Annotated in this window: 49 protein-coding genes; 33 read left to right on the forward strand and 16 right to left on the reverse strand. The window is 70.2% G+C overall.

Translation table 11 applies throughout. The features are described from left to right. Positions 1-2,049, forward strand: a 2,049-nt coding sequence (locus tag J7F03_RS02735; protein WP_214947001.1) for a helicase associated domain-containing protein, incomplete at its 5' end; no start/stop codon positions are given. A gap of 505 nt (positions 2,050-2,554) precedes the next feature. On the opposite strand, the gene J7F03_RS02740 is transcribed toward J7F03_RS02735, so the two are convergent. Then, complete coding sequence (locus J7F03_RS02740; RefSeq protein WP_251071325.1) at positions 2,555-2,866, reverse strand: hypothetical protein; 312 nt, start codon at positions 2,864-2,866, stop codon at positions 2,555-2,557. A 142-nt stretch (positions 2,867-3,008) separates the two neighbouring features. Between J7F03_RS02740 and J7F03_RS02745 the strand changes: the two genes are divergently transcribed. Further along, complete coding sequence (locus tag J7F03_RS02745) at positions 3,009-3,449, forward strand: hypothetical protein (protein ID WP_214947002.1); 441 nt, start codon at positions 3,009-3,011, stop codon at positions 3,447-3,449. Between the two features lie 1,873 nt (positions 3,450-5,322). Here the strand turns inward: J7F03_RS02745 and J7F03_RS02750 are convergent. Further along, complete coding sequence (locus tag J7F03_RS02750) at positions 5,323-6,705, reverse strand: replication-relaxation family protein (protein WP_214947003.1); 1,383 nt, start codon at positions 6,703-6,705, stop codon at positions 5,323-5,325. Positions 6,706-7,122: 417 nt separating this feature from the next. On the opposite strand from J7F03_RS02750, the gene J7F03_RS02755 reads away from it, so the two are divergent. The 9 genes from J7F03_RS02755 to J7F03_RS02795 all read left to right on the forward strand — a co-directional run bounded on the left by J7F03_RS02755 (position 7,123) and on the right by J7F03_RS02795 (position 18,440). Next, positions 7,123-8,772, forward strand: coding sequence for a DUF2637 domain-containing protein (locus tag J7F03_RS02755; RefSeq protein ID WP_214947004.1), 1,650 nt, complete (start codon positions 7,123-7,125; stop codon positions 8,770-8,772). Positions 8,773-9,273: 501 nt separating this feature from the next. Beyond that, a complete protein-coding gene (locus tag J7F03_RS02760) occupies positions 9,274-10,179 on the forward strand; it encodes a hypothetical protein (RefSeq protein ID WP_214947005.1) in 906 nt (301 codons plus the stop codon). Positions 10,180-10,218: 39 nt separating this feature from the next. Further along, positions 10,219-10,485, forward strand: coding sequence for a hypothetical protein (locus J7F03_RS02765; protein ID WP_214947006.1), 267 nt, complete (start codon positions 10,219-10,221; stop codon positions 10,483-10,485). Continuing rightward, a complete protein-coding gene (locus J7F03_RS02770; RefSeq protein WP_214947007.1) occupies positions 10,482-11,537 on the forward strand; it encodes a conjugal transfer protein in 1,056 nt (351 codons plus the stop codon). Before J7F03_RS02765 ends, J7F03_RS02770 begins: the two co-directional genes overlap by 4 nt. Before the next feature lie 22 nt (positions 11,538-11,559). Beyond that, positions 11,560-11,838, forward strand: a complete 279-nt coding sequence (locus J7F03_RS02775; protein WP_214947008.1) for a hypothetical protein — start codon at positions 11,560-11,562, stop codon at positions 11,836-11,838. Next, positions 11,835-12,440: a hypothetical protein gene (locus J7F03_RS02780; RefSeq protein ID WP_214947009.1), complete on the forward strand. Its 606-nt coding sequence runs from the start codon at positions 11,835-11,837 to the stop codon at positions 12,438-12,440. The genes J7F03_RS02775 and J7F03_RS02780 overlap by 4 nt, the downstream gene beginning before the upstream one ends. Then, entirely contained in the window at positions 12,440-14,989 is a 2,550-nt protein-coding gene (locus tag J7F03_RS02785) for an ATP-binding protein (RefSeq protein ID WP_214947010.1), read from the forward strand. Before J7F03_RS02780 ends, J7F03_RS02785 begins: the two co-directional genes overlap by 1 nt. Next, a complete protein-coding gene (locus J7F03_RS02790; RefSeq protein ID WP_251071326.1) occupies positions 14,986-17,295 on the forward strand; it encodes a hypothetical protein in 2,310 nt (769 codons plus the stop codon). Before J7F03_RS02785 ends, J7F03_RS02790 begins: the two co-directional genes overlap by 4 nt. Continuing rightward, positions 17,292-18,440, forward strand: coding sequence for an NlpC/P60 family protein (locus tag J7F03_RS02795; RefSeq protein WP_308378961.1), 1,149 nt, complete (start codon positions 17,292-17,294; stop codon positions 18,438-18,440). The genes J7F03_RS02790 and J7F03_RS02795 overlap by 4 nt, the downstream gene beginning before the upstream one ends. A 21-nt stretch (positions 18,441-18,461) precedes the next feature. Here the strand turns inward: J7F03_RS02795 and J7F03_RS02800 are convergent, their stop codons facing one another. Beyond that, positions 18,462-18,704 (reverse strand): hypothetical protein, encoded by a 243-nt coding sequence (locus tag J7F03_RS02800; protein WP_214947011.1) that lies wholly within the window; start codon positions 18,702-18,704, stop codon positions 18,462-18,464. A 363-nt stretch (positions 18,705-19,067) separates the two neighbouring features. Between J7F03_RS02800 and J7F03_RS02805 the strand changes: the two genes are divergently transcribed. The 4 genes from J7F03_RS02805 (at position 19,068) to J7F03_RS02820 (ending at position 24,286) form a co-directional block, all read left to right on the forward strand. After that, on the forward strand, positions 19,068-19,538 hold the full coding sequence (locus tag J7F03_RS02805; RefSeq protein WP_214947012.1) for a hypothetical protein: 471 nt from the start codon (positions 19,068-19,070) through the stop codon (positions 19,536-19,538). Further along, complete coding sequence (locus tag J7F03_RS02810) at positions 19,535-21,679, forward strand: ATP/GTP-binding protein (RefSeq protein WP_214947013.1); 2,145 nt, start codon at positions 19,535-19,537, stop codon at positions 21,677-21,679. The genes J7F03_RS02805 and J7F03_RS02810 overlap by 4 nt, the downstream gene beginning before the upstream one ends. Before the next feature lie 50 nt (positions 21,680-21,729). After that, the gene (locus J7F03_RS02815; protein WP_214947014.1) at positions 21,730-22,092 is read left to right on the forward strand and encodes a hypothetical protein; all 363 of its coding nucleotides are present in this window, start codon (positions 21,730-21,732) and stop codon (positions 22,090-22,092) included. 721 nt (positions 22,093-22,813) lie between these two features. After that, a complete protein-coding gene (locus tag J7F03_RS02820; protein ID WP_214947015.1) occupies positions 22,814-24,286 on the forward strand; it encodes a hypothetical protein in 1,473 nt (490 codons plus the stop codon). Positions 24,287-24,614: 328 nt separating this feature from the next. Here the strand turns inward: J7F03_RS02820 and dapF are convergent, their stop codons facing one another. Together dapF and J7F03_RS02830 are read right to left on the reverse strand one after the other, a co-directional pair. Further along, positions 24,615-25,628, reverse strand: a complete 1,014-nt coding sequence (dapF, locus tag J7F03_RS02825) for a diaminopimelate epimerase (protein ID WP_214947016.1) — start codon at positions 25,626-25,628, stop codon at positions 24,615-24,617. Then, positions 25,625-25,864: a hypothetical protein gene (locus J7F03_RS02830; protein ID WP_214947017.1), complete on the reverse strand. Its 240-nt coding sequence runs from the start codon at positions 25,862-25,864 to the stop codon at positions 25,625-25,627. Before J7F03_RS02830 ends, dapF begins: the two co-directional genes overlap by 4 nt. 136 nt (positions 25,865-26,000) lie before the next feature. Between J7F03_RS02830 and J7F03_RS02835 the strand changes: the two genes are divergently transcribed. From J7F03_RS02835 to J7F03_RS02845, 3 genes are all read left to right on the forward strand, one after another. Further along, a complete protein-coding gene (locus tag J7F03_RS02835; RefSeq protein WP_214947018.1) occupies positions 26,001-26,753 on the forward strand; it encodes a GntR family transcriptional regulator in 753 nt (250 codons plus the stop codon). Positions 26,754-26,891: 138 nt separating this feature from the next. Beyond that, on the forward strand, positions 26,892-27,797 hold the full coding sequence (locus tag J7F03_RS02840) for a hypothetical protein (protein ID WP_214947019.1): 906 nt from the start codon (positions 26,892-26,894) through the stop codon (positions 27,795-27,797). A 162-nt stretch (positions 27,798-27,959) separates the two neighbouring features. Then, positions 27,960-28,988 carry a fatty acid desaturase gene (locus J7F03_RS02845; RefSeq protein WP_214947020.1) on the forward strand — a complete coding sequence of 343 codons (1,029 nt, stop codon included), beginning with the start codon at positions 27,960-27,962 and terminating at the stop codon, positions 28,986-28,988. Positions 28,989-29,273: 285 nt separating this feature from the next. Here J7F03_RS02845 and J7F03_RS02850 read toward each other — a convergent pair whose 3' ends face one another. The 6 genes from J7F03_RS02850 to J7F03_RS02875 form a co-directional block, all read right to left on the reverse strand. After that, complete coding sequence (locus J7F03_RS02850) at positions 29,274-29,978, reverse strand: hypothetical protein (protein WP_214947021.1); 705 nt, start codon at positions 29,976-29,978, stop codon at positions 29,274-29,276. Next, positions 29,971-30,273, reverse strand: a complete 303-nt coding sequence (locus tag J7F03_RS02855; protein WP_214947022.1) for a hypothetical protein — start codon at positions 30,271-30,273, stop codon at positions 29,971-29,973. The genes J7F03_RS02850 and J7F03_RS02855 overlap by 8 nt, the downstream gene beginning before the upstream one ends. A gap of 291 nt (positions 30,274-30,564) precedes the next feature. Next, complete coding sequence (locus tag J7F03_RS02860) at positions 30,565-32,403, reverse strand: ABC transporter ATP-binding protein (protein WP_251071332.1); 1,839 nt, start codon at positions 32,401-32,403, stop codon at positions 30,565-30,567. A 221-nt stretch (positions 32,404-32,624) separates the two neighbouring features. Beyond that, positions 32,625-33,335, reverse strand: a complete 711-nt coding sequence (locus tag J7F03_RS41875) for a lasso peptide biosynthesis B2 protein (RefSeq protein WP_214947024.1) — start codon at positions 33,333-33,335, stop codon at positions 32,625-32,627. After that, positions 33,332-35,179, reverse strand: coding sequence for an asparagine synthase-related protein (locus J7F03_RS02870; protein ID WP_214947025.1), 1,848 nt, complete (start codon positions 35,177-35,179; stop codon positions 33,332-33,334). Before J7F03_RS02870 ends, J7F03_RS41875 begins: the two co-directional genes overlap by 4 nt. A 129-nt stretch (positions 35,180-35,308) precedes the next feature. Further along, positions 35,309-35,572, reverse strand: coding sequence for a lasso RiPP family leader peptide-containing protein (locus tag J7F03_RS02875; RefSeq protein ID WP_214947026.1), 264 nt, complete (start codon positions 35,570-35,572; stop codon positions 35,309-35,311). Positions 35,573-35,803: 231 nt separating this feature from the next. On the opposite strand from J7F03_RS02875, the gene J7F03_RS02880 reads away from it, so the two are divergent. Next, a complete protein-coding gene (locus J7F03_RS02880) occupies positions 35,804-37,207 on the forward strand; it encodes a transcriptional regulator (protein ID WP_214947027.1) in 1,404 nt (467 codons plus the stop codon). Between the two features lie 45 nt (positions 37,208-37,252). On the opposite strand, the gene J7F03_RS42240 is transcribed toward J7F03_RS02880, so the two are convergent. Continuing rightward, the gene (locus tag J7F03_RS42240; protein ID WP_214947028.1) at positions 37,253-38,029 is read right to left on the reverse strand and encodes a PQQ-binding-like beta-propeller repeat protein; all 777 of its coding nucleotides are present in this window, start codon (positions 38,027-38,029) and stop codon (positions 37,253-37,255) included. A 1,217-nt stretch (positions 38,030-39,246) separates the two neighbouring features. On the opposite strand from J7F03_RS42240, the gene J7F03_RS02890 reads away from it, so the two are divergent. The 12 genes from J7F03_RS02890 (at position 39,247) to J7F03_RS02945 (ending at position 50,747) form a co-directional block, all read left to right on the forward strand. Then, positions 39,247-39,645 (forward strand): secreted protein/lipoprotein, encoded by a 399-nt coding sequence (locus J7F03_RS02890; RefSeq protein ID WP_308378965.1) that lies wholly within the window; start codon positions 39,247-39,249, stop codon positions 39,643-39,645. A gap of 137 nt (positions 39,646-39,782) precedes the next feature. Further along, positions 39,783-40,526, forward strand: a complete 744-nt coding sequence (locus J7F03_RS02895; RefSeq protein ID WP_308378967.1) for an ATP/GTP-binding protein — start codon at positions 39,783-39,785, stop codon at positions 40,524-40,526. A gap of 35 nt (positions 40,527-40,561) precedes the next feature. After that, positions 40,562-41,281, forward strand: coding sequence for an SAF domain-containing protein (locus J7F03_RS02900; RefSeq protein WP_214947030.1), 720 nt, complete (start codon positions 40,562-40,564; stop codon positions 41,279-41,281). Further along, positions 41,278-42,144, forward strand: coding sequence for a hypothetical protein (locus tag J7F03_RS02905; RefSeq protein WP_214947031.1), 867 nt, complete (start codon positions 41,278-41,280; stop codon positions 42,142-42,144). The genes J7F03_RS02900 and J7F03_RS02905 overlap by 4 nt, the downstream gene beginning before the upstream one ends. Then, entirely contained in the window at positions 42,137-43,717 is a 1,581-nt protein-coding gene (locus J7F03_RS02910; protein WP_214947032.1) for a CpaF family protein, read from the forward strand. The genes J7F03_RS02905 and J7F03_RS02910 overlap by 8 nt, the downstream gene beginning before the upstream one ends. A 136-nt stretch (positions 43,718-43,853) precedes the next feature. Next, on the forward strand, positions 43,854-44,780 hold the full coding sequence (locus J7F03_RS02915) for a type II secretion system F family protein (protein WP_214947033.1): 927 nt from the start codon (positions 43,854-43,856) through the stop codon (positions 44,778-44,780). Next, positions 44,777-45,670 carry a type II secretion system F family protein gene (locus J7F03_RS02920; RefSeq protein ID WP_214947034.1) on the forward strand — a complete coding sequence of 298 codons (894 nt, stop codon included), beginning with the start codon at positions 44,777-44,779 and terminating at the stop codon, positions 45,668-45,670. Before J7F03_RS02915 ends, J7F03_RS02920 begins: the two co-directional genes overlap by 4 nt. A 21-nt stretch (positions 45,671-45,691) precedes the next feature. Further along, complete coding sequence (locus J7F03_RS02925) at positions 45,692-45,880, forward strand: hypothetical protein (RefSeq protein ID WP_214947035.1); 189 nt, start codon at positions 45,692-45,694, stop codon at positions 45,878-45,880. A 27-nt stretch (positions 45,881-45,907) separates the two neighbouring features. Further along, entirely contained in the window at positions 45,908-46,330 is a 423-nt protein-coding gene (locus J7F03_RS02930) for a TadE family protein (protein WP_214947036.1), read from the forward strand. Next, on the forward strand, positions 46,327-46,776 hold the full coding sequence (locus J7F03_RS02935; protein WP_214947037.1) for a TadE family protein: 450 nt from the start codon (positions 46,327-46,329) through the stop codon (positions 46,774-46,776). The genes J7F03_RS02930 and J7F03_RS02935 overlap by 4 nt, the downstream gene beginning before the upstream one ends. Continuing rightward, on the forward strand, positions 46,773-47,225 hold the full coding sequence (locus J7F03_RS02940) for a pilus assembly protein TadG-related protein (protein WP_308378970.1): 453 nt from the start codon (positions 46,773-46,775) through the stop codon (positions 47,223-47,225). The genes J7F03_RS02935 and J7F03_RS02940 overlap by 4 nt, the downstream gene beginning before the upstream one ends. Before the next feature lie 6 nt (positions 47,226-47,231). Further along, positions 47,232-50,747 (forward strand): LysM peptidoglycan-binding domain-containing protein, encoded by a 3,516-nt coding sequence (locus tag J7F03_RS02945; RefSeq protein ID WP_214947038.1) that lies wholly within the window; start codon positions 47,232-47,234, stop codon positions 50,745-50,747. A 420-nt stretch (positions 50,748-51,167) separates the two neighbouring features. On the opposite strand, the gene J7F03_RS02950 is transcribed toward J7F03_RS02945, so the two are convergent. Beyond that, the gene (locus tag J7F03_RS02950) at positions 51,168-52,172 is read right to left on the reverse strand and encodes a ParB/RepB/Spo0J family partition protein (protein ID WP_214947039.1); all 1,005 of its coding nucleotides are present in this window, start codon (positions 52,170-52,172) and stop codon (positions 51,168-51,170) included. Further along, on the reverse strand, positions 52,169-53,353 hold the full coding sequence (locus tag J7F03_RS02955; RefSeq protein ID WP_214947040.1) for a ParA family protein: 1,185 nt from the start codon (positions 53,351-53,353) through the stop codon (positions 52,169-52,171). Before J7F03_RS02955 ends, J7F03_RS02950 begins: the two co-directional genes overlap by 4 nt. 269 nt (positions 53,354-53,622) lie before the next feature. Here J7F03_RS02955 and J7F03_RS40720 point away from each other — a divergent pair, with 269 nt between their 5' ends. After that, positions 53,623-54,255 carry a hypothetical protein gene (locus J7F03_RS40720; RefSeq protein WP_251071328.1) on the forward strand — a complete coding sequence of 211 codons (633 nt, stop codon included), beginning with the start codon at positions 53,623-53,625 and terminating at the stop codon, positions 54,253-54,255. 247 nt (positions 54,256-54,502) lie between these two features. On the opposite strand, the gene J7F03_RS40725 is transcribed toward J7F03_RS40720, so the two are convergent. Both J7F03_RS40725 and J7F03_RS02965 read right to left on the reverse strand, forming a co-directional pair. Then, positions 54,503-54,811 carry a nucleoside 2-deoxyribosyltransferase domain-containing protein gene (locus J7F03_RS40725; protein WP_251071329.1) on the reverse strand — a complete coding sequence of 103 codons (309 nt, stop codon included), beginning with the start codon at positions 54,809-54,811 and terminating at the stop codon, positions 54,503-54,505. Next, positions 54,808-55,089 carry a hypothetical protein gene (locus J7F03_RS02965; protein ID WP_214947041.1) on the reverse strand — a complete coding sequence of 94 codons (282 nt, stop codon included), beginning with the start codon at positions 55,087-55,089 and terminating at the stop codon, positions 54,808-54,810. Before J7F03_RS02965 ends, J7F03_RS40725 begins: the two co-directional genes overlap by 4 nt. Positions 55,090-55,306: 217 nt before the next feature. Between J7F03_RS02965 and J7F03_RS02970 the strand changes: the two genes are divergently transcribed. Further along, the gene (locus J7F03_RS02970) at positions 55,307-55,639 is read left to right on the forward strand and encodes a hypothetical protein (protein ID WP_214947042.1); all 333 of its coding nucleotides are present in this window, start codon (positions 55,307-55,309) and stop codon (positions 55,637-55,639) included. The last annotated feature ends 10 nt before the right edge of the window (positions 55,640-55,649 follow it).

Here is a 55,649-nt window from a genome sequence, read left to right on the forward strand (position 1 = left end):
CGGATCGGGAAGCCGTGGGCGGTCATCCACGACAACGCCCGGATCCCGGCGCTGCGCCGGCTGTACATGACGGCCACGCCCCGGATGTGGCAGCTCGGCGACGAGGACGAAGCCGTGGCGCCCGGCGAGCTCGTCGCGAGCATGGACGACGACCCTAACGGGCCTTTCGGCAGCCGGTGCTTCACCCTGTCCCTCTCCGAGGCCATCGACCGGGGCATCTGCGCGCCGTACCAGGTCGTCTGCGTGGACGTCACCGACAGCGCGCTCCAGGCCGCGCAGCTCCTGGGCGCCGAGAGCCGGTCCAACGAGGTCCGCGGGGCACGCCTCGCTGCCCTGCAGACCGCGCTGGTGAAGGCATCGGCGGAGGAGGGCTTCCGGCGCACGCTGGTCTTCCACCATGTGGTGAAGGAGGCCGAGGCGTTCGCGGCCGGCCTCCCGGAGGTCGCCACGCAGTTGCACGCCAGCGACCGCGAGCTGTACCCGGCCACGATCTGGGCGGACTGGTTGTGCGGGGAGCACAAGCCGCTGCACCGACGCCGTGTCCTCGCGGAGTTCGCCGAGGGGATGGCCACGGACGGCACCGTCGTGGAGAAGGGGTACCTAGGCTCCGTGAAGGTCCTGGGTGAAGGTGTCGACACCAAAAGCTGCGACTCCGTGTACTGGGCCGACGTTCGCGGCTCCATGCCCGACCTCGTCCAAGCCGTGGGGCGAGCCCTGCGGATGCAGCCGGGCGAGGGGAAGACGGCCTCGCTCGTGGTACCGATCCTCCTCGGGCCCGGCGAGACGGCGGACAACATGCTCACCAGCCGCGCGTACGGGGGCCTCGCCAAACTCCTCGAAGCGCTCCGGGCCCACGACGCACGGATCGTGGAGACCCTCGCCGAGCAACAGGTCCCGAGCCGCTACACGCCCGTCAGCAAGGACGGCAGCAGCCCCGGCGGCAACGGGGCCGGGCATGGCTCCGGAGAGGTCAGTGCCCCCGCCAAGGCCCTGCTGAAGTTCTCCACGCCGCGCGACCCGGCCGCGCTCGCCGCCTTCATCAACCTGCGCGTCCTCAACCCCGAACACGAGCACTGGCGGCGCGGGGTGGAGGCCGCCGTCATCTACGCCCGCTCCCACGGCGACCTGCGCGTCCCGTTCACGTTCCGTGTGCCGGCCGCCGAAGAGGCGGAGAAGGCCGGCTGGCCGGCCTCGCTGGCGAACTTTCCGCTCGGGCAGTGGACCGCCGACGCCCGCCGCTTCTACAACCGCGGCGACATGGACCCAGAGCGCGTCGACCAGCTGGAGAAGCTCGGGATGGTCTGGTCCCACGCCGACGTCGCCTGGGCCGAGGGCCTGGCGGCCGCGCGCGGGTGGGCGGCCGAGCACGGGCACCTCCTGGCTCCGCTGGACGCCGCCTTCCAGGGCGCGGCGGTGGGGATCTGGCTGAAGAACGCCCGGGTCGCCGCGCGGAAGGCCCGCGAGATCGAGCAGCAGCGTGCCGAGGGACTACCGGTGGAATCGTCGGCCGGAGCGATGACGAGGAAGCGGCGCGAGCAGCTGGAGGAGATCGACCCCTCGTGGTGCCCGGTGTGGCCGGTGACCTGGCAGCGCTGCTTCCACCTCGTCCGCCTCCACCTGGACGCTGGCGAGACCCTGCCGACCACGCCGGGTGAGGTCGTGCGCCAGGGCGAGGACCTCGGCCGGTGGGTCACCACGGTCCGGCACGGGTGGGACCAGCTCGCCGGGGTCCAGCAGTGGATGTGCGAGCAGATCCTCGGCATCGAGCCCGCGACCGAGGACGAGAAGCCGAAGCCGCGCACCAGCCAGGCGGACAAGTGGGTGATGCACTACGCCGCCGCGGCCCAGTTCTTCGCGCGCGAGGGTCATCTGACGGTTCCCCGCAAACACGTCGAGACCATCACCCTCGGCGGCGGCGATGGTGGCCAGGCTCAGCGGGACGTCCCGCTGAAGCTCGGGACGTGGGTCGACAACCAGCGCCGCCGGGCCGCCATGCTGACGCCGGAGCGGGTGGAGCAGCTGTCCAAGGTCGGGATGAGGTGGGCCTAGCTGACTGGGCGGCCGGGTTCGGCCAAGCTGCGCACGGGTGGGGCCGGACAGCGTGTGTTGTCCGGCCCCACCCGTGTGACCAACCTCAGTCGTACGTTCCTGCGTGTCAGACCGCACGAAAGACTTCAGCCGACACGGCTGTGACCTGCGCACGGAATCTTCCTTGCGCCTACCCGTCAGACTTCGGCTAACGAGGCGGGCATTTCAGTTCTCTGTCATGGCTTCGTTCGGCGCGCTCTTCTTGCCATTGCGAGCGGCCGCTGACGCCTGCGGGCTCCACCACAGCGATCGGTCAAGGTCAGGGTCGGCCGGATCGAGGACCCATGTTGAACTGGCTTTTCCCGTCATTCCCGGGGTGCCCATCTGTGGGCCGCTCCCTCGTGCTTGCTGCTCGTTCACAAAAGATCTCCCCTGCTCGACTGAAATGTTCGGTGCGCTATGACCTACTGAAGACTCTCATGCGCTACTGAAGCGTTCGATGCTGTCCGACGCTGCGGGTGGGGAGCTACGCGGTGTTGCGAGCGCGCTTAGCTGCGTTCTGTCGATCGCGCCGGGCCTGGGCGGCGGCGGGGTCAGCAATCTCCTGAACTGTGGTTCGGTGGAGGCTGGCCACGGTGGACATGGCCTTCTGGTCGCCGTGGTTCTCCTCGGCGGCGATGCGCTTGATCAGGTCATCCCGTCGTGCCTCGGCCTCGCGTACGTCCTCGGCGAGGTTCCAGAGTTCGCGCAGGTCGGGACGTTCTTTGATGAGTGCCGCCACTTCAGGCGGCGGGGTGCGTCGGGTGGTGGGCGAGCGGCCGGCCTTCGTGGTGTTCATGGCGGGAGTATGACATCTGCGCTGGAGTCTCCGACAGGTTCCGACTACGGAAAGCCGGAGACTCCGACTTGCAAATGTCGGAGTCTCCGACCTATAGTGATGTCAACGCCGCGAAGAACACACCGACCCAGGGGAGAACAACATGAACGCCACCACGGCCGAGCACGTCGCCCGTATCCAGACCTCGGTCATCTGCGTGTGCGGCGCCCGGACGGCCGGAACCCTCGTCATCCGCGACGGCGGCGACACCACCGAGGCCCTGATCCCCGCCTGCGCCCACGACGTTGACGGCCCCGTACGGCTCCTCGGCGCGCACGGTCAGCCTCGCCCGCTCCCGTCCGACGAACGGGCCTACTGGGTCCAGATGTCTGACCGGGTGGAGGACCCCGAGCGCCCCGGGGAGCGCGTTACCCGCGTCGTGTGCGCGGACGTCGCCTATGACGCCAGGGACATCGGTGGGACCTACGTGGTGCGGCGGGTGTTCGGCGGTGAGCACGTCATCACCACCGAGGGGTACGCCGAGATGGTCGCGGCCATCCGCGCCCACCGTTACGGCGTGGAGCTGGACCGCCGCTCCGCCTGACCACCGCCAGTCGCCACGGGCCCGGCTGACTCCCCCGGCCGGGCCCGGCCCCTATACCGCCACAACTCGAAAGACAACGACATGAGCAGCAGCACCACGGCCCGCCGCATCACCATCAAGCAGCGCCAGACGGAGATGATCGAAGCCGTCACCCGCGGTGAGGTCTACAACGTGGCGATGGAGCGCGGCCCCTGGGTCGTCTACGGCCTGGAGGGTGAGCGTCTCGGGGGTGCTGGCTGGTACGACTGGGACACGTCCCGCGTCCACGCGGAGATTCGCCGCATCATTCGGGGCGACCTGGACGAACGTGCCACCCGCCCCTCCGAGGAAGACCTCGAGGCGGGCGCCTCCCGCGTCTTGGCTGAGGTTCGGGCCGAGCTGGCCGCCATCCGCGCCGAGGTCGAAGCGGAAGTGGCCGCCGATCGTGAGCGGGAGTTGGCCGAGGCGACGGCGCAGGCCCTGGGCTGGACGGAGCGTCACCTGGAGGCCGTCCAGTTCGCCACCCAGCAGCCCATCCATGTTGAGGCCGACGCCTACCGGCGCTCGCCGGGCGGCCGTCGCATCTCCGCTGAGCTGGTCACCACCCTGGCCGCCGCCGGTTTTCTGGTCGAGGCCGACGGCCTGGTGAGGGCCACCGGCGATGGAGTCACCGCGGTGCGCCGCATCCTGGCCGCCGGCACGCCGCTGGTCACCTTGGAGGAATGGCGCGCTCACTCCAAGCGCGTGAATCGCGCTCTAGCCCACGGCAAGACAGCTCACCTGCTCCCCTGCCTCCCCGGTGGCGCCGAGGCAGGCCGCCGTGCCGCAGCGTCCCGCGCCCAGTGGGCTGAGTACGAACGCCTGGCCGCCGTCCGGCACGCCGAGGCCGTCGCCATCCAGGCCCGCGCCGAGGCCGCACGCCAGCAGGAGCTGGCCGAGGAGAGCGCGGCCGCCGACGCAGCCAGGGAGCAGCTGGTGAAGGAGCAGATGTACGGGTGCGGGTCCTGCCCGGACTCCTGGGTCCTGGCCGCCCGGTGCGGCCTGTGCCGCTCGGCGTTCGCCCCGGCCCCGTACGTCCCCGCCGCTGAGGACCAGGATGTGGTCCTGGACGACGTTGCCGAGGAGTTCGCGGAGCAGGCCGCACACGACGCAGCCCGGATGCCGGTCCGCCGTGCGGCCGTGCGGGCCGAGGTCTCCCGCCACGCCGTGGTCGGCGGCCGCGGCCTCGCACGCATCACGTTCCCGGCTACCAGGGCGCACCGAGCGCGGGAGCAGCGGGCCGTGGTGCTGGAGCTGGCCACCTTGTTCGGCGTGCAGACCTCCACGCCGCGCCGGCTGCTGGCCGACGGCACGCATTCCGGTGTCGAGCTGTGGCGCCAGGTCGACGTCTCGGGCACGTCACGGGCGGTGGAGCGGCTGCTGGCCGCGCGGCTCCCGGTCCTGGACGGCCTGGAACGTCTGGCGACCCGCGCCGCCCGCCGCCTGGGCATGTGGCGGCGATCCCTGCTGGCGGTCCTGGGCGGCCACCTGGACACCCTGACACCAGACCAGCGGGCCGAGCGGGCGCGGAAGTTCCGTACCGAGATCCTGCAGGCCCTCACCGGGTTCATGCGGGCCGGCGCCGCGGACGGATGTGCGGGCCGCCCTGTGGGACCAGGTCGACGCGGTGGCCGCCGAGGTCTGGACGGCCGGACCGGTGGACCCGTGGACGATGGCCGCCGAGCACGCGCCGACCCCGGCCCCGGCCCCGGTGGCGGAAGCGGCCACGCCCCTCCAGCCGGTACCTCTGGTGTCCGTCGACCGCCCAGCCCCGGCCGTGGCGCTGGCCGCGTGACCCGCCCCGCCACCTCCGATATTGCGCAGGCTTACCCAGGGTCGCCTTGGGCTTACCCAGTCAGGGTCGCAGGCGTGACAGGAGCCCACGCCCTTTGTGCTCGGCTGCGGCCTCCTTCGTCTGGTTCTTCTCGGCTACGCCGTGGAGCCGGTTGTTGGCCAGGGTGTCCTTGCAGTCGTCGCAGAGCGTCGGGTGCGGTTCTGCCTCGGTGTCCCAGCCCTGGGCGTTGACGCGGCGCCAGCGTGCATCGGTGAACTTCGCCCCGCACTCCGTGCAGCTGGGCCGCTCTCTTTCCCTGGCCGCGGCCCGCTCCGCCAGCTCGCGCTGGCGCTCGGCCTCGCGGGCTCCGTCGTCGGCATTCCGCCGGGCCTCGGCTTTTGCCTCTGCAGCCACCTGGCGCGGGTTGCCGACGGCGGCCAAGAGTGGCTGGAGTCCGGTGCGGCCGAAGCGCCAGAACACCTCACCGGCTGGGCCGTGCTCGCGGAGCAGGTCCAGGGTGGTGGCCACGATGGGGATCTTCCCGTCATAGGTGTGGTGGTCACGCTGGGGGTGGCCCTGCCAGTGCTGGCGGGTGAGTTCGGCAAGTTGCCGCATGGTGTTCTGTGCGTTTCGGGGGCCGATCTGGTTGAACACCAGCAGGACGGGCGGGTGGAGGGTCTCTCCGTGGCGGTCGGAGGGGGCGGACCAGCGGGTGCGCCACATCGCCTTCTCGCGGCCGTCGGTGTCCTTGATTCTGCGCCGCAGGAACCGCATGTACTTGTCGAACTTGGCAGCGATCTCCTGCGCGGTCTCGAAGCAGTTGTCGACCTCGATGAACATCAGCGGGATCCCGTCTTCGCTGGCGACGAGGACGATGTCGGCCTGGGCGCCGCCCTTACCCGCGGTGGACCATGTACCGGTCGAGGGGAGCGGCACCTCCGTAGCGTAGGAGCCGATGGAGCCGATCCCGGGCGGACCCGCCACCTCGCGCTCGGCAGCGGCGACCGCGTCGGCCGGCTCCCCGTCCAGCAAGCCCAGGTCGGGCTTGGGGCGAATCAGCGCGAGGACTGCTTCGTTGACCGCCATCGGGTGCGAGGCCCCGGTACGTCCCGCGCCCCGGGCGATCCCGCCCATCGCGTCCATCGGCCGGCCCAGTTCGACCGCGGCGGCCTCCAGTCCCATCGGAGTGAGGCCGCGCAGCGTCTCGTTGTCCTTGGTGGAGCCGCCATCCAAGACGAGCCCGTGCTTGCGCAGGTCCGCGAGCGCCGCGCGATGCGAGGCCGTCCGCGCTTCCTTGCGTTTGGCTTCGGTCTCCTTGCTGGTGTGCCGGTAGGTCAAGTGCGGCAGCGCGAGGCGCTGGATCTGATCGGCCGTGGCCACCTTGAGCACGCCCAGGACACGCAGGACGTCCGCGCGCAGCGGATTCGTTGACCTGCCCGGGTTCAACTTCCTCTTGCCAGCCATCAGCCACGCCTCCCTGTACTGCCACCTGGCCTGTCCTGCGGACGTCGGCCCCCGCACCCCGCTGATCTCCTCTCCAACCAGCAACGAAGGTCGAGAAGAAGGGGTGTGACGAAGCAATTCTGCACCGGATGTGGGGGGTGACCAGCGGAAATACGGATCGGGCAGAATTGGGCACGTAAGTGGCAACGGAAGTAACAACGTAAGTGCCCACGGAAGTGAGCCAGGCAGGCTTACCCAACCGGGACGAGACCTCGGCCGCACCTGTTCGTCGTCACTGGCCTCATTCGATCTTCGGTCGAGGTGCTGGGAAGTCCGGGCAGCTCTCGCCAAGCCCGTGAGAGTGTGAAGCCTGCTCAGGAAGGGCCTGGTGAGGGAGGGGTGAACGCCGAAGTGACCGCGGGGAGGAAGACGACGCCGATGCAGCTGACTCGTACGCACCGGATATTGATCGGTGTCGTGGTCGCCGGAGCCGTCGTCATCGCCGGAATTGGCTTCGCGGGCTCGTACTCCGCCGTGCGCGCGCTCGCGATGCAGAAGGGCTTCGGCAGCTTCTCGCTCGTCTTCCCGATCGGCATCGACGCCGGCATCTGCGTCCTGCTGGCGCTGGACCTGCTGCTGACGTGGATTCGGATCCCGTTCCCGCTGCTGCGCCAGACGGCGTGGCTGCTGACGGCGGCGACGATCGCCTTCAACGGCGCGGCAGCCTGGCCCGACCCCCTCGGGGTCGGCATGCACGCCGTGATCCCGATCCTCTTCGTGGTCACCGTGGAGGCCGCCCGGCACGCGGTGGGGCGGATCGCGGACATCACCGCGGACCGGCACATGGAGGGCGTCCGCATCACGCGGTGGCTCCTCTCCCCCGTCCCCACCTTCAAGCTGTGGCGCCGGATGAAGCTGTGGGAGCTGCGCTCCTACGAACAGGCCGTCGGCATGGAACAGGACCGCCTGATCTACCAGGCCCGCCTCCAGGCCCGCTACGGCCGCTTCTGGCGCCGCAAGGCCCCGGTCGGCGCACTCATGCCGCTGCGCCTGGCCCGGATCGGCGTCCCCCTGGCCCAGACCGCCCCCGAGGGGCTGGCGGCGGCGGGCATCGACCCGCTGCTCCTGCCCCCGGCGGCGGCCGTCGCTGCTCTTCCCTTGTCGGCCCAGGCGACTGCAACTCCAGCCCTGCCAGTGGGAGAACCCGCGCTCGAGGAGCAGCCCCATCGCCTGGAACCGCAGTTGCAGCCCGAGGCCCAGCCCGCCCTCGCCGAGGTAGCCACCGTCCCGGATCCCGTCGCCGCAGAGCCGGCGGCCGCGCTGGGACACAACAGCGGCTCGTTCGCGGTGGCTGGCGCGCCTCAGGTTGTCTACGAGGGCAGCTACGCCCCCTACGCAATGGAGAGCCAAGAGCAGCCGGGAGGTTCCTTCGAGGCGTACCGTCCGTTCGTCGCTGCCACCGGCGCGTTCCCAGCGGATGAGCAGCAGCCGTACGAGGAGTACCCGGCGCAGGGGCAGCTGATCGAGCCCGAGCTTACCGATCCGGGCGAGCCCGCGTCCGATGGCCGGCTCCAGGCCCTGGTCGTCGATGAGCGCCAGGCCGCCGTGGGACCCCACCCGTTCTTCGGGCCGCCCGCTGTGCAGACCGCCTTGGTGCAACCGGTGGAGGCTGAGCCGGACCCGCGCGAGCCGGCGCCGACCGCCGCCTCGGCGGCCGAGGGCGCCGGCGGGGAAGTTGGACTGCAGACCACACTTGATGTCCCGGCGGCGAGGGCGGCCGAGGCGCACCTGGGCGAGCCGGCCGTGTGGGAGGCATCGGTCACTGATGGCGGAGGGGTGGCCGCGCGGCTGCCTGAGCAGCAGACTGCCGAGCCGGATCTGGATCCTGTTCAGCTACAGATCGTGACCGTTGCGGGCTGGTTGGCCGAGGCCGAGGAAGCCGGGCAGAAGCTCGCCGGTGCGGAAGTCGCCCGCCGGCTCGGGCTGTCCCCGAAGACCGGGCAGCGGCGCGTGAGTGCCGCGAGCCAGTACCTCGAAGACCAGCGACGACAACAGGGCCGCTCACATCTCCGGTCGGTCAGCAGCTGACGGTCGACGTCCCGCACGTAACCGATAGCCAGGCCGCACTCATCGGCCATCGGTCACCGCATCGGTCACCGGCGTCCAGTAGTCGATCACCGGTCACCATCGCGGTCCACATCCTTGAGTCCGTGACCGATCGCTGGATAACCGGTGACCGGTGCGATGACCGTGACCGACCGGGATGTGACCGACCCCAGTGGCCGTGACCGATGGCCGATCCGGGCCTCATCGGTCACCGGTCATGACCGATGACCGCGCATCGGTCACCGCCGGGATCGGTCACATGGACCCGCCTCGCGGCCAGGCTTACCCGACCCCTCGGAGGGCTTACCCAACCGGGCCCGACGAGGCATACCCAACCCCCCAAGAGGCTTACCCAATCGACCGCAGGGGGCTTACCCATTGAATGGGTAAGCCCCCTGCCTGCGGTTTTGGCCTGTTGGGTAAGCCTTTGGGTAAGCCTCGGTGAGGAGAGTTCACGGCACGACATCCGAAAGGAGACGTGCCGTGCTCGACGTACTGCACCCCGCCCGCACCGCCGGCGGGATCTTTGACCGCCTGGACACCGAGTGGGAAGCGCTGTGCGCCGACACCGCCGTCCAGGCTGCGGTGACCGACTGGCTGGTGACCGATCAGCTGGCCGACGGCATCGCTGCCGTGACCGATGCGGTGACCGATTCCTGGGTGCGGGCCCTTGGCCCCGCTCAGCTGCTTGCCGCCCTCCGCCCCCGTGACGGCCGTCTGTCCGACGAGTTGACCGATGCGGTCCTGCGGGCCCTGCTGCGCCGTGCGGCTGGCCGTGACCGATCGGCCACCCTGGCCGCGCGCATCATCGTGCAGGCGATGATCCCGGCCATCGTCCGGATGGCGCGCGGCAAGGTCCGCCCCTTCGGCGGCCGCTCCTTCGAGAACGTCGCGCACACGGCGGTGGCCGCGCTCTTCGAAGTCGCGTCCTCCGGCCGCATCCACACCCGTCCCGGCCGACCCGCCGCGAACCTCGCCTTGGACACGCTGCGTCACCTATGCGCCGAGCTCGCCGCCGACCGAGAAGAGCTCGGCGAGGACCTGGCCGTCGCCGAGGACTTGCCCGACAGCGAGTCAGGCCCGGCCGAGATCGCCGAAGCGTGGGCTGTGGACGCCGCAGCAGCCGCCGCTGACCTCCGCCCCGTCGGGACCGTCAACGAGGGAGAGATCAGCCAAGCCCGCCTGGAACTGCTCGGCCTCGTCCTGGACGCGATGGAGGCCGGGACTCTCTCGCCCGCCGACGGGCGCGCCATCGCCTGGCACTACGCCGCCGAGCCGGTCCCGGACACGACAGCTGCGGTCCACGCCGGAACGTCCCCTGCCGCATGGTGCCGCCGGCGCTCGCGCGCCGTGGCCGCCCTCAAGTCATCGCTGCAGCCCGCTGCCTGACCGCAGCACCACATACCCGAAGACCCCAGGAGGAATCTCATGCCCGCCACTACGGCCAAGATCCCGTTGGACGCCGACGAAGAGAAGGTGACCCGCGCGCAGCGGCTGCTGATCGGTCTCGGCGCCGCGCTCGTCCATCAGCCCTTCGACACCGCCACCCACGACAAGCTCCGCGTCTTCCTGACCGATGAGGCTGCCTCCGTGCTGGCCTCGCTCCAGGTACTGCGGCAGCGCCCCGAGGCGGAGCTGCGTGCGCGGATCGACGAGCTCGCCGGCCACCGCCTCCACGCCGGGGGTGCGGCATGAAGCTGCTCCAGCGCGAGACGGACGAGTACCGGGTTGACGCAGAGGTTCCCGAACCCGGATACCCGGGTGGGTGGTCAACCGGTGCCCGGGCCAACGCCTCCACTCTGGTCCGCTGGGCGGCCTGGGCCCTGCTCCTGTGCGGTCCCCTGATCGGCACGGCCGCTTACGTGTCGGCTTCGGCGCCCGCCCAGGCCGTCCAGCCGAAGACGCCTCCCGGCACGGGCGCCCCTGCAGGCTCCCAGGGAGCGGCCGGTTTCGCCACGCTCTACCTTGACGCGTTCCTGCGCGCCGGGGACGGCGACCAGGCCAAGCTCGCCGCCTACTACCCGCCCGCGGCCCAGCTTCGGATGGAAGGACAGCCCGGGCGGCGCCGCGGTGAGCAGCTGACCGTCGTCCGGCTGCGTCAGAGCGAGCGGGACGTGTGGTCGGTGACGGTGGCCGCCCGGATCACCGAATCCAGCCCCGCCCTTGTGCCCTCGCCCGACGGTGCCCGCCGTGATGTGAAGGCGGAGGCGCGTGCGGCGTCGGCTGCGGCCGTCCACTACTTCCAGATCGCGGTTGCCACCGCGCCGGCCGAGTCGGGTGCGACGGGGTACATCGCGCTGGGGCTGCCGGCGGAAGTCGGGGCGCCCGCGCGCATCGAAGCTCCGAAGCTGGCGTACGGGCCGTCGCACCCGGCGTTGCCGAGTGACCCGCGCACGCTCGCGGTCACCGAGTTCCTGCGTGCCTACCTCACCCAGGCCGGGCCGCTGGACCGCTACCTCTCCCCCGGCACCCGCCTGACCCCGATTGTCCCAACCCCGTACGTGGGCCTGGCCGTCGACCAGATCGCCGTCGAGGGCGAGGCGGGTGAGGCCGCGGTCACCGCGGTGCCGGGTGATGGAACCCGGCTTCGGGTCCTGGTCGAACTGCGGGGGACCGGCCATGACGGCATCCGGGTGCCGCTGTCGTACGCGCTGAGCCTCACCGCGCGGGCGGGGCGCTGGGAGATCGCCTCCCTGGACGCCGCCCCCGCCCGCTCGGCTCCGCCCTCCGTCGCTCCCTCCTCCTGAACTCGTGAAAGAGGTCTTCGTCATGAATGACACCGTCACCCTCGCCGCCGGCTGGATCAGCACCGGCTGGGGCATGGGCGCCGACATCAAGAAGCTGATCTTCATCATCCTCATCCCCTGCCTGTGCGGCCTGTTCGTGGTCGCCGTCGGCTGGAAGACCAAGGCACCCGGGCCGACCATCGTGGCCTGCATCCTGGGCGCTGTGGTGTGGGGGCTGTCCGCGAGCATGGGCACCCTGCAGGGCAAGGTCACCGAGGACATCACCACGTACAACGGCACCACGATCTCGGGCGACCAGTGACCGGGGCCGGCGGCGACTGGGACCCGGAGCTCATCGGCCGCTGCTACACCAAGGCGCGCCGCTCCCCGCTGGTCTACGGCGTCATCCGGGACGTGCGGGGCGGGCGCGGACTGCGCCTGGCCGGCGGCCCGTACACGATGACGCAGCTCACCGCGATCATCGTCACCGTCGGCCTGCTCGTCATGACCCGCCCCCTTTGGGGTGGGCACGGTGTCGGCGACATCGTCGTCCTGCTCGCCCTGCCCTTCGGCGCCGCGTTCGCGCTGCGCCGCCTTCAGGTCGATGGCCGCAACCCTGCCGCGGCGGCGGCCAGTGTGATCGCGATGCTGGCCGCGCCCCGACGGGGCGTGCTGGGCGGCCGCGCCTACCGGCCGGCGTCAGCCCGCCGCACCAGCTGCCTGCTCACCCTCCCGGGCTGTGCGGGCTCCGGAGCCGAGGCTCCCGTACCGCTCATCGGCCGTCTCCCCGCCACTGCGGCCGCCGCACCAGCCGATGCGGCCAGTACGGCGCCAACTGGTCCGCCTGTGGGTGCGGTGGCCTCCGGAGTCCAGGCGCTCCTCGCCCGCCGAACGGCCCATCCCTCCTCCCTTGTGGAGTCCTGATGCCTCTGCCCATCCGCCACGTGGAACAGAACCTGATCTTCACCACCCACGGCACCGTGTGGGCGGTGTGGCGGGTGGCAGCCACGAACTACTCCCACGCCCCGTCCGTCGCGAAGAAGCGCCGGCTTCAGTCGCTTGAGTCGCTGTTCAAGTCCCTGACCGGTGAACCGATGCTGATGTCGCTGTGCCCGCAGGTCGATCCTGCCGCCGTGGTCCGCGCCATGGTCACCGATGTCGACCTGGCCGCCTCTCCCCGCTACGAGGCGCTCGGGCACACGGTCCTGGACCAGTTGGAGGAGATGGAGCTGACCGGCCGCACCGACTGGCTGGCCATTCCCCTGCCTGCGCTCTCCCGTACCGGTGCGGTCCGCGACGTGTTCTCCGCCGCCGGCGCGGAACTCGCCCTGCAGCTCGGCCTGCTCCCCGCTCCGATCTCGGCTGCCGAGGTACAGCTGCGAGCGGAGCAGGCGCAGCGCATGCAGGCCCAGTGGCCGAGCGGGGTCGCGATGCGGCCCGCGAGTGAGGCGGAGATCCTGTGGATCTACGGGCACAGTGCCCGGCGGGGGCTGCGCGAACCGTTCCTGCCCGACGGCACCGAGCCCGGGATCCGGGGCCGCGGGCGTACCGTCGCGGCGCTCGGCGACGTCCTCCTCGCCGAAGGCGGCGCCGATCTGACCGGTGGCCCCGTCAGGGTTGTGCCGGGCAATCCCTTCCAGCGGCGGTTCCTGCAGGTCTCCAGCGAATGGGGGGACTCCTACCAGACGCTGCTGGCGCTCTCCGAGATGCCCGAGGCGTTCGCTCTGCCCGGAGCGGCGTACCTGCAGCAGCTCGACGATCTCGCCTACCCGGTGGACTGGACGGCCCGCCTGGTCATCACCCCCGGAGCGAAGGCCGAGGCGAAGACCCGCCGCCGAGCCCGGCACCTGAAGTCCCAGGCCGCCGAGTACGAAGGCGATCCCGCCGGCGCTCCGGCTGCGATCGAGAAGAACGTCGAGGACAACGACGAGTTCCGTGAGCGGATCACCGCCAACGCCCGCGAAGTGGAGATCTCCGCCATGGTCACCCTCGCCGTCTGGGGCTCCAGCCCCGACGACGCGCAGGCCCGCGCCGCCGCCCTCGCCTCCGACTTCGGCGCCGGCGACTACACCTTCCGCAGCCCGGTGGGCAAGCAGTCCGACCTGTGGCACGCGATGCTGCCCGGCTGCCGCACCCCCCGCGTGATGCTCGGCTACGCCCAGATCCTCCTCGCCCGCGACTTCGCCATGGCGATGCCCTGGTGCGGCAGCGCGCTGGGGGATGAGCGCGGCGGCCTCCTCGGCCTGCAGATCGCCTCCGGCGGCGCACGCCCCGTCCTCTTCGACGCCACCCGCGGCCCCCGCGAAAACGCATCAGGATCCCTGGCCGCGGTCGGTGAACTCGGCGCCGGCAAATCCATCGTCCTCAAGTCCGCGACCTACGAGGTCCTGGCCCGCGGGCACCGGACCGGCCGCCCCGGATCACGGGGCCGGGCCGTGATCGTGGACCGCACCAGGGACGAGGAGTGGGTCCGCTTCGCCAACGCCTGCCCCGGCACCACGCAGATCGTCCGCATCGACCACAACGCCGCGGTCTCCCTCGACCCGTTGCGTCTCTTCCACCGCCACAGCGTCAAGACCGCGGCCCGGTACACCGAATCGTTCCTGACGCTGCTGCTCGGTATTCGCCCGATGGAACTTGAGGGCGTGGCGCTGTCCGAGGCGGTCGAGGCCGTCCTGGAGCAGCCGTCCCCGTCCATGCGGGCCCTGGTCACCGAGCTGGAGTCACGCGGTGCCCAGGATCCGGCGGCCAGGACGTTGGCCCGCAAGCTGGGCGCCGTCGCCCGTAAGGACCTGGCCCGGGTGGTGTTCGACGAGACGTTGCCCGTCGTCGACACCGCCGGCGCGGACAGCGTCGTGTTCGCCGTGAACGCGCTCGCCCTGCCCAAGAAGAGCGAGCTGGCCTCCGAGCACCGGATCGAGAGGCTGGAGTTCGAGAAGGTCTTGGGGCGGGCCGTGATGTATCTGATCGCCGCGGTCGCCCGCGAGACGGCGATGGCCAGCACGGAGGAGTTCGCCGTCACCGTCTTCGACGAGTGCTGGTGGCTGACGTCGAGCGATGAGGGGCTGGAGCTGCTCCTGGAGCTGCTGCGCGACGGGCGTAAGCGCAACGCGGCCGCCTACCTGGGCTCTCACGACGCGGACGACTTCGGGCCGGCCGACTCGGAGAAGGGCATGATCATTCGCGGTCTGATCCCGCACCGGTTCGTGTTCCGCCAGACCACCGCTTCCCTGGCCGCGCGCGCACTGGAGTTCCTGGGCGTCGACCCCACCGACGCCGACCTCCTGGACCTCGTCACCACCCGGCTCTCCCCCCTGAACCTGCGCGACGAGGAGAAGGCCGCCCGGGCCGGCGAGTGCCTCCACCGCGACCTGCCCGGACGCATCGGCCTCATGAAGGTGGTAATCCCCATGGACGACAAGATCCGGCAGGTTATCCACACCACCCCCGGCGCCCACGGGATGGCGGCATGAAAACCCCCAGAACCTGGCGCTCCCGCCTCCATCTGCTCGGCACTGCCCGGCTGCGCCTGGCACTGCTTGTGGCCGCCTTCGTGGCCACATCCTTCACCCTTCTGACCTCATTGCCCGCCCACGCCGAACCCACCCCTCCCCCCGACCCTGCGGCCACGACCACGGCGCCGCCCGGCTTCCCGCTGAGCCCACTCCAGCCAACAGGAGGCCTGCAGTCGCCCCCCACCCCGGAGGAAATCGCGCAGATCGAGGAGATCATCGCCGACTTCAGCAAGCACGCCTCGAAGGCCATGCAGGACGCGTACCTGGAAGCCGAGCGGGAGCGGATCCGCAAGCTTCTGCCCAACGAGGGCGGCGTCCTGGCGGTTTTCAACGTGACCGATCGCAATGGCATGCCGATCTCGGCGTACACGGTGCGTTCCGACACCGGCGGGCTGACCGACTGGGACCTGGGGATCTACAACCTGATCGCCGAAATCTGCTTCATGATCACGAAGTGGGTCATCGCGTTCTGCTGCTGGCTCGTCCTGCGGGCCCTGTCCTTCGCGCTGGCCAAGCTGCTGCTCATGCCGGCGCTGTCCGTCGCCAACTCCCTGCACGCCCGGGTCATCCTGGAGATGGGCCTGCCCAGCCTGTTCATGGCGGTGTGCGCACTGGTCTGCGTCGCACGGATCTTCTTCGGGGACCGGGCCAAGGGCTGGGGGGACGCCGCGCTCTCCCTGTTGATCGCGGCCCTCACCACCACCCTGCTGGCCTCCCCGCCGCAGGTGCTGCTGGGTGAGCGGGACGGGGCGGTAGCGGTAGTGCGCGGGGTGGCCCTGGAGGTCGCCGCCATCATCCTGGACGCCAGCCCGACCGCGCCCCCGTCGCAGAACAAGGCCGGGGACGAGGCGGACAGCGCGTCGCTGGCCAGGCCGCTCACCGACGCGCTCACCGACGCGTTCATCGTCAAACCGGCGATGCTCATCCAGTACGGGCGCGTCTTCAAAGCGGAATGCGCGACCAAGTACAGCCAGACCAAGCTGTCCCAGCTCGCCTACGACCGCGCGGTGACCGAGCAGACCAACAAGCTCAAGAAGTACAACCACCTGCGCTCCTACATCGACCCCACCGGCGCCGCTGTCACCGACTGGACGACACCCATCGTGCAGAGGTGGGCCGTCGACCACTTCGGCACCTCCCCGATGGAGGAGTTCGAGAAGGACTGTGTCACCGGTGATGCCGGCGCGGCGAAGAGGGCCTCGCTCGACAAAGTCGGCGGCGCCCTGTTCCTACTGGTCGCGGCCCTCATCGTCACCGTGCTGATCTCCGGCCTCGCCGGCAGCTTCCTGGTCGCCCAGTGCCGGATCGCCTGGGACGCGATCCGTGCCGAGCCCGCCCTCATTCTCGGCACGGTCCCCGGCGCCGGCCGCGCCTACCTGTGGGACTGGGCCGCCTCCGTGATGCGCTCGCTGGGGCAGATGCTCGCCAGCGTCATCGCCCTGGCCGTGTTCATCGTCATCGTCCAAGCCGTCCTCGACCCCTCACAGCCGGGCTGGGAACAGGGACTGTCCGATTCCCCAACAGCGGACCCGGGACTCGGGCTGACTCTGCGGTTCCTGATCGTGGACGTCGTGTGCATCGGCGCGGTCATGAAGCGCCGCAAGATCGCGGAACGCTCCAAGCAGGTCTCCCAGAATCTGCGCAGCAAGCTCTCCTCCAGCCGCATCGGCGGAACCCACGGATCGGTCTTCACCAAACCCTCCTCCAACACCATCGCGAAGCGGCCCCGCGTCGCGCAGAGCACGGCCCGTGTACTCGTGCGCAGCGCTCTCGTCGGGGTCGCCCTCGCCAGCGGCAACCCGCTGGCCGCCATGGCCTACGCGATGCCCAAGTCAGTTGGCGCCTCCGTCCTCGCCACCCGCCTCGGCTCCCCCGGTCCCGGCCGCGGACCGGCCCGTGCCCCTGCCCGTCCCGCCGGCCGCCCCCGTCCCGGAAGCCCGCAGCCAACCGGCACCGGTCCCGGGCCCCGCACTCCCCGCACTCCCCGTACAACGCCCGCCGGTCCCGTCGCGCCGAGGACTCCGGCCGTGGCGGCCCCCGCGTCCCCTGCGGTACGGCCGCCACGTCCCAGCCACCGGCCCGGAGCACAGCCCGCCCGCCGCCCACCCTCAGCCACAGCCCCGGCCTCCGCCCGGCCCACAGCGGCGGCGCCGCGTCACCCGCTCCCCACCCCGGCCCCTGCCTCGCCCCGCCAGCGCCAGCTGCGCCAGCGCCTCGACCGCGGTGTACGCCGCACCCCGCCCCCAGGCCCGGGGCAGCCGTGACGAAGAAGCGCAAGGCGTGGCTGGCGGGCGGCAGCGCCCTTATCTCCCTCGCGCTCCTGGTCATAGCGGCGATCGCCGCCCACGTCGCGGGCATCGCCGACGCCGAGGCCCAGACCGCAGCCGGCGCACAGTCCCGCTGCGCAGGCTCCCCTGGACTGGACGCGGACACCGCCCGAATCGTGCAACAGGTCCGTGGCGCCCTCGCCGGAGGCGCCGCCGGAGGCGTCAACGTCGCCGGACTGTCGGCGCCGGGCGAGCAAGTCCCGATGGCACGGGCCATCGTGGCCACCGGGATCCAGATGCGGGTCCCGGCACGCGGGCAGGTCATCGCGCTGGCCACCGCGTTGCAGGAGTCAGGACTGCGCAACCTCGATTACGGCGACCGGGACTCGCTCGGTCTGTTCCAGCAGCGCCCCTCACAGGGCTGGGGCAGCCGGGAGCAGATCCTGGATCCGGTCTACGCCTCCACGAAGTTCTACAAGTCGCTCACCGCGTTGAAGAACTGGGAGTTCATGCCGCTGACCGTCGCGGCGCAGAAGGTCCAGGCGTCCGCGCTCCCCGACGCTTATGCCAAGCACGAACCCCTGGCCACCGCACTGCAGCTGGCCATCGCCCCCACCCTCGGCACCGCCCCCGCCAACCCGGCGCTCCCGGTCGCGGGAATTGTCCCCACTGGATGCCAGGGCGCCGGCGCCCAGGACTGGGGCACGATCCCGCCAGGCACCGTTCCCGCCGGCTACCAGATCCCCGCCACCGCGCCGGTCACGGTTCAGAGCGCGATCCGGTGGGCGCTGGGCCAGCTCGGCACCCCCTACCAGTGGGGCGGCAGCTGCACCAACCCCCACGGCAGCGAGGCGATGGGCCGCTGCGACTGCTCCTCGCTCATGCAGCGCGCATACGGAACCGCGGGAATCGAGCTCAGCCGGACCACCTATACCCAGGTGGGCGAAGGGATGGCGGTACCCGTGAACGCGATCGCGCCCGGCGACCTTGTCTTCAGCCGCGGCAGCGCGTCCGTCCCTGAACATGTGGCCATGGCGATCGGGAGCGGGCTCGCGGTACACGCGCCCAGACCAGGCCGCAATGTGGAGGTAGTCGCTCTCGACACGATCACCGTGCTCGCCGTCCGTCGGCTCACGCCTTGAGAATTGCGGTGCCCACGATGCTCATCGAACACCGTCTGCCGTAGCGGGGGCCTGGCTGAGGCCTTCCAAGGTGGCCTGATGCCGGAAGGTCGTTTCGATCGCGTGGTTCGCGGCGGGGAGGGCGAGGAGCAGGCTGGCAGCCCGCTGGATGAGGATCCCGGCGTCTTCCAGCATGGCCAGGCCCCGCCCGATCTCCTCGTAGTTCACTCCCGCCCCACGCGCGAGCCCGACCGCGACCGTGGCCCCGGAGTGCATCCTCAGCACGAGATCCTCTACAGCCCGACGCCCCGCTCCAGGGTCGCAAGCCAACAGCTGCCCCAATTCGTTTCCCAGCGCTGCCGCTGTGCGCGCCACAGCTCCAGGGCCGTCGGTCCGGTCTTCGCTCATGCCTGAAGAACGACACCGGCTACGCGACGCAACGCGGACGCGGCGGAGCACCTTGCCAAGAAGACCCGAATAACCCTATTCGCGGACCCTCTTGGCAATGAACTGGTAAAGCCTGGAGGGCTGATGTCCGAACGGGGCTTCCAGCCGTACTTGGTCCAGGTGAAGGGACTTTTTCCGAAGCGACCAAGGAGGCCCCGTGAGACGTGGCACCACTACCCGCATCTCTTCTCGGAGTTCGGCATGACAGCCGTAGTGCCGGGCGCCGAGATGCTCTTCACCGCTGTGCACGCCATCGCGGTGTCGGCGCCGTTTCTCGCCACGGCCGTACTGGTGGGCGGTGCCGTGTGGGGCTGGAAGTCGTTCCAGCGCGCGCTGCGCGTCAGGGAGGCGCTCGCGAACCGCACGTGCGTGGAGCTGGTGCCGACCAGCACCTTCGACCCGCAGGCCGGCGAAGTCTCGCGTTGGGCGCACCACCTGGGCCGCGTCGTGGACGCCGCCCAGGCGCCATCGCGCGGCGCGGCCGTCCGGCTGCGGTACTCGGTCGACCCGGACGGCATGATGCGCTGCTTCCTCGAGGGATCCGCTCAAGCGGGCGCCGTGCTGTCGATGCCCGGATTCGCGGAAGTGGAGGTCCGCTTCAACCGTCGCAGCCAGGGCATCGAGCCCGTCCGCTTCCCCGCTCCTCGCCAGCGCGAGGGAGGCTCCCAGTGAGCGCCTCTACGGTCCTCTCCAAGCCCGCGCAGAGCGGTGGTTCCGGCCGGGGGAAGCGTCGGGCGTATGTGGAGCGGGCCGAGCTCGTCCTGGGCCGCTCCGACCACAAGGCGCTCGCCGCGCTCGGGCTGTCGCCGGATCCCCTGCAGCAGCTGGCCGCGGCCCTCGCGGCCGTGCGTGCGAAGGACGGGGAGCGAGCTGACGTCGTCCTGGACCTGGTGCCCGTACGGGACCGCCAGCTGGCCCGGCGCCGGCGGCGTCTCCTTGCCGAGTCCCGCCGCCAGGGTCCCTCCGCGTACGGCGAGCGCCTCACCGGCGGCACGGGTGGAGGCGGCGCCTGGGGGACGTTCATGGCGGCCTGGTCCGGCGGCAAGACCGTTGGCTCCTCGCCTGGTGCGAACCGGCAGATGCCCAGGGTGAGTGATCTCCGCGAGGGGATCGGCAAGTTCGACCCCGCGGCGGGCGCCGTATTCGCCGTTCAGATCCTGCTGCGTACCCAAGCAGCGCACCCGCAGGCGGCGCTCGCCCGGATGCACCAGCTGCTCGCCGTGTTCGCGACCACGAGCGGCGAGAACTACCTCAAGGCCCGCAAGCCTCGCAGCCGGCGCGCGATCGCCGGCTTCGAGCGCCGTTTCGCGACGGGCGAGTTCCGCCCGTACAAGCGGCAGTGGCTCACCGTCCCGGAACTCGCCGGGTTCCTCAAGCCCCCGACCGCGCGGTGCCACGCCTCCAACGTCGTCCGCTCCGGCGGCCTCGTCCCGCCAGCCCCCGCGACGCTGCCCGTCTACACCGGGCAGCCGGGCCTGGTCCCGCTCGGCGCCGTCGTCTTCCCCGACGGGCAAGAGCGGATCGGCGCGGCCCGGGTCGAGGACCTGTTGTTCGGACTCTCGCTGGGCAAGTCCGGGCACGGCAAGACCGAGGCCGCCCTCGTGCAGTGCATCGCACTCGCCCACGCCGGCTACGGCACCTGGTTCCTCGACCCGCACGGCGAGGGCTGGGCCCGCGCGAAGGCCTACCTGGCCCACCCCCGCATCCAGTCGCGGGTGTGGGAGATCAACCTGGCCAAGGTCACCGACGACGACCTGGTCGTCTCCTGGAATCCGCTGTCCATGGAGGGCAAGTCCACCGGCGACGTCCAGGACGTGGTCCGCTCAGTCGTCGAGGGCATCGCCGCAGCGCAGGGCTGGGGCGACAAGGCGCCGCGCGCCCAGACGATCCTCGCCCGCACCGCCCAGGCCCTCGCCCTCCTCAACCTCAAAGCCGTCGAGGACGGGAAGCCGAAGGCTCAGTGCACCCTCTTCCAGATCCGGACGTGGCTGACGGACGACGCGTGGCGTGAGGCGCTCCTGCACAGGCTCCCGGAGAGTGTGCAGGCCTACTGGACGAAGACGTTCACCAAGCTGGGCCCCGAGGCCGTGCCCACCGTCACCTACGCCATCGACCGCCTCGACACCTCACAGTCCCTCCAGGCGTTCTTCGGCAGCCCCCGCTCCGCCTACAACATTCGCACCGCAATGGACACCAACCGGATCGTGTTCGTGTGCCCCTCCGGCAGCGAGTCCGACGCCCTGGTCAGCTGCCTCCTCATCCACGACCTCTACCGCAATGGCCTCGCCCGCCAGGACACCCCCCGCGAGGAGCGCGCCACGTTCTGGGCCTGGGGGGATGAGCTCACCGCCCTGGACAGCAGCAGCAAGGGCTTTCTCGCCGCGATCGCCGAGCAGCTCAGAAAATATGAGATCAGGTTCATCGGCATGACGCAGATGGCGCTGCGGCTGTCCGCGATGACGCGCCAGTCACTGCTGCAGAACCAGAGCCTGCTGGCCACCTGCGCCGCGGACTACGACGAAGCGGCGTTCATCGCCAAGCGGTGGAACGGGCACGTCACGGCGGAGACCATCACCGAACTCCCCAAGTACCACTACCTCATGTCCATCAACCTGAACGGCAAGCCGACCCGCCCCTTCAGGGTCCGCGGACTGCCCGTCGAAGAGATCTTCGCCAAGTACAACAACCCGGACGGCATCCCCGCCCTGGACGAGGCGATCGACACCAACCTCCAGCGCCGGCCCGTCAAGGAAATCCTGGCCGAACTCGAAGGCATGGACGCGGTGATCCTCAAGCACCACAGCAACCTCTAGCCAGCCTTGCCCCGCTTCTACCCAACCCGACCTGAATGAGGGAACCCGCTGTGATACGTCGTCTCTTGGGCCGCATCGCCACCCCGGCCACCGCCCACACCCCCGCGCCCGCCGCCTCAGGAAGCGCCTGCGGCAACGTCAGCGCGATGCTGGCGTTCAACCCCCTGATCACCGAACTCCTCGCCGTCCACTCCCACACCCGCCACCTGCCGGCCCTCGCCGAACAGACGCCCTCCCCTGAGGAATTCCGACTGGTGGCGCGGGCCATCCTCGCCTCGGTTCTGGAGGCGTGGAGCCGCCAGACCGACGGCGAGGGGACCGTCGACGACCTCCTCCTCGAACCCCGCCCGGTCCAGCCCTTCCCCTGGTGGTCCGTGCCGGCAGACACCCGGGAGTACCACCGTGCGCTCTGAGACCTCACGCGCCACCGCAGCCGTCGGTGTGCGCTGCGGCCACGACGGCTGGACGACGCACCGTCAGCAGGGCGGCTTCGACACGCTGGAGAGAGCGATCCAGGGTTTGTACTGGAGTGGTGGGAGGGGCATAGGGTGGGCCTGCGCTGGATTCCGTGTTCACGCAGATACGGACATCAGCCACCTCGTAAACGGCGAAAACCCCAACGGCATCAGGCTGGCCGGCCTGAATCGCGCCACTGGGGCTGAACCGGTGCGAGAAAGCTTCGACCAAAAAGGCCTCGCACAGTGCGAGACCGATGCTTGTCGGAATCGAGGTCTCGCTGCGATGCAGCGTACCCGCAACCGTCCTCCGGGACACAACAGCCACCGCCAGGCCGACGCCGTGTCCACTCCGGCCACCTGGTGGATTTCCCCATGCCCTCCGGCGTGCGGGACCCGTCTGTTCCCCCGTGAGCGGGGCTGGATGACGTAACCCATCTGAGGGGCAGCCCGTCCGCGAGAGCCTCCCCAGGCCTCGCTCAGCTGCCCCGGCCACCGTGCCCGATTTGCCGTCGGACCAGCTGGCCATCTGCCACCGCCATCCCCAGGGCCGTAATCCCTGGTCAGGCGAAGTGTCCGACCTGAAGGCCGGACATTCACTCGGTTCTCCCAGAACCCGAAACACCCGCAAGTGGGGCTTCGTCTTGCCCGAAACGGACTCCCGGCAACGGAGGTAATGATGCACGACGTCCTGGCATGCCGCCATATCGACCCGGCGGCATGCCCCGACGCGTCCGCGCTGTCACAGCCCACGGACATCCCCTTCGACCTCGTCGGTGACGCTTCCGCGCACGAGGTCTCCACGACCGCGTCCCGGCACCTCCGCCAGGCTCGCGACTTCCTTCCTGCTGTCCGCTTCATGGTCGCCGCCGGCTACCACTCCGACGCGGGTCCCTCCACAGTGCGCTTGGCCGAGGTGTTCGCTGCCCGGATGCGGCGCAGCAAGCACGGCCACTTCCCCTTCAGCATCGAAACGGCCCAGCTCGAACTCGGCCTGGGCCGGCGCACAGTCCTCAAGCACGCCCGGGTCCTGCGCGAGCTCGGACTCATCGCCTACATCGAGCACGGGTCCAAGACCAACTCGATGCGCACCCGGCACGGTGACGCCTGGACTCCCGAACACGGCTACCGCGGGACCGCCACGCTCTTCGCCGCCGTCGCCCCTCCCGTGTGGGACGCGGCCATGGGCCGGCGGACCGACGGAACCGGGTACCGCGCCCGTGTCATCGGAGTCACCTGCCGCGGCCGGACCCTGGCTGTCGCCGACGTCCGTCGGCGCACCGCGTCGAAGCCGAATCGAGGAAGACGGTGCACCCCTTCTTCTGTGGTCCCACAGGACCACAGAAACCTGCAGGTAGTGGAGGGTAAGAACTACACCCGCGCTCGCGGGTGCGCTGTGAAGTCCCCCAAGCCCACAAGGCAGAGCAGCTCCCGCCTCACACCCGCACAGTGCGCCCAGGCCATCAGCCTTGCCGAGCAGCTCCAACGCGAGGTCTGGTGGCTGCACCGCAGCTGCGCCCGCCGGCTCGCCCACGCGCTACGCCCGCTGATCCTCCAGGGCTGGAGCTGGCAAGGCCTCGCCGCCGAGCTCCAGACCTGGGGTGTTCCGGGTTATCTTCGCGACCCGTCGGCTTTTGTGCGGTACGAACTCGCACGCCAGCAACGCCTCGGCCGCCTCGGCGACCCCACCGCGCCAACCGTCCGCGACGAGCTCGTCGACGACACAGGGCAGCGGTACACCGACCTCCTCAACGGGCTGGCGGCGTACAGGGCGCCGGTCATAAACAGGTTCAAGGCTGAGGTCGGTCCGCAACTGCGTCAGCGCCTGGCCGAGATCCGGGAAGCGGCCGCCAGGACAAGGCAGATCCCGGCGCCGTACGCTCCGCCAGCCTGGCTGCGTGAACCCGAGGACGCTTTCCTCAGCTCCCTGCCACCGCACGAGGCATACGGGCACCAGCACTCCCCCTGGGAGGTCTACGAGGCCCGGGCCGAGGGGCACGCTCTGCCCCAAGACCGGCAGTTCCATCCGGACGACGAGCAGTGGCTCACTCACTTGAAAGACCAGCTGGACGCGGAACGCGCGTGCGCGGCCCTCCGGGCCGACCTGGAAACCTGGCAGGCCGAACAGGAAGAACAGCCCTACTGGCGATAGTCCCGTTGGCCTGCGCCACCGGCCCAAGGCTGCTGCTGTGGCGCAGGCCAACGGCCGGGCGGCGTTCGCAGAACGCCGCCCGGCCGTTGGCTGAGATGTGAAGTTGGCGAAGCCTAGGTGGCTCCGAGGGGCTCGATGTTATCCAGGGCAGTCGGGAGCTCTGGTCCGCCACCAGTCGGACGGATGTATCCGCGCCGGGTGGTGCGGGAGGTTCCTGTGTGCGTGGGTAGGTCCTCGCGGACCACGGCCATGAGGCGCCCCTCGGTGCCGGAGGGAATGTCGCGGACGAGGCGGCCAATCAGCGGGTGTGCCTCGTGCCCGTCGCTTTTCATCCGTCCGTCTCTGTGTCGTCGGGGTTGTCGCTGCCGATCAGCCGGTTGAGGCCGCGGTCGGCCCGCGCGAGCAGGGCGGGTGTGGGTACCCCGTACGCAGGCTGCTGCAGGCCCCATTCGCCTTCTGCGAGGGTGTTCGGCCAGGCTGAGTGGAGGCGGACGGTTCCCTGGGCCGTGAGGTAGGCGGGGCCGGTCAGGGTCATGTTCCCGTCGGCGGCGACGTCGACCATCAGACGGCCTCCGGGAGCGTCCACGGCGTAGCGGACCGGGCCCCGGGGTCCGGGCGTGCGGGGGAGGGCAGCGGCCACCGCGGCGCAGGCCCCGGTCCCGCAGGACGGTGTTTCGCCCACGCCGCGCTCGTGCACACGGAGCGCCAGGTGCCGGGAGCCGAGGTCTCGGACGAATTCGACCGTCACGCCGTACGGGTAGGCGCTTGCTGGGGAGACCACGGGTGCGGTGGCGAGGGTGCCGGCGTGGTCGAGGTTGTCGACGAACGCGACGGCGTGCGGGTTGCCCATGTCGACATGGGCCCCGGACCAGCGCCGCGCGCCGACGGTTACGGCGATCCGCGCCGGTCCGGGAAAGATTGGGATGCCCATGGAGACGCTGACGTCGCCCCGGTGTGCATCGCCGCCGGTGGGAACGTGGAGGTGTCGCACGCCGGCTCGGGTGGCGAGGGTAAGGGGGCCGCCCTGGTGGCGTCCGGTGGCGACGAGGTGCTGGGCAAGGACGCGGGCGCCGTTGCCGCACATCGCGCCGAGGGAGCCGTCGGCGTTGCGGTAGTCCATGAACCACTCGGCATGGCCGGCCATGGCGAAGGCCTCCACGTCGGCGGTGCAGCGGACCAGGCGCAGGACGCCGTCCGCTCCTATGCCGCGGCGGCGGTCGCAGAGCTCGACGATGTCGGCCGTGGTGAGGTCGAGGAGGCCGTCAGGATCATCCAGGACGACGAAGTCGTTCCCGCTGCCGTGGCCTTTGGCGAAGGGGACGCTGATCGGGATGGCGGTCATGGGCGGGGTGTCTCCAACTCGATGGACAGCCAGACGGTGCTGGTGCCGGCCGCGGTGGTGGTCAGGCCGTAGAAGGTGCCGGTCTCCAGGACCGCGAGCAGGCTCTGCCAGTCCTCGGCCGGGACGCGGGAGGTGTCGGCGTGGATGGTCATCACGCCGTCGTGCTCGGCGGTGTCGGGTGCCTGGCCGGTGAGTTCGGTCAGAGCCTCTATGGCCGTGGTGCCTAATTCGCGCACTGCCCCTCACCCCGAACTCTCGGATCTCACGGATAGCACTTCTAGTCCACTAGTTTTGAACTAGTGGACTAGATTGTCAAACGATTCGGGAAGATCCCTGACCGGCAGTCAGCACGCGACGGACGACGGAGAAGGCATGGCCGACACGACTGGTGCCCCCTACCTGGTGGTCGCCGCCGCCTTCCGGGCGCTCATCACCAGCGGCGAGTGGGCCGTCGACTCCCGCCTTCCCTCGCGTATCTCCCTCGGCGAGCAGTACGGCGTCGGGGAGAACGTCATCCGCCGCGCCCAGGAACTGCTCATCACCGAGGGCCTCCTGGAGGGCCGCCCGGGGGCCGGCACGTACGTCCGCGCCCCGCTGGAGCGGCTGCGCATGCTTCGCTGCCCGGCCCCCGGACACCCCAGCGCCCCGCTCGCCCCAGCCGGCATCTCCACCTGGGACGCGCAGAGCACCGCGAAAGTCCAGGCCCCCGACGCCATCGCCGAACGGCTGCGGATCAAGCCGGGCGCACTGTGTGTGCGCACGGCGTACGAGTTCCTCGACCAGGACCGGCGCCCAGTGATGAGCAGCACCAGCTGGGAGCCGATGGCCATCACCGGCAAGAGCGCGGTGGTGCTGCCCGACGGCGGGCCGCTCGGCGGCCGCAGCGTCGTGGACCGGATGGCGCACCTGGGTATCGCCGTGGTCCGCGCGGTGGAGCGGGTGCGGCCGATCGAAATCGACCGGGACCAGGCCCAGCAGCTCGGGGTGGCCACCGGGACCCTCGCGACGCTGATCGAGCGGACCTATCTGGACGACGGCGACCGCCCCGTGGAGACCGCGGACATCGTCATCCCCGCCGACCGGTGGGACGTCGACTACGACATCGCACTGGTCAGTGGCGCCTGAGCCGGTTCCCGGCCGGTGATCGCGCCGAACGGGCCGATAACCACCACGAATCCCCCGGTTCCGTGAGCTCGCGGCCAAGGCCTCGGGAATCATGAAGCCTTGGCCCAAGGCGGGCCGTTGTAGGGGGAGGAACCGAAAATGTCCCAAGCGCAGCCAAGCCCGCTTGGCAGGGTCAGCGCCGTACTGAATTCGCCCGCGCTCAGCGCGGTCGTCACCGTCGTCGGATTCGCCGCTCCGGTGGTCGGCTGGGCTATGGACCGCGTCAACCTCAAGGTGCTTCTGGTCGTCCAGGCCGTGCTGATCCTGATCCTGGCAGTCGGCCACTACTGGACGCAAAAGACGTACATCCAGCTGCGCCGGGTCACTAACCTGAAGGCCATGGACAACGCCGAGTACTACAACCAGGTCCGTACCGGTCTCGAAGCCGAACTCATCTCGAATTACAACGAGATCGCCGACGGGCACCTTCGCGTCTTCTCCTCCGACGTGCCACGGTTCAGCGCGCTCCTGGTGAACACCGTCACCGCGTCCCAGGCCCAGCCGCAGCGGATCCTCGCCGCAGACCTGACGACCGACCCGACCCTGCTGACCGGACGGCGTGAGTACATCTCCGCCAACCGCCGGTTCACCGAGGCCGGCGGCACCATCAACAGGGTCTTCATCGTCTTCGCGACGGATCTGGCCAAGGCGGACTTCGCCCGTTCCCTGCTCGACCTCGTCGGGCAGCACCGCGACCTGGGCGTCACCTGCGGGCTCGCCGTTCGGGACCGGCTGCGCGCCGAGCAGGCCATCGACGCCGCCATCTTCGCCGATGCCGCCGCGCTCGTCGAAGAGGAGCAGGGAGACGTCGACTACCAGCGCGGCCGCTCCAGCGTGCACTTCAAAGGCATCGGCCGCTGGACCAGCCGCTTTGAGTCCGTGTGGGGCCACGGCGCGGACTCCGCCCCACGGACCCTGCAGGCGTACGAGGCGGTCGCCCGCCCGCAACTTGACGCCGGCACCTGGGAACAGAGCCGCATCGACTCGGCCGTCGCCGGTTTGTAGAAGAACTTCCACCAAAGGAGGCGGCCCACCTAACCGGTGGGCCGCCTCTTTCACGTCCCGAAGACGGATATTCACCCACCCCCACCATAACTAGTCCACTAGATGTACGGTGTGTGATTATCGGGTGGGAACGGCCTGCCCTGCTCGCCACGGGATCGCCGCATGCTGCTCGCCTTATCCCTGATCGCCGCCGGAATCCTGCTGCGCCAGCCCGACCGTCTCCGCTTTGGCCGGGGCCGGCCCCACGCCGCGGACGCGGCGCAGCTCATAGCCCTCCAGCGCGCCCGGGCCAACAACTGGACCCCCACCGTCCTGGTCGTCGGACAGTGGGTGCAGATAGCCGGGTACTGGATGCTCGCCGAGCACGGCCTGTTGGGCGCCGTGGTCGCGATGGCCGGAGTCGCCGTCCAGCTCCGGCATCTCCAGGAGATCAGCCACCACGCCGTGCACGGGGTGCTGGCCCGCACCCGCCGCGCCAACGACGTCCTGGCCGCGCTCGGCGCGCACTACCCACTAGGCCTGGCCCCCGTCGCGGTACGCCGACGTCGTCACGTCCGCGACCACCACCCTGCGGCCACCCTGTCCAGCGACCCCAACCTGGCTGAGCTCTCCCAGGCCGGCATGCGACCGGGGGTCGAGCGCTACCGCTTCGCCGCCGCCCTGCTCTTCCCCGCTACCGCGCGCGGCATTGCCGTCACGGCCTCCACTCTGGCGGCCAACCTGCGGCCACAGCCCGGCCGGTATGCAGCAGGTCCCGCCGTCGCCCTGGTCCTGGCAGCCGCGTACGCGACCGGCGGCTGGACGGCCGTCCTCGCCGGGGTGCTCGTCCCGCGCCTGCTGCTCTACCCCCTACTGGCCTGGGCCTCACTGCTCGTCGAGCACACCTGGTTCGACGCCGACCACCGCACCGGCACCCCCGCCGAGATCGAAGCCGGCCGCTGCCTGCGCCTCTACCCGCACAATCGCGCCCTCGCGATGCTCGCCGCCGCGACCTGGCTCCCCTACGGGGACCTCCACCACTACGCGCACTCCGCCCACCCCGGCCTGCGCTGGAACTACCTCCCTGCCCTCGAACGCCACCTCCCGCCCCCGCACTTCACGCCCCAGGGCCTGCTCATCGGCCCCGACTCGGTCACCGGCCGCCACCGCGCGGCCCTGGAGTCGGCAACGGCTCTCCCGGTCACCACGTAGCCGTACCGGAGAAGGGCAGCGGCCCCGCACCCCGTGGAGGGGGTGCGGGGCCGCTGCCCTTTCGTTGAACCTGGTTCGCCGCGCGGCGGTCCGTGACACGCCTGGGGTTGGAGCCGACGCCGGCGAAGGTTGAGGGGGTGCGGTCGAAGGCGAAGCGCCTGGTGGAACGCGGGTGGCTGGTCCAGGAGGCGTCGGGGATGTTCAGGCCCGGCTGCGGGACCGTGGCCGGGCAGGCGGCGGCTCATTCACGTGATCATCGACCACTGGACTGGAGGCTACCCTGCCCTACGTAACCGACTCCAGATTCACCCAAGAGATAGTGGCGGATGATTCCGTGCTCAACCGGAAGTCGTAGTCATCCACCTCGGGAGCAGAGACCATGAGCCTGAACCCCACAATGAATGCGACGAATTCGCCTTGAGCGATGGGGTTCGAGGGTGCATACCTGAAGGTGAATGCGCTGGGGAACGCCAAGAGCGTCCTGTCCCACCGATTCATGTTGAGACCGGTGTCCTCCGTGCTGCTGCCGACCAATCTCCGCATGCTTGCCTTGTTCTGCGGGCCAAGATCGATGTTCCAGAATTCAAGGACCGGTCTTTGTGGATTCGGCGTCAGATCTCGGACTTCAGGATGCAGCACCTGGGCGAACGGATGCAGCCCGGCATAGACTTCGTGCGACGACCAACCCCACTCGTTGTGCCGACTGCCGAAGGCTCGCAGACTCAGTGTCCCGAATTGAACTCTCAGCAGCAGGGGGCTGGGTCCTGGGGACTGCACAAGGAAAGCCCAGGATGACTCCACGCCGCCATACGCGTGGTCATCATCTCCGGGGTCTTTCACTGTGATCGCGCATGTCAGGTACGTCGAACCGCCGGAGGACTGGCCGAAGGCTTCTTGCTCCGTCGTCGAGTTCGACGAGTTTCCCGGAACCGCCACGGGGCCGTCGCTGACGCGAAAAAGCTGGGGTCCGGATATGGTCATTTCACTCATGATGCCGCCGCTCCACCCTCTCGATGACCGAACGAGCCGCAAGCCCGATGCGTGCGCGGCGTCCAACGAGTTCCGGATCGGGTGACGGAGGTTTGGTGAAGAACTCGCCTATAGGGTGGGCGTTACGCAACACAAAAATGGATTTCGGGCGCTTCTGGTGAAGCTCGGCCAGCTCGAATTCCGCCGCCTTGACAAGAGCGTCATCAGCCGTCCGCATGTCGGCAATCCTTTTGGCCAGGATCTCCGCCAGCTTCGGATCCTGTTCCGCCACCATCGAAATAAAGTCGGACATCACCGCATCACTCCTTCCGTAGAGGTAGCCCGGAGGCCGCTGGCGCTGACTCAATTCCATCCTGGCAGGGCGGGCGCCTTCCCGCCTCACAGCCCACCCCGCCGCCTACACGGACGGCCTGGAGCACGACACCCGAACGTGAAGCCCCTGAGTCTGCAGCGCAGCCCTGGTCAGCTCCCCGTCATACCCTGGACGGTACGGAGCCCCCCGTGTCCCTCTCCGAAAGACCGCAAGAGATCGATAACGACGGCTGCGGGCTGTAGCAAATGCGCAGCGAGCCCTGGATTTGCGCATTCATTGCGCATCCTCAGCCGCCATTGCGCATCGACTCGCGGATCCTAGACTGGTGTGGGTGTGGGTATAGGCACTGGCCTGGGTGGTCCACATGGCGGCGTACTCGCCACCGGCGGCCAGGAGGCTGTTGTGGTCGCCTTCTTCGAGGACCCGGCCGTGGTCGAGGACGATGATGCGGTCGGCGTGCTGGGTGGAGCCGAGGCGGTGGGTGATGAGGATGACGGTTCGGTCGGCGGCGAGTTCGCGGATGCGGTCGTAGGCGGCCTGTTCGGCTCGGGGGTCGAGGGCGCTGGTGGGCTCATCGCAGATCAGGAGGGGTGCGTGCTTGCGGGCATAGGCGCGGGCGGCCGCGATCCGCTGCCACTGGCCGCCGGAGAGGTCCCGGCCGCCGGACTGGGAGGGGCGGATGTGTGTGTTGAGGCCGTCGGGGAGTGAGTCGATGACCTCGGTGGCGCCTGCGGCGTGGGCGGCGGCGAGGACGGCGTCGTCGCTCTGGTCGCCTTGGCCCAGGCTGATGTTCTCGCGGACGGTGGCCTGCCAGCGGGCGATGTCCTGGGGCAGCATCGCAAGGCGAGAGAACAGCTGGTCGGGGTCGACGGTGGTGAGGTCGGTGGTGTCCCAGCTGACGGTGCCGCTGGTGGGGGCGTAGAGCCCCGCGAGGAGTTTGGCCAGGGTGGATTTTCCGGCGCCGTTGTGGCCGACGATGGCGAGGATCTCGCCGCGGCGGACCGTCAGGGAGATATCGGTGAGGACGGGGGCGGTAGCGCCCTCGTACGCGAAGGTGACCTTCTGGGCGCGGATGACCGCCGGGTTCGCGGGGACCGGCGCGGGGGCGGCCGGGAGGGTCGTGCGGGCCTTGGCATCGGTGAGGAAACTAGCCCAGTCCTCTAGGTAGAGGCCCATGCGGTAGGTGGTGGTCAGGCCGGTGGCCATGCCCGTCAGCAGCATGCGGCTGGTCTGGACGGCGATGAGGGCGGTCGCGGCGTCGGCGGTGGGGATCCGGCCGTGGACGGCCAGCCAGAGCAGGGCGCCGTAGACGAGCAGGGTGGCGATGCCGGCGAGGGTGTCGCCGGTGAGCTGGCGGCGGGCGGTGTCGGCGCCGATGCGGGCGGTGTGGTCCTCCAGGCGGCGGCTGACGGCCTGGTACTGGTCGAGGAGCCAGGGCCGCATGGTGCCGGCGCGGACGTCGAGGGCGGTGCTGCGTCCGGCGGCCAGGTACATGAGGATGTGGCGGGTACGGCGGTCGCCGACGGCGTGCCGGTCGGCGTGGTGGGCGGCCTGGGCGGCTCGGGCGGCGGCCCAGGCACGGGGCAGGACCGCGAGGACCAGCAAGGGCAGCAGCAGCGGGTCCAGGGCGGCCAGAATCCCAGCGGCGGCGGTGATGCCGAGCGCGGCGCCGGTGAGCGCGACGAGAGATTCGACGATGGTGTGGGCGTCCTTGGCGGCGCGGTTGGCGGCCTCGCCGTGGTCGCACCAGGCGGTGTCGTCGTAGGCGGCGAGTGGGACGCGGGTGGCGGCGTCGAGGTAGGCGAGCTCGGCGCGGCCGTCGACGCGGGGGCCCAGGCGGGCGGTGGTCGCGACGGTCGCGGCGGAGGCCAGGGAGCGGGCGGCAGCGACGGCGGCCAAGGCGAGCAGGGCGAGTTCGGCGCGGTCGAGGCGTTCCAGCGGGGCTCCGGCGGCGAACAGGGCCGCGAGCGCGGTCCGGGTGAGGTGCAGGGCCACGGCCGTGAGGGCGCCAGTGGCGAGCTGGAGTCCCACCAGGCGCAGCAGCGCGGTGCGGTCGGCCCGCCAGGCCAGGGACAGCGTGATCCGCATCAGGCGGGGCAGGGTGCGGGCCATCGTGAGCAAGCCGTCGGTGCGGTCCTCGTGGCGTTCGCTGGCGAGCGTCCATGCGGGGAGCGGTTCGGGGGCCGGTCGCCGTCGGCGGCGAAGGCGGTTTCCGAGCCGCTCCCCGAGAGGGGCGCGGGGGTGCGGAGTGGTCGGGGTGCGGTGTTGTGTGTCTGTCACATCTGGCGCAACGCGTCACTCATACGGGTGGATACGCAAACACCCCTGGTCCATCACCCGTTCGAATTGCTGACCGTGAGGACGGGCAGGTACGGCCAGAGGCGGTCGTGGTCGTCCTGCCCGAGCACGTGGCCGTCGGCCTCAATCCAGGCGTGGGCGCCGCGCGGGGTGAAGCGGGCCCCCAGCACCCAGTGGACGCGGTGGCCAGTGAGGGCAGCGGCCAGATGGCAGGCCAGGGACTCCTCCAGGCAGGCGACACGGCCCGGCCACCAGGTCCCGGCGGCACGGACGGCGCAGAGGATGCCTTCGGCGTCGTGGACGCGGGCCGGGCGGCCGGGCAGGCGGGTTGCGGCGCGGGCGACGGTGACGACGTGCCGGATCGGCAGGGCCCGCAGGAGCAGCAGGGCCGCGGCCAGGCCGATGCCTGCGGTGACACGGTCCCGGAGGGTGGTCCGGGCGGTGGGGGTGCAGAGGACCGTCGGTGGCGGGCCGGGCCGAGCGTGGTGCACGGGGCGCCCGGCGCGAAGGTGGTCGAGGTCGGCGGCGGCGCGGGTGAGGTCGGCCCGAACCCGGTCGGGGTCGGCGCCGGTGGCGGCCCACCGTGCGGTGGCGCCCTCGATGGCGGCGGCCCGCTCGGGTGCGGAGGCCGGCAGGTCGAGGAGGGCTGCGGCGATGGGGTCCAGGAGGGTCCACCGGCCGGTCGCGAGGTCGAGGAGGGCCGCGCCGGCGGGGCCGCGGGCGGCGTGGAGGCGGGGCTCGGTCATCGGCTGCTCTCCCGGATCGGAGTCGGCTCCCACCAAGCCTCGGAGCCGGTCGGGAGGTTCGTCAGCCACAGCTCGGCGGCGACCAGGGCGTGAACGCTCCCGAGGTCGGCGGGGGAGCCGTGGATCGTGTGGTCCAGGGAGGCCAGGACGGCGGCGGGGTCGATGAGACCGGCGTCAGCCAGGGCCGAGCCAGCCAGGAGGCCGCGCAGGGCGGGGGCGTTGACGCGCAGACCGTCGTAGACGCCGTTGAACGGCGTCTTGGTGCGGCGGGCCAGGACCGGGGCGTGGACGAGACCCGTGAGAGCTGCGCGGGCCAAGGGCTTGAAGTCACCGGGGCGGCGCCGTTCCCAGGCGGGGACGGCCTGGCAGATGTCGACTATCCGGGTGTCGAGGAACGGCGCGTACACGGGCAGGTCCCACAAGGTGCGGGTGAGGGTGTCCAGGCCGGAGTACTCGGTCCCGGTGGCCTCCAGCGCGAGGCGCTCGCGTAGTTCGCCGGGGCCGACGGTGGGGTCGGCGGTGGCGGCGCGGGTCCCGATCAGGTCGGCGAGGGCGGTGCGGCCGGTCGTCGTGAGCCAGCGCGCGGCGGACAGCCGTCCGCACCAGCGGGCCGCGTCGGCGGCGTCGGGCAGCGCGCTCGGGGCGGGGCCGGTCAGGACGGTGTCGGCGAGGTCGGCCAGCGCTCGGGGGTGGGTGCCGCGTCCGGCCGCGGTGACGGCGCGCAGGATGGGGTGGGCGGCGGCGCGGCGGTCCCGCGCGAGCCGGTAGGCGTCGCGGAGGGCGACGACGCGGTCGCCGGACCGGTAGCGGTCGGCCGGTGACGCAAACGCGTCCAGGACGTTGTCGCCGCCCCAGCCGGTGAGGTGCCCGGTGCTGCCCGCGGTGACGGCGGGGGCAAGCTGTGCGCCGAGGATGGCGAGCATGCCCACGCTGAGGGTGGGGGCGTCGCTGAAGGGGACGTTGGCGGGCTCGTCGAGCCGGTCGAAGTGCCGGCTGCCGACGTGGCGGCCGTCGACCAGGTGCCGGGTGATGCCCGGGTGGGCGGCGGCGATCTCGGCCGCGTACCGGGTGTCGTCCTGGTCGGCCATCGCGGCGTCCACGTAGGTGACGGCGGTGAGGTCGGTGTGGGCGGCGGCCAGGCAGGTGATCGAGCTGGAGTCGACACCGCCGGACAGATCCGCCGAGACCGGCTGGCCGGACAGGGCACGGCGGCCGACCGCGAGCGGCAGTTCGTGGCGCAGTGCGTCGGCGGCGTCAGCGAACGAGCGCCGGCCTGGGGCGGGGAGCCGCTCGATCGAGGGCGAGGCGTCGGGGGCGAGGGTCAGCACCGCTCCTGGCGGGACCCGGTGGATGCCGCCGAACCAGCCGTCGGTGCCTGGCTCCACGCCCCAGGTGGTGAACTCGGCCAGCAGACGGACAACATCCGGGACGGCGCCAGCGAGGGCGGCGAGAGCGGCGGCGGACGTCGACCAGGTCACCGCCCCGGCGGCATCGGCGACCCAGTGGACCTGGACGGTGGCGGCCCGGTCTCCGGTGATCCGTATGGTGCGGCCGACCCGGACGATCCCCATGTAGGAGCCGTGCAGCTGGGTGACGGCGTGCCAGTAGCCGCGCACCGCAGCGTCGGCGGCATCCCGGACCTCGTCCACGGTGGCCAGGCAGTCGCCGACGAGGATCACCTCCGCGGTGCCGTCCCTGGACAGCGCCCGCTGTACTTCGTGGGGGCCGTGGTCGACGGTCCAGGCGCGCAGGGTGCCGTCGTCGTGGATTTCGTGTCCGCCGCGCGGGCGCGGGCCGGTGGTGGGCGGGGGCGTGTGGGTGACCGTGCCTGCGACGTACCTCATGTCGGGGCTCTCCCTCTCGGTGAGACGTTCCGGAAAAGGCGAACGCGCGCCCGGAACGGGCCAGCCCGTCAGGGCTGGCCGTCCCGGGCGCGCGTTCACCCGAGGTGGCGCCGGACGGCGCCGGGCGGGTCAGCCCTGGTAGTACATGGTGTGGTCGGGGTTGTTGAACCCGCCGCTGCCCAGGGTGACCTCGGAGACGGTGCCGAGGTCGGTGACCTCGGGGGTGGTGAAGACCTCGGAGGTGGCGATGGTCTGGACGGCCTGGATCTCGGTGTTCTCCATGACGGACTCCTTCGTGTAGGGCTGTCGGATCAGGTCCTCCAAGGCCGGCACGATGAACTGGGCGTCGGCCTTGAAGTAGATCGGGAGGTCGAACGCCCCTCCGCCGTGCACTCGGCGTCGTGCTGCCGGGCTGGGAACAGTTGACCCCCTCCACGTGCTGCGTCTCCACGGCGAACCCCGTTGCGCTTGCCTGCGTTCCGAGAAAGCGGCAGTGCTGCGGTGTCGCTGCGAATCGCTGCGAACAGCCGTGGACCAGGCTGTAGTTCGTGCCGCTGGGCGTAGCCTGGAATCGCACCTTTGACCATTCCCGCAGTTCTCACTTACTCGGATCAGGTGGACACGGTGGCGCAGCTGGGAGCACGGCCGAACGAGGCCCTCGCGCACTGGGTGCGCATCTCTGGAGCCAGCTACAGCCGGATCGCGACGGAAGTCGGCCGGGTGGCGGCCCGGCACGGGCGCCACGACATCCAGCCCGACAGCTCGCGCGTCTCCCGATGGATCAACAAGGGGGAACGGCCCCGCCACCCCGTCTCCGCGTTCCTCGCCGAGGCCATGAGCAGCCTGTGCCATGGGCGCACGCTCGCCCCGGCTGATCTGGGCCTGGCCTCCGCCGGACCGCCGCCCTGGGGAGGAGAGGCGTGGTCCGCGCTTACGGTCGTGGCCGCCATACTCGACACCACCCGGAGCGATGCCGTGACCGACGACCGCACCCCGTCCCGCGCGCGCCACCTATCCGGCGCCGCCCTGGTCAACGCCGTCCAGCCCTGGCTGCACCTGCACGACCTCGAACCCCTGCCCGCCCCCGAACGGTCCGGAACCCGGCTTGGCCTGTCGGACGTGGCACGGATCGAGGCGACCACCGACGCGTTCCGCGAACTGGACAACGCACACGGCGGCGGCTTGTCCCGTCTCGCGGTCGTCGGTCAGCTTCAGCACGTCACCCGCCTGACCCGCACCGGTATCTACACCGAGGAGACGGGTCGCGCCCTGTTCGTCGCGATCGCGGAACTCGCTTCCGTCGCCGGATGGATGACCCACGACGCCGGCGCGCACGCCGATGCCCAGAACTACCTCCTCCTCGGGCTTCAGGCCGCCAAGCAGGCTGGCCGTGACGGCGCCGGGATCGGCGGGCACCTGTTGAACTGCCTCGCCCGGCAGGCCAACCACCTGGGGCGCACCGACGACGCCCTTGAGCTCGTCCAGGCCGCCCAGTACGGCACCCGCAAACTGCCCCCGGGCCGGCTGCGGGCCCTGCTGTGCTCGCTCGAAGCGCGCTCTCACGCGGCCCTCGGGCACATCGACGAGATGACCCGCGCCACCGGTGCCGCCGAGCAGGCCCTCGCCGACGAGGACGCCACAACGACTCCCGGCTGGGCCGCCTGGTTCGACCTCGCCGAATTCCGCGTCACCGCCGGCGTGTGCGAGTTCGAAGCCGCCGAGCACGCACCCGACCGAATCGGCAACGCCATCACCCTGATCGAGCGGGGCACCGCCAACCGGCCCGCCGACCGGGTCCGCAGCCGAGCCTTCGACCAGATAGCCCTGGCCCGCGCCCACGTCCGCGCCGACGAGCCCGAAGCCGCCGACACCGCGACCGCCGCGGCCCTGAACCTGATGGGCACCATCACCTCCACCCGCGTCGGCGACCGCCTACGGGAACTGGACACCGAACTCGGGACCGCCCCGGGAGGGACGGTCACGGCTGACAGCCGCGCACGCATCCGTGCCGCGCTCCAACCCCTCTGAATACCGCGTCTCCCCAACCTCTGCCTGATGGCAGCGGCCACGTCGTTAGCCCGTCGCCTTGCGGAAGGTCACTTCTCCGTTCGAAAGCGCGAGGCCCGAGTATTGATCGACTTCGAAGGGGGCGTTCTCCTCGGCTGATGCAGAGCGGTCCTGACCCGTCTGTCCGTCGAGGACCACGGAGCCGTTTGAGCTTCTGCCGTACACAGCGCCGTGCCAGAACGCTGTCACCCGTGGGATCAGCCGTCCGGATCCGTCCGGCAGCTGCCACAACTTCTGCAGCGAGGCGTTGAAGACGACGATGCTGTTGGTCCTCCCGCCACCGGTCTCAAGCGCGCACAGCACGAGAGACCGCTCGTCGTAGCGGCAGTTCCACGACCCGGGCAGCTTCTCCGGGCTGTCGGCTGCCGCCCGGACGGCGCCTGTTGCGACATCGAGGATCGTCAGCTTCGAGTCGCTGCTCGTGGCTACCAGCCCTGGGCCGGCGGATGATGCGGGCAGAGGGCCTTTACCCTTCAGCGCCGTCCAGCGAGGCTGCCCTGTGTCCACCGCGAAGCCGGAGATCTGGCCTTGCATCACATCCGTGGACTGGGACCCTGCGACCACACCGTCCGCCAAAGTGACGGCCCGGAAGCCGGGCTGCTTCCAGCGCACGCTGCTGTCCTGCCGGTTCAGGATGTAGGTCGCGTTCGACGCCACCACCACGACGTTGTCCTTGTCGGTGGCGACGACCTGCGGCGCACGGATCTCGCTGAGAGCCACCGGGCCGCCCGACACCGGCTGGAACTCGGCCGTCCAGACGGTCTTGCCGGTGGCCGAGTCCACGGCGAGTACCTCAATGAGGTGGCGTGAGGGCGTCGTCCCCTGTGCCGTGACCGTCCTGTCGAACGCTCCGAACACGGTCGCGCTTCCGTCGGCGGGTGTCACCAGCGGAGCGGTCCGTTCGTTGCCGAAGCCGCCCAGCTCCGGGGTGTTCTTCGTGTCCGCCTGCCATCGCGCCGTTCCGGTCCCGGTGTCGACTGCCTTCAAGCCGCTCTCGGCCGCGATGTATGCGGTGCCGTCGGCCAGGGTCACGGCGGGTCGGCTCGCATCGCCGCTGCTGGTGCTCGGCTGTCGCGCGTCCGTCAGACCATCAGGGCCTCCTCCCGAGCCGTCGAATCGCAGAGGCGGGTCGAAGGCAGCGCGGGCGGGCGGCTTCGTGGCCGGGGAAGCCGTCTGCTGACTCACGTTCTTGCCTGATTCGCCGGGGCCGTCACTCGCGCAGCCTGCGAGCAACCAGCTGGCTGCGACGAGACTGGCCGTCGAGGCGACGAACCTTCTGGAACCCCTGTGAGACCGCATTGCTCCCCCGACGTGGCTGGCTACTCGAATTGATCAACCATAGCGGTGTGATCGCAGAGCCTGAGTTTGCCTGGGATCGGCGAAACACTGTTGCCGCTCAAGAGTCTCAGCGGAGTTGATCGCTGGGTGCAGCTCAGAAGGTTGCGCTGCTTTCCGGCCATTGATGTCCCGAACATGGCTGCCTGATGACAGGAATCAGAAGTGCTGATTAGTCGACTCGTGCTGCACATGGCGTGCAGCGGGATGCGTCCCCGTCCCGCTCGGCGGACTTCGTGAACTGAATTCCGGTCCACACGTCCCGCAGCACGAGAATGTGCCGATTTACTCCCTTCGCAAGCCCCTGAACTCCACTTACTCCTTCCACTGTTGGCCAAACATTGCGTAACGTATGGCAACAGTCTGGTCGCGTGTGACGGTAGCGATCCGCATCGGCCCATCGCCCAGAAGGCCTCGCCGTCACAGTGGAAATCGTTATGGATGGGGGAGGCACAGTGGCGCATATCGCTCAACGTGAACGGAACAGGCTTCAACGTGTAAAGCACGCCCGAGCGTTCCCTCTGCTCCTTGTCGCGTGTGCGCTCGTCACCTCTGCTTGCACATCGCCGGGGGATACAGACGGCAAGAAGAGCGAACCTTCACAGGCCAGCCGGTCCGCCTCGCCTACCCAGACCACAGATCCCGCGGAGGCCGCCAAGGCTGAAGTGCAGCAGGTCTACGGCATGTACTGGAAGGAGATGGCGAAGCTCTACGCCGATCCCTCCGGAACGGGTGCGAACCTCAAGCAGTACGCCGCGTCCACGGCCCTGGACAGCGCTGAAACCGACGCCAAGCGGGCCCACGGCCAGAACCTGATCTACACCGGGGACGTCGTCGTGGGATCCCCGACGGTGACGCAGATCAACCTCGACCAGAAGGTCCCCAGCGCTTCGCTCACCACGTGCCTGGACATCTCGCAGTGGCAAGTCCTTGACGCCGGGACCAAGGAGCCGGTGCCCCTGCCGTCCAGCCGGCTCACGAAGTACGTGATCACCTCTGTGGTGGAGCGCTGGCCGGAGGGCTGGCGGGTCATCCGTGACGAACCCCAGGGCCGTCCGTGCTGACCCGCTTGGGGCGAAACGCGGCGACCGCCGTGTTCGTCGCGGCCAGCCTGACCGCCCCTGCGGCCACGGCCGCCACTCCCCCACCGCCTACTACCGGGACTACCCCGTGCGGCATCTTCGTCTGTGTAGGGGTGGAGGTGCCCGGACAGAACGGCGGAGGCAAGCCCGGCGGCGGAGGCGGCGGTGAGGGCGGCGGAGGTGGCAGCGGCAGTTCCGCGGCGCGCTGGGTGTGCTCCTACGAACTCCTCGATCCGCAGCCTCCCGCCGGGAGCCTCGACTGGGAGGGCCACGAACCGGGAGACGGCGCGGTCTACCGGGAGAGCTGCACCTTCCTTCCCTCCGAGAGCCCGCTCACGATCATCCGCAGAATCTGGGCTGCAACTCCGCCCGTCGCGGCTGCGGTCGACCCTGCCGTTCTGGCGAGGCAGGCAGTGGACAAGATGCTCCTGCGCCCGCCGGCGATCGGCATCACGCCGAAGCCGGGCGGCACCGGTGTGGTCGGCATGCCCGTCTACATGTGGACCGCTACCGGCCCCGAGACGTACGGCCCGAACACGGCCAGCGCCTCGGCGGGCGGGGTGACCGTGATCGCGACCGCGAAGGTCAGCAAGATCGTGTGGAGCATGGGCGACGGAATGACCGTCACCTGCACCACGGCCGGGACCCCCTACAAGGCGGAGTACGGCAAGGCATCGTCTCCGGACTGCGGGCACCGCTACACCGCGCCCTCGTCCACCGCCGGCGGGAAGTACCACGTGACCGCGACCTCTACCTGGTCGATCGACTGGCAGGTCACCGGCGGCGCCCAGGCCGGCCAGCTCACCGAGGTCCGTACCACCGCCGTGGACATCAACGTCGTCGAGGTCCAGGTCCTCAACTAGCACGTCGCACCTGCTCTTCCCCGAGAGGCCCCCGTATGGAATCCCCCGTAGCCCCGCCGATGCCGCGCCCCGCCGGCCCGCGCCCCGCCGGCCCGCGTCCTGCCGGTCCGCGCTCCGACCTCCCCATCACCACGGCAGTGCCCGTCAAGCGGCAGCGCCGCTACGGCGTCGTTGCCTTGTGCACCGTGCTGGCCGTCGCCGGTGCGCTCGGCGCGGCCGCGGCCGTCACTTCCGTGGGTGATCGCACCAAGGTCCTCGCGATCGCGCAGGACGTGCCAGCAGGGCAGGCGTTGACCGACGCCGACGTGGTGGTGGCCGAGGTGTCCGCGGACGCCGCGCTCACTCCGATGCCCGCCGCCGACCGCGCGTCGGTGATCGGCAAGCGTCCGGCTGTGGATTTGCGTAAGGGCGGCTTGCTCCTGGCCTCGCAGCTGAACTCGGGCACGGGGCTCGGTGACGACAAGGCTCAAGTAGGTGTGCAGGTCAAGCGCGGCCAGGCCCCGGCGGGTGCTCTTGTCCCTGGGGACAAGGTCCTCGCGGTGACCGTGCCTGCTCAGGGAGACCAGGGCGGCGGGAAGGAAGTCGAGGCCCCTCCGGTCTCGGTGAAGGCCGTCGTCGTGTCCGTCAGCCGGCCCGACGCCTCCGGCGCGGTCATCATCAACCTGGCCGTGGCCGTCTCGGACGGCCCGCTCCTGGCCACCCGGGCCTCGGCGGGCCGTATCGCGCTGGTCCGCGAAGCACGGAGCACCTCATGACCGTGACCGCACTCGTCGCCGCGAAGTCCTGCGGCGTCACCACCAGCGCGCTCGCGCTCGCCCTGGCCTCGTCCAGGCCCTCTCTGCTCGCAGAGTGCGACCCGGCCGGGGGCACCATCAGGGCCGGCCTCTTCGAGGGCCGGGTGGACGCCTCCTACGGGCTGTATCACCTGGCGGCCGCCGAACGCGCAGGCGGCGACGCACTCGCACACACCTTCGCCAGCCACCTGATCCCGCTCGATGCCTCCGGAAACCGGCGCGCCCTGCCCGGACTGACCGATCCAGGGCAAGCGGCGGCACTGAGCCGGACCTGGCCCGCACTCGCACAGGTGATGCGGGTCCTGGCCGACGAAGGCGGCTACGACGTGGTCATCGACGCTGGCCGCATCGCCCTGGAATCCGGCAACCTTCACCCGGTCCTGACCCCGGCACCTCTGCTCCACGGCGCGGACCTGGTCCTCCTCGTCGTACGCGGCACGAAGCAGTCCCTGTCGCTGGCCCGCCACATCGTCGAACCCCTGCGCGGTGAGCTCGCCGAGCGGGGCTCGGGCGCGGACGCGCTGGGCCTGCTCCTCATCGAGGACGGTCCCGCCCGCGCCCACGAGGTTTCCGCCACCCTGCGCCTGCCGGTCCTGGCTACGCTGCCCTTCGACCCGGAGACCGCCGGCTACCTCACCCACGGCGGACAGCCGCCGCGCAGCAAGCGCGCGACCCTGCTGGCCCGCGCGCGGACCGCGTCCGAGGACTTCCGTGCTGCGGCCTCGCGCCGTGCACTGCAGCGCCGCTACCCGCAGCCGGCGGCGTATCCGCAGTTGTCGGGTGTGCTGCAGCGGCTGAACCAGGGGGCTGGTTCGCGTGGCTGACACCCATCAGCGCCCCGGCCAGGGGGCCGCGGGTCCGGCGGACATCACCAGTCTGCTGGCCGGCCGTATCGGCCCCAGCCGTACTCCCGATCACGGACGCCCGCCCGTAGACCCTTCCGTCCTGCCCCCGGTTCCGGTGGCGCGTCCGGTGGCTGCCGCGGCGCCGACCCATCCCGCCTCGGTCCCCCGGCTCGCTGGGCTGCCCGGTGAACTGCCCGTCAGCTGGGATGTCATCGAGTCCCTGCAGGCCGAGGTGTCCCACAATCTCACCGCGGAGGACCCCACCCGGCTGCTGGAGGATGACGACCGCCGGGCCCGGGCGCGCTCGCTGGTGAACACGGCGGTCGCGAACTGGGCAACCCTCTACGCCCAGGGCAACACCCCGCTCACCTCCGACCAGGAACGGGCGATAGGCGACGCCGTCTTCAACGCGATGTACCGCGGTGGCCGCCTGCAGTCGCTCCTGGACCAGGACGGCGTCGAGGACATCATGGTCGACGGCCTGACAGCCCACATCGAGTACTACGACCAGCCCCGCCGCACCATCAACAAGGTCTCCGACTCCCACACGGAGCTCATCGCCTGGGTCAACCGCATGGCCGGCCTGTCCGGGCATGGCGAACGCTCGCTGACCCAGGCCACCCCCAATGTCGGCTTCCGCATGCCCGACGGCTCTCGCGTCACGGCGAGCCTGCTCACCACCCGGCCGTCCGTAGTAATCCGCAAGCACCGCATCCGCGAGCACGGCCTGGACAAGCTCCTCGAGTGGGGCACGATCAACCCGCTCCTGCGTGCGTTCCTGATCGCGTGCGTCCAGGCCAAGCTGAATCTGCTGGTCGTCGGGGACATGGGGGCCGGCAAGACGAGCCTGCTGCGGGCACTGGGCCGGGAGATCCCGGCAAGCGAGCGGCTCGTGACCCTGGAGTCGGACCGCGAGCTCTACCTGGACGAGCCCGGGCCGCCAGAGAAGCCGGGCCCGCTCACCTTCGCCTTCGAGGCCCGCCAGTCCAACGGCGAAGTACGCGGAGCCGGCGACCAGGCCGGCGCGATCTCCATCTCCGAGATGTACGAGACCGCCCTCCGGTACAACGCCAGCCGGGTGATCGTCGGAGAGGTCCGCTCGAAGGAGATCCTGCCCATGTTCGAGGCCATGTCCTCGGGCGGAAAAAGCTCGATGTGCACCCTGCACGTACGGCGGCCGCACGCCATCATCAGCCGCCTCGTCCAGCTGTGCACCAACGCCGGGGTACAGACGGAGGCCGCCCACCACCTCATCGCCTCCTCCGTCGATGTCGTCATCTACCTCACCTACCTCGACGAGACCGCGATCGGCGGCCGCAAGCACCGCTTCGTCTCGCACATCTACGAGGTCCACGACGACGTCGGTGAAGGCGGACGCCCCACCACCAGCGAGCTCTTCGCTCCGCAGGGCGACGAGCCGCGCGCCGTCTACCGCAACATGCCCTCCTTCATCGACTCCCTCGAACTCACGGGCAGCTTCTACCGGCACTGGCTCACAGGGCAGCAGCCCGAGACGGCCTGGGAAACGCCCCTGCAACTGGTGAGCCGATGACCGCATCCACCTGGGAGCCCCGTGACCTCCGAAATGTTCTTCATCTCCGTCTGCCTGATGGTGACCGCCGTGATCGGCGCTGTGATCGCCGTGGTCCTGCACTTCAACTGATGACCGCACTTGCCTGGGAGGCCCGGTGAACTCCAGCCAGCTGGCCCTCGTCGCCGCGTGCTGCGCCGTCGTCATGGTTCTCGCCGGGATCGGCGCCATCCGCTCCTTCCGGGGACGCATCGTGGACCCGGGCAAGCCCGCCACCCGTACGGCCGGCCGGATCCAACGGGCGAGATCGGAACTCCCGGAAGCCTGGCAGCGCCGGTGGCGCCACCTGTGCGCGATCGCCGTTGTGGTGACGCTCGGGGTGTGGGCATGGACGGGCTGGCCCATCCACGGGCTGCTCGCCGGCGCTGCCGTCATCGGCCTCCCCTTCCTGTTGAATCCGGGGACGGCCGCCGAGCAGCGCATCGAGCGTCTGGAAGCGATCGGGCAGTGGCTCAACGGCTTGGCGGGTATCCACACCGCGGGTATCAGCCTCACCCAGACCATCCACTCCAGCTCCCGTAATGCCCCCGGCCCGATCGCGCCGAACGTGCGGCTGCTTTCGGAGCGGCTGCGGTCCGGGATGGACGCGAAACTGGCGTTCGCCGGTTTCGCCGACGAGCTCGCCGACGGGGTCGCCGACCACGTAGTGCTGCTCCTGCAGTCCCACGCCATCTACAAGGGCCCGGGCCTGTCCCGCGCGCTCGAGGCCCTCGCGGTGACGATCCACCAGCAGGCCGCTGATGCACGGGACATCGAGTCCGACCGCGCGAAGGTACGCAAGTCCAGCCGGATCGTGTCCGTGGTGATCTGCGTGGTCTTCGTCGGCTGCATGCTCAATTCGGCCTGGTCCGCCTGGTACCAGTCCCCGATGGGTCAGGTCGCCCTCGCCGTCCTCGGCGGCCTCTTCGCCTGGACGCTGTCCTGGCTGCGCCGCGCCGCCCGCACCAAGCCCGACCCCCGCCTCCTCAACCCGCTGCCCCAGCTCCCCGACCCGGCCGCGCTGTCGGGAGGTCTTCTCCGATGATTCCTCTTTCCGCGGTCCTTCCGGCCGCAGCCGCTGGCGCCTGCGTCGGCCTGGCGATCCGTGCCCTGTGGCCGGGCCGCCCCGACCTCGCGACCGCGCTGGACCGCCTCGACGTAACCCGCACCTCCAACCGCCTGTCGCCGGCCCCTGCGGCCGGCTCGGGTTCGGTGTCCGAGCGGGTCGGTGTCCGGATCCTGGCAGCAGCCGGCGACCGGATCGCCCTCCCGGTGCGTGACTTGGCCCTGCTGCGGATCTCCCCCGCCGAGCACCTTGGCAAGCGCTTCTTGTTCGGCCTGTACGGGCTGGTTCTGATGCAGCTTGCGGCGGGGCTTCTCGCCGTCCTGGGCGTGGTCTTCCCCTTCGTCATGCCTGTCGGCGCATCCCTGGCCATGGGCGTGTTCTTCTGGATGTGGCCCGGCCGGGAGGTAAAGAAGGACGCCGCCGCGGCCCGCCTGGTCGTCCGGCACGCCGCCGCCTCCTACCTCGACCGCGTCGCTCTCGCCCGTATCGCGAACGCGGGTGCCGCGCAGGCCCTGACGGAGACGGCGGAGGTCGGCGACGGTTGGATCTTCGAGCGGATGCGGCAGGCGTTCGCCGAAGCTGACCTGTCCGGCACGACCGTCTGGGACGCTCTCAAGCAGCTCGGGGAGCAGCTCGACATCCCCGAACTGACCCGGCCCGCGGACACGCTCGCTCTCGCGGGCGACGGCGCCGCCGTCTACACCACCCTCCAGGCCCAGGCCCGCCAGCTGCGCGTGGCGATCCTTGCCGACTCCAAAGCCCAGGCCAACGAAGCCTCGACCACGATGGTGCTGCCGGTGACCTTCGGCGTACTCCTCATGCTGGTCTTCGTCATCCTTCCGCCCATCGTCAGCTTGTTCAACGGCTGAACCCCCCAAGGGAGAAAAACTATGAACGTGCGCCCGCTGACCATCCTGCTCGCCGCCCGCTGGGAGCGTCTGAAGAGCCACCGTGGTGATGCCGGGCAGACCTCGGCCGAGCTCGCACTCATCGCCGGCGTGGTCATCGCCATTGCCATCGCCGTCGTCGCGGCCATCAAGACTTTTACCGACGCCAAGATCCCGCTCATCGGGGCCTGAGCCCACCATCATCAGAAGGAGAGCGGCGTGAAAGCCCAGTTCAACGGCCGGTGGCGGCACCTACGGGACCGCTTGCGGCAGGGCGGAGACCGCGGCTCGGGAAGCGTCGAGCTTGCGGTCCTCGCCACCGTCGTGCTGTTCCTGGGCTTCGCCGCGATCCAGACCGGTATGTACTTCCACGCGCGCAGCGTCGCCCGCTCCGCCGCCACCCAAGGCGTGGAAGCCGGCCGCCAGATCGGCTCCAGCCCCGACGACGGCGTCGCCCAGGCCCAGCAACTTCTCGCGAAGTACGACAGCGTCCGCAGCGCCAGCGTGTCTGCGGAGGGCAGCGGCACCGAGCAGATCCGCATCACCGTACGCGGCACCGTCGCCACCCTCGTCCCCGGACTCGAACTCTCCGTCGTCCAGCACGCCGAGGCTCCCGTCGAGCGCTGGGTCGGGGCACCGTGAGGCGCGCGCGGCGGCGCTGCAACTGGCGCGATGACCGGGGCAGCTACTCCGTGGAGACGGTCATCCTCGCGCCGGCCATCATCACCCTGATGCTCCTCATGATCGCCTTCGGGCGGGTCACCGACGCCTCTGGCGCCGTCGAGTCGGCTGCCCGCGCGGCCGCGCGGGCAGCGTCCCTCGAGCGCGATGCCGGCACCGCACAGGCCGCCGGGTCGGCCGCGGCCTCCAGCAGCCTCACGGGCGAGGGGATCCGCTGCGCGTCCTCCAGCGTTTCGGTCGACACCTCGGGGTACTCCCTCGACCTGGGCCAGGAAGCCACCGTGCGCGTCACTGTGGCCTGTACGGCCCCGCTCGGCGAGATCGGGCTGCCCGGGCTGCCTGGGTCCCGCACCCTCCAGGCATCCTGGACCAGCCCGATCGACAGTTATCGAGGCAGAGGCCAGTGATCATCGCACTTGCCCGCAACGCCGTACGCCTGCGTGCCCGCCTGCGCTCGGATCGGGGCTCGCTATCCCCGTTCTTCGCGGTCATCGCCCTCGGGATCATCATGATCATGGGACTCCTCGTCGACGGCGGCGGCGCCCTCAACGCGACGAACCGGGCCACCGGCCTCGCCCAGGAAGCAGCCCGCGCCGCGGGCCAGCAGCTGAACATCGCCCAGGCCGTCGAGGGCACCGGCATCACCGTCGACCCCGACGCGGCCGTTGGAGCAGCCCAGGACTACCTCGCCGCCCAAGGCGTCCAGGGTGAGGTAGCGATCACCGACGGCGGCCAGCGCCTGCAGGTCACCGTCCACGACACCTACCGCACCACCTTCGCCGCGGTCCTCGGCAAATCGGAGATCAGCGTGTCCGGCACCGCGCACGCCCGACTGCACACCCAAGCTGGAGGCTGAGCCACCGTGGCCACCCGAACCCCCGCCCCCCTGCGTACCCTCGGCCGCCTGCTCCAGGCTCTTGTGGGCCTCGTAGTCCTGGCCGCGCTCGTAGCCGGCATCCCGGCCGTCCTGCTGGCGGTCGGCTACCAGCCGACCGAGCTGTCCGGCGGCTGGGACCTGCTCATGAGGCAGGACGACGGCACTCTGTTCCTCACGGTCCTGACCTGTATCGGGTGGGGAGCCTGGGCACTCTTCGCGTTCTCCGCCCTCGTCGAGGTCGTGGCCCTGCTGCGCCGCCAGAAGGCGCCCCGGATCCGTGGGCTGGGCGGGCTGCAGTCCCTGGCCGGGTTCTTGATCGGTTCGATCGTGCTCATCGGCCCGGCGGCCGCAGCCAACGCTGCGACCCCTCCGGCTGTGGCCGCGAGCACTCTCCACATCAATGCCTCACCCGGAGCTGGCACACAGTCGACGCCGACACCCGTGGGTAGCTCCGCAGCGGCCGCGCTGACGCACACGGTCACCTCGCCGACCGAGCTCGCCTGGGACCTGTCGGAGCAGTACCTCGGCGACGGCAAACGCTGGAAGGACCTCGCGGCCCTCAACCCCTCCATCCCCGAACTCGTCGCCGGAGACCAGTACCTCCCCCAGGGCGCCGTCCTCACCCTTCCCGCCGACGCCCACCTCGCCGCCCCAGCCGCCAGCCCCACTCCCCCGCCTGTCAGCGAGCAGCAGACGCCGCCTACCAGTGCAGGCCACACGTCAGCCGGGCCAGAGCGGCCCGCGAGCGTGACGGTCGAGGATGACGACACCCTCTGGGGGATCGCCGACCGGGTGGGCGACCCGGAGGACTGGCCCGCCCTCTTCGAGGCCAACCGCGGCAAGCCCCTGCCTGGCGGCGGCACTTTCACCGACCCCAACCTGATCTACCCCGGCCAGCAGCTCGACCTCCCCCAGGCTGCGGCCCCCAGCTCCCCGCAGCCCAGCACCGACGACGCGAAACGCACCCCTGAGCGGCCCGCACCGGATACCGGCCCGCAGACTCCAAGCCCTGACGGTGACGAGCAGCAAGACCAGGCGCAGCAGCCATCCCCGCCCGCCGCAGCCCCCACCCCGAGCGGTGCCGCGCCCAGCGCACCGGCACCGGTCGCTTCGCAGGCGCCGGCGACCCCTGCCGCAGTGCACAGCAAAGTTCCAGATGCCGCGGTCACGGAGGCCAACGAGTCGGACACTGCCGTACCGGCCGCTGTATGGATGGGCACAGGAACGCTGGCCGCTGCGCTCGTCGGAACCCTCACGGTCCGCCGGATCCTTCAGCAGCGCCGCCGCCGACCGGGCCGACGCATCCCCATGCCGAAGGGTCGTGCCGCGCAGACCGAGCAGCAGTTGCGCGCCGCACAGCGGCCCACCGGCTTCGACCTCCTGGACCAGGCCCTGCGCAGTCTCGCTCTCAACCTCGCCGATGCGGGCTGCGAGCTGCCCGCCATCGAGGCGGTTGTCCTGCACGACACGAAGATCGAGCTGCACCTCGCGGACGACAACGCGCCGATGAAGCCGTTCACTGCGGCCGCCGGCCGTCAGGACCAGTGGAGCTGCTCGGCAAACAGCCTGCACCTGGCCGACGACGAAGCCCTGCAGGCCGCCGATGCCCCCTACCCGGCACTGGTCTCCATCGGCTGGGACACAGCCGGCCACCTGGTCCTGGTCGACCTCGAACACGTCGGCGTCCTGCAGTTGGCCGGCGACGCCGACTTCGCCCGGCATGTACTGCAGGCCGTCGCAGTGGAGCTGGCCAGCACTCCCCTACCGGGCCACCTCGAAGTCACCACCCTCGCCGACACCGCACCCGGCCTGGACACCGCCGTGCCCGAACGGGTCGCCCGTACCCGCCTGCTCGCCGACGCCGCCGCCGAACTCGTCGGTCACTGCGAGGACCAGCGCCGCGCCCTGGAATCTGCGGGCGCCAGCAGCCTGCGTGCCGCGCGCCTCCTGGACGACGGCGGCGATTCCTGGACCCCGCTCATCCTCCTGGCTCAGGACCTGCCCCACGACGACACCGCGGCCAGGCTGCTCCTCGACACCCTCGCGGCACTCCCCCGCACCGCAGGCGCGGTCGTCTCCTCCAGCACCGGGCCTGTGCCCGCCGGGGGATGGACCCTGAACTGCCAGAGCCAGGACGACATCGTCGTCCTGCCCGGCTCCAGCCTGCCCGTCAGGCTGCAGGGGCTGAGCGACACCCATTTCGCCGACGCCATCGAGCTGCTCACCCTCGCCGCGAGCGAAACCGACGTACCCGCCCCCGAGTGGACCGATGAGGTCCTCGAGGACCCCGAGTATGTCGAGGAGGTCGAGGACCATCTGGCCGGGGAGAAGCCAACGGGCGGAGAACCGCTCAGCGCGGATCCTGACGGACTGCCCGATGAATACGCCGAGGCCACGATCGACGATCCGTCCAACGAGGCCACCCCCGCCGGAGAAGCTTCCACAGCCCCGGACGATTCAGTCCTGGCGGCCCTCCCGGCCACCGGTCCACACAGCACGGTCACCGCTGACGGCGCAACGGCGGAGGACGAGGCCGGTTCAGCCGGCCCCACCCTTGCCGAGGTCTTGGCCTCCGCAGACTCAGACTCAGGTGCGGCTCCCCGCAGTACAGCGAGTGCGTGCTCTCCTCCGGGCGTGGCAGCCGTCCACGTCACCATCCCCGCACCGGCCCCGACACCCAGTCCGGAGCTCACCGCTATGCACTCCGCTGACCCCGGCGCCGCGCTGGAGCAGCCGTCCGATCCTTCCGTGCTGGTCCTCGGTCCGGTCCGCATCGAGGGCGCCAGCGGCCGGATCGACTCCAGCCGCCTCAACGTCGCCACCGAACTCATCGCCTACCTCGCCCTGAACACAGGGATCGACCACCACGCGATCGACAACGCCCTGTGGCCCGGTCACCTCAGCAACAAGAACATGCGCAACAAGACCGTCTCCCTCACCCGCTCCTGGCTCGGCAAAGACACAGACGGCCAACCCCACCTACGCCTCGTTCAGAAGACCGGTGACAGCGGCTACCGTCTCGGCCCGGCCGTCACCTGCGACTGGACCGGCTTCCAGTACTTCGCCCGCACCGGTCTGGCCTGCCACGACGAGGACGGCGACCTCGCCCTGCGCCGCGCCCTCGCACTCGTCCGCGGACGCCCCTTCGCCGACATCAACCCTCAGCGCTACGCCTGGGCCGAACCCGTGATCCAGGAAATGGTCTCCACGATTGCGGACGTCGCCTTCGAGCTGTCCAACCGCCGGCGCGAAGCCGGCGACTACCCCGGCGCCTTGTGGGCTGCTCGCCAGGGGCTGCTCGCTTGCGAGGAGAACGAGCTCTTGCACCGCTGCATCTTCCTCGCCCACCACGCCGTCGGCGACCTTGTATCCCTCCGCGACGCTGCCGCCCGCCTCGCACACATCAATGAGCAACTCGGCGGCGTCGACATGGAGGCCGAGACCGCCACGCTCCTCCGAAATCTTCTCCCCCGCCCAATGTCAAAGCTCCAGGGCGCCTGATCCCTGTCCGGTCCTGCTGCTCTTTCGGCGGGGGCAAGGCGCTGCGGGCTCGGGGCCAGCTGGGCGAGCTTCGACGCAGGGCGTCGATCTCTGCGGATCGTGAAAAGGCCCGGCCACCCAGGAGGGTGGCCGGGCCGGGGCCGTTTCCATTGGAGACGGCGGTCGGGTCTGGTCGGGGAATCCAATGCTGGTCGTGAGCTTGCTGCAGTCGACGTGGGCTTCGTCGCGCAGGACGTGGGCCGCTTGCGTACTGGGTAATGGAAACCTGCGCATCTTCGCTGAGACAGGAGTGCCGGACCGGTTGAGACGGGACAGGATCACAGGGGGCTGGGGTGCTAACGCCGTTAGCACCCCAGCCCCCTGTTCAGTCACGGCGAGCGTGGCTGAGCTCTGCTGCGTTCCCTAGCGAGTGAACGATCGTCAGTCGACTGCGGCGATGAGCCGCTCCACGAGGACCGTGCGCTGCTCGTCGGTCATCTTCTCGAGAACCAGGTCGGCTACGGCGTCGCCGTCGTGCCATGGGACGCGCGGCAGGTTACGGATATCCACGAGGTGGGGCTCGAAGGCGGGACCGGTCTCCGGCTGGGTGGGCTGCTGCAGCAGATCCGGCTCGCTACTGGCGGCGGGGAGTGGCGCCGGCGATGGGGTGCTAACGGCGTTAGCACCCTCCATGGTTCGCTTGCGTCGCCGTTGGGCTGCGGCGCGCTTTGCGAGGGCCTCCTCAGCTGCGCTTTGCTGCTGCTGTGCGGGGAGCTGCCCGACGTTGCGAGCGATCTCTACCGGGAGGCTTCGGTCCTCGACCGCCCCTTGGAGTTCCGGGGTGAGCTTGAGGAGGGCAATGCGCTGGGTGACCCAGGGACTGGATTTCCCCAGCGCTCGAGCGACTGCACGCTGGGATCCATGGACGTGTACCAGCCGCTGCAGGGCCTTGGCTTCGTCGAGGGGTTCGAGGTTCTCGTGCTGGACAGCAGCGGTGAGGGCCGTTTCCAGGAGGGTGTCGGCGTCCTGCGCGAGCGAGTCGTCGACATGGATGGGGACATCGTCCAGACCGGCGAGGTTCGATGCAGCGAGCCGGCGGTTGCCGTCGACAACTACGTACGCGGCCTGGCCGATCTGGTCCTCGTGGTCGGGGTGCGCGGCGAGGAACGCCTGGCGGGTGACGACGGCGAGGGGCTGGATGACGCCTCGGGAGGTGAGGCTGTCGGCGAGGTCGTCGACGGACTTGAGTTCCTCGCGCGGGTTGTATGGGTTGTGCGCCAGGGCGTCCAGGGGCACACGGAGCGTCCCTGTCTGGACTGTGGCTTCGGATGCCGCTGCGGGGTTGTCCTGTCCTGCGAAGCGTGCAAAGGACGCCGCGCGGCTGCTCATGGGCTGGGCGACCGCGTTGAAGGTGGGGGAGTCCCCCAGCATGTCTGCTTTACTCATGCGGTCTTCACCTCCCGGGCGATTTGCCTCATCTGGTGGGACTGTTCGCAGTCGGGTGCGTAGTCCAGGAGCGGGCGCTGCTTGCGGACGGCTTCGCGCTGTTCCTTGACGTCGGGGATGACTGCGAGGACGGGAGGTGTGCCGAGACTCTTCCACTTGTCCAGCGAGGACGTCGCGATGTACCCACGCCGGCTGTCGAACTTGTTGACGACGAGGCCGAGCTGGTCGATGACGATGTCGAAGTCCCTCGAGAGGGAGTCGATCTGCTGGATGAGCATTCCGTACGCCTGGGCGGAGGTGTCTTCGGCTTCCACCGGGATGACGAGGCCTGACGCACCGGGCTTCTCCCCGTCACGCTGGCGACCGTAGTTGAGAGCGGCGTCCATCGCGAGACCGAGGCTGGGAGGCGAGTCCACCACGATGACGTCGAAGTGCTCTTCGAGGGGGGCCAGTGCACGCTCAAGTGCGGCGTGGCGGGGGCCACGGAAGATGGTGAGTCCCGAGTCGAGGAGGAAAGCGTCGAACGCCGCGGGGAGGATCCGCAGGCGGCCGCCGAAGCGGTCACCTCTTATGGCGGTGGTCAGGTCGAGCAACTGCTGCTTGGCCTGCTCCCGGTGGAGCATGTGAGTGATGAGGCTCTCTTCACCCGCTGGGATGGCCGTGAGGCCGAGCTGGTGGGTGAGGTGGCCTTGCGGGTCGTAGTCGACCAGCAGAACGCGCTGGCCATTGACGGCCGCATCAGCCGCGGCGCCGATGGCCGTCGGCGCCTCCGCGAGAGCCTGGGCAAGGCCTGCGGAAACTGCCGTCTTGCCGACTCCGCCCTTCTGGTTGCAGACGATGATCCGCCGGGTGGACTCCCGAGCGCCGGCTGGATTGTCGGCCAGCCAGAGAACCACGCACTGGGCCAGTCCCTGGATGTAGGAGACGCCGCGCTCTCGGCAGTCGGCCTTGAAATCCTCGTAGAGGCCTTCGGGTAGGTACGTACCGAACGAATCAGCGCCCGCGGTGTTGACGGCGGGTAGCTCGTCGGTGCAGTCCCGCCAGACCTGGATGCCTTGTGCGACGGCGTCCTGCATGTCGGTCTGGAGCTGCGCTGCACGGACCTTGAGTGCTTGCTGAAGGTGAGCGGGCAGCTTGGAGACGAGCTTCTCCCGCTCACCTCCCGAGGTAGGAGATGACATGAGTGGCAGCATACTGCCGCCCAACGGGATGCAGACGCTGCGTTAGGTGCGTTTTGCCTATTTTCAGCGTTAGTTCTTGCAGGGGTGCTAACGGCGTTAGCACCCCTGCACCACCTCGCACCGACATCGTGGAAGCGAAACAGCTGAGGAGGCGGCTCAGCTGAGCAGGCGAAAGGGTGCGTCTGCCGCCCGTTCGGATGCGAGGGCCACACCCCTTGAAGCCCAGCCGCGTTCTGCCATGAACACTGCCGCCCACTGTGGAGAGCTCTATGACCCACATCGACCCCGCAGCCCATATTCGCCCCGACTGGTGGACCGACGACACGTTCATTCAGCTGTGCGCGTTGGAAGACCGCGCCCTGCCCAGCAAGGGTCTGTCTACTCGGGAAGAACAGCATCCGACCCTGCCCATCTTGAAGCAGCTCCTGGGAGCTGTGTGGTGGTTGGGCAAGACAGGTGGAATCGGGGAAGAGGGACCACGGGCCGAGGATGTCATCGAAGCCCTACAAAGCGCCGAGTGGTCCGCACGGCTCGCAGCCCGGGCCGCCCGCCTGACACTCAGCCGACTGGATGGGCCTTCCGACGACGAAGTAGCCGAAGACGAAAGGTACTGCGAGAGGGAAGACCCCAACTGGGGTCCGCCGCACGCCCGCCTGACCGAAGCCACCTTCATCGTGCGCCTTCCCGGATACTCCGGAGACACCGTCAGCGCAACGATTCAAGTCGACACCGAGGGCACGATGACCATCGATGGGAACGGCCCCCTGGCCCAGCTCAATACGCTCGGACGACTCAACGCCCGTGCAGCCATCGACGAGATCGAGGCACTGGTTGAGCGACAGCTCGCTCCCACAGCAGAGCCCCACAACGCCGGCCCGTCGGCGACTGGTTCCCACGACTGACGGCGGCACGACTGCCACCAGTCCTGCTCGTGGCGTTGAAGGGGCCAAGCCCCCTCCCACAAACGCAGAAGGCCCGTGCTCCCTGCTAGAAGCAGGGAGCACGGGCCTTTGGGGGTTCGGAGCCGCAGCGTCTCCGGGTGCCCAGATTGCAAGCGCGGGCGGCCCGTAGCCGGGGCAGCGAGGGCCGCAGCCGTAGTGTCCGTCAGGGTGGTGCACACCGGGACGCCCTGGCGGCGGGCCACGTAGATCAGGTAGCGGTTGCGCTCGGGTCGCGGGGGATCCAGAACAGGATCGCGTCGGCGTGCTGGCGGGCGTCGGTCTCCCAGTCGACCTGGTCGTCGTAGTGGGCGGCGCGGATCCCGCCCCGGGACTCCGGGGTGAGCACGGTCAGCGGCTGTTCGCCGGTCCACCGGGCGGCGAGCTCCTTGATGGCGGCGGGCCGCCAGGAGGGGACGTCGCCGCCGGCGCGCGGGGTCGGTCCGGCGAGGAAGACGCTCGGACCCGAGGCAGGAATCGGCTCGCGGGCATAGACGAGGGTGGGCGTCGGACGGGTCATTCGTCGAACACCCCCTCGGCCTCCTGGGCGCGGACGTACTCGGCGACCGACCGCGCGGTGCCGCCTTCGAGGGCCTCGCGGACATAGTCGGTGACCATCATGCTGCCCGCGTCCTCGACCCGGTCGTAGAGCACGCTGAGCGTGGTGTGGGCCGCGTCCCGCTCGGCGTACAGCCGGTCCCAGTCGGACTGCCCGGTCCAGGGGAGCGAGAGTCCGTCGCCCTCGACACGGGGCACCACGTGCACATGGCTGTGTTCTTCGCGGTTCGCATGTCTCACGAGACGTTGCTTGACGACCGTGAGGCGGAGATGCGGTTCACCCTTTTCGGGGGTGATCGGGCTCTTTGAAGACGGCCATTCCTTACTTGGGATGACCCCGCACATGCTCAGTGGTTTTCCCCACCCAGGCCCCACCGGACTTGCAACCGGTACCCGGGTACAGGTTTACCGTCGGAGGTGTCCCCGCCTGCGGGACGTGACGACGGGAGTGAGTGCCATGAGCGATCTGGCGTGGGTGCCGCGGTCCTGCACGCTGCCCACCGAGGAGCGGCCCCTGCGGGTCGCGGAGTGGGACACGCTGTTCTCCGAGCGGCTGACCTCTTCGTCGAGGCCCGAGCCATTGCGGCTGCGTCTCGGGCTGGCTGGAGGGCAGGACATCGAGGAGCGGGTGAGGGACCTGGTGGAGCGGGAGAGCGGCTGCTGCTCGTTCTTCACCTTCACCACCACCTCCGCCGAGGACCTGATCGGTTTGGACATCGCGGTGGACCCGGCACACGAGGGCGTCTTGGACGCCCTCGCCGCATGCACCACCGCCGGGCGGCAGCGGTGAGCACGGGTCT

Source organism: Streptomyces sp. ISL-43 (assembly GCF_018614195.1).
Classification (GTDB): Bacteria; Actinomycetota; Actinomycetes; order Streptomycetales; family Streptomycetaceae; genus Streptomyces.

Coding starts and splice junctions, on each gene's coding strand:
- J7F03_RS02740 (WP_251071325.1), bottom strand. CDS start 2,866: ATGAACACCACGAAGGCCGGCCGCTCGCCCACCACCCGACGCACCCCG.
- J7F03_RS02870 (WP_214947025.1), bottom strand. CDS start 35,179: ATGAGGTACGTCGCAGGCACGGTCACCCACACGCCCCCGCCCACCACC.
- J7F03_RS40725 (WP_251071329.1), bottom strand. CDS start 54,811: ATGACCCGTCCGACGCCCACCCTCGTCTATGCCCGCGAGCCGATTCCT.
- J7F03_RS02790 (WP_251071326.1), top strand. CDS start 14,986: ATGAAAACCCCCAGAACCTGGCGCTCCCGCCTCCATCTGCTCGGCACT.
- J7F03_RS02955 (WP_214947040.1), bottom strand. CDS start 53,353: ATGTCATCTCCTACCTCGGGAGGTGAGCGGGAGAAGCTCGTCTCCAAG.
- J7F03_RS02920 (WP_214947034.1), top strand. CDS start 44,777: ATGATTCCTCTTTCCGCGGTCCTTCCGGCCGCAGCCGCTGGCGCCTGC.
- J7F03_RS02845 (WP_214947020.1), top strand. CDS start 27,960: ATGCTGCTCGCCTTATCCCTGATCGCCGCCGGAATCCTGCTGCGCCAG.
- J7F03_RS02905 (WP_214947031.1), top strand. CDS start 41,278: ATGACCGTGACCGCACTCGTCGCCGCGAAGTCCTGCGGCGTCACCACC.
- J7F03_RS02775 (WP_214947008.1), top strand. CDS start 11,560: ATGAATGACACCGTCACCCTCGCCGCCGGCTGGATCAGCACCGGCTGG.
- J7F03_RS02785 (WP_214947010.1), top strand. CDS start 12,440: ATGCCTCTGCCCATCCGCCACGTGGAACAGAACCTGATCTTCACCACC.
- J7F03_RS02900 (WP_214947030.1), top strand. CDS start 40,562: ATGGAATCCCCCGTAGCCCCGCCGATGCCGCGCCCCGCCGGCCCGCGC.
- J7F03_RS02950 (WP_214947039.1), bottom strand. CDS start 52,172: ATGAGTAAAGCAGACATGCTGGGGGACTCCCCCACCTTCAACGCGGTC.
- J7F03_RS02840 (WP_214947019.1), top strand. CDS start 26,892: ATGTCCCAAGCGCAGCCAAGCCCGCTTGGCAGGGTCAGCGCCGTACTG.
- J7F03_RS02750 (WP_214947003.1), bottom strand. CDS start 6,705: ATGGCTGGCAAGAGGAAGTTGAACCCGGGCAGGTCAACGAATCCGCTG.
- J7F03_RS02925 (WP_214947035.1), top strand. CDS start 45,692: ATGAACGTGCGCCCGCTGACCATCCTGCTCGCCGCCCGCTGGGAGCGT.
- J7F03_RS02805 (WP_214947012.1), top strand. CDS start 19,068: ATGACAGCCGTAGTGCCGGGCGCCGAGATGCTCTTCACCGCTGTGCAC.
- J7F03_RS02755 (WP_214947004.1), top strand. CDS start 7,123: ATGCAGCTGACTCGTACGCACCGGATATTGATCGGTGTCGTGGTCGCC.
- J7F03_RS02770 (WP_214947007.1), top strand. CDS start 10,482: ATGAAGCTGCTCCAGCGCGAGACGGACGAGTACCGGGTTGACGCAGAG.
- J7F03_RS02835 (WP_214947018.1), top strand. CDS start 26,001: ATGGCCGACACGACTGGTGCCCCCTACCTGGTGGTCGCCGCCGCCTTC.
- J7F03_RS02745 (WP_214947002.1), top strand. CDS start 3,009: ATGAACGCCACCACGGCCGAGCACGTCGCCCGTATCCAGACCTCGGTC.
- J7F03_RS02820 (WP_214947015.1), top strand. CDS start 22,814: ATGCACGACGTCCTGGCATGCCGCCATATCGACCCGGCGGCATGCCCC.
- J7F03_RS02765 (WP_214947006.1), top strand. CDS start 10,219: ATGCCCGCCACTACGGCCAAGATCCCGTTGGACGCCGACGAAGAGAAG.
- dapF (WP_214947016.1), bottom strand. CDS start 25,628: ATGACCGCCATCCCGATCAGCGTCCCCTTCGCCAAAGGCCACGGCAGC.
- J7F03_RS02970 (WP_214947042.1), top strand. CDS start 55,307: ATGAGCGATCTGGCGTGGGTGCCGCGGTCCTGCACGCTGCCCACCGAG.
- J7F03_RS41875 (WP_214947024.1), bottom strand. CDS start 33,335: ATGACCGAGCCCCGCCTCCACGCCGCCCGCGGCCCCGCCGGCGCGGCC.
- J7F03_RS02850 (WP_214947021.1), bottom strand. CDS start 29,978: ATGAGTGAAATGACCATATCCGGACCCCAGCTTTTTCGCGTCAGCGAC.
- J7F03_RS02860 (WP_251071332.1), bottom strand. CDS start 32,403: ATGGCCCGCACCCTGCCCCGCCTGATGCGGATCACGCTGTCCCTGGCC.
- J7F03_RS40720 (WP_251071328.1), top strand. CDS start 53,623: ATGACCCACATCGACCCCGCAGCCCATATTCGCCCCGACTGGTGGACC.